Below are 54,765 nucleotides of genomic sequence, written 5' to 3'. Positions count from 1 at the left end.
CATCGCCATAACCGCGTCCTTTTCTCCCCGGCCCGAACCGGGGCGTCCATTGTCCATTGCGTCGTCAAGCCTTGACGCTCCGGCACGACCTGCGGTTCCCACCGCGTGGCGCTGTCTGCATTACCCTGAGCATGACACATGAACGGCACTAAATGCCGTTCAAAGAAGAAAACTGGCGAGTCTCGGGTCCGGCACAATGCAGTCCGTGCCACGTCTGTCGAAGCCGCCGAACATGCCCGAGGAGGTGCTGGCGATCATCGACGCGATCGGCAACAGTGCACGCACCGAGATCCTGCGGCACCTTTCGCTCCGGGCCATGAGCACTCCGGAGCTAGCTGAGGCGATCGGCGTATCCACCAGCCAGGTGCTCAGGCATCTGGCTGTCCTGGAGGACCTTGACCTCGTCACAGCCGACCATCCACGCGGCTCACGTAGGGCGAAGGGCCGGGTCGTGCGCTGGGAGACGAACCACCAGCGGGCCGAGGAAGTCGGTCGAAGCTGGATCGACTACGTCACCGGCCGCCACTCCCCCGAACCGGCTCAGGACCAGTAGGAGCTGCGGGTGCAAACGGAATCTCGGGGCGAGTGTCCGATCTGGCGTGACTGGTGTTGCTGTTGTTGATGTGATGCTCTCTCAGGTTGCCGGCGGCACGCGACCAGCGACCAACGTCCAGCCCCCCGCTATTTCAGAAATTTGGCGACACGCCGGGGATGGCTTCTTGCGGGCAGCTGACGGCAAGAGCCGATTGGATGTCCCTATGGGTCGACCGTCCAAGGGTGAACGCCACACGTTCATGACGCGCGTGCCAGAACTCGCCGGCACGAGGGTGCAGCACGAAGCCGACACACTCGGCTGCTACTACACCGACTACCTCGCATACGTGATCTGCCGTCACGTCGGCCTGCCGATGGACCCACCCACTGGCGAGGTCGACGATCACGCGGAGCCCCCCGCCGTCGGTGACGGACGGGTTCAGTTCATCGCCAAGGTGCCTATGGCCGCCGCGTCCATCGTGAAGCGCGAGGCCGAGCACATGGGCGTATCCCTGAGCGACTACATCGCCAAGGCGATCTGCGACTTCCACGACGTCCCCTTCGAGCCTCGGGTGATGAAGAAGGCTTTGAAGGCTTGGGCGAAGGCCGCTGTGGCCGGAGAGCAGTTGCCGATGACCGGTTGACCGGGTCAGGGCAGTGCCCTGAAAACGACGAAGGCCCCGTTGCACCGGGGCCAAGTCAGATGCTCCACCGGGTTGCACCCCGGTTTCGCGAAGTTATGAGAACCACCAGAGGAGGCTTTGTGCTGCCCACTGTAGAGCAGACCCAGACCCCAGGGATGTCATTCCCGCGCGGGCGTGTCGCCTCCAGCTGCGCGCGCGCTGTGCCCTCTGCTGCGTTGGTGCTCGGACCGCGGACCGTTGCTGACCTGGTCGTCGAGCTGCACGCCGTGACCCGGCCCATGACGTACCTGTCCCCCAGCTCACGGAGGGAGGTGGTCGCCGCCGGCATGGCGCGGCACGGCCCCTAGGCCCAGAAATGACGAAAGGCCCTGCGCCAACAGGACCTGACCGTCTTGGTGAAGACCGGGATCCAGCGCCAACTGGATGAACCGGGGTACTCCGAAAGGAGCAGAAGAACTTGTTGCCGGTAACTGTACCGGCGTCGCATAGCGATGCCGCACACCCTGATGCCGGTCGGCGTGTCTCGCCGGCCTTGCTCGCGCTCGATGAGCACCTGTTCAACCCCGACGCGTCGCAGTGGCTGGTGATCGACTCCGGCAACTTGGCTGTCCCCAAGACGACGGTCCCTTCGCTGCTCGACGGGCTTGAGCTGGTCGGCAAGGGCCGCATCGCCGCGCTGGTGGGTCACCTGCGCGACGGCGTCGGTGTGGTCGACGTCGACGTGCCCGGCGAGTTCGGCAACTTCCTCGCGGCCGAGGTCGCCGACTGGCTACGCCGCCGGGACTGCTGGGTGCTGGAGCGTCCATCGGGCGGCGCCAAGGGCCGCTGGCATATCTTCTTCGCCCATCGCGACTTCCACTACTCCCCTGCCGCGAGCAGGACGGGGTTCGCGGCCGCGGTGAGCGAGTTCCTCAGCGCTCTTGCCGATGACGTGAAGGTTCCTCGGGGTGAGCTCGACTTGCGCGACGCCGTCCGCCCGCTCTCCTCACCCCACCGCCACGGCGTGGTCACCAGCCCGAAGGGCGATCTACGCGAGGCGCTACGTGGCCTTAGGCGTGTGCTGCCGGACCGTCCCTCGGCGTCGCCGCTGCGTGCCCGCTCCAAGATCAAGGCGCCCAAGGTTGGTCAGACGGCCGCTGGGGCCGTCGGCTCGGGGCTCGTGGTGCCGTTGGCGTTGCAGCGGTGGAAGCGCCAGGTGCGTCCGGAGTGGCGCCACTATCTGCTGAACGGCGAGGTCCCGACGGGCCCGTGGGCCGCCGGGTCGACGAAGACCAGGGACGCGGTCGAGGTCGACCGGTCGCTGGTCGAGGCCGCCTGCACCCGGGAGATGGTGTGGGCGATCGGCGATCCTGAGCTGGCCTGGCGGCTGATCCGTGAGTCGCACCCGAGGGCGATGACCAAGGCGAAGCACCAGGGCTACTCGTGGTGGATCACCTACGTGTGGAACGAGCTGGTGCGCTCTGCCGGCGAGTTCAATACGACCACCGACAAGCCCAGGCAGGTCGAGGCTCCCCCGGCGGAGGTCCTCGCCGCGGTCGGGGAGGCCCGCCTCGAGCTCGGCCGGCTGATGTGGACGGTGCCGGCTAGGAAGCGGGCAGCGCTGCAGCTCGTCGGGCACCACCTCCTGGACCGGGTCCTGCGCGAGGGCAGCCTGCGTATCCCGTGCCCCGAGCGGGACCTGGTGCTCGACACGGGGCTGGGCGACCGCAAGACCATCCGCGGTGCTCTCGCCTGCCTTAACGGCCGCCTCGGGACGCTCCATACCGAATGCCTGTCTCTGGCCGAGCGGGACTCGACGAGCTACGAGTTCGAAATCAACCCGGCCCCTGACGGGGAGGGACGGCAAATCCCCCCACCTGTGTTTGACCCACCCCCGACCGCCCGCGGCCTCTGGGCCACCCTGCCCCGCCCCAGCCACGGCCTCTGGCGCACCCTCCTGACCTCCGCAACTCCCCTGGACCTGGGTGAACTGGCTGTGATGGCAGGGATGGTGGAAGCAGCTGGGGATGTGCCGTCGAAGTCGCAGAGGTCCACGGCGAAGGCTGCGTTGGTCGCGCTCAGCAAGGCGGGAATGGTCCGGGTCGACGAGAACGGGTGCTGGCAGGCAGCGACTCGACCCAGGTCGGTCCAGGTCGAAGAGGCCGCAGCTGCGGCGTACGCCCGTCAGCTGGAGATCGTCGAAGCCGAGCGAGCCGCCTACCGCGCGGGAATCACGTCGAGCTGGACCGCCGGCCGGGCACGAGCGATCAAAGCGCAGAGGGCGAGGGAGAAGGGCTGGTGGGACAACCTCTCCCCCGCAGCCCGTGCCGACCGCGCCACAGCGAAGCGCCTCGAGTTCGACCAGATGTCGATCAGCCAACAGGCAGCGCTGAAGTCCCGACTCGCCGAGCGACGCATCCACGCCGGCCTCGACGAGCTCGACCAGTACCAGACCTGGCTACGCAGGCTCCCGGCCGACGAGTACGTCGCGCGCAGCCTGGAACGCAAGCAGCGCTTCCAGGACCTCTCCCCCGCTGAACGTGGAGCCTCTGTGGCCGCCTGGGACCGACACCGACTCCGCTACGGCCTCACCGCCCAGCGCCTGACCACACCCGTCCTCGACGAGCGGTCGCCGACTCCCGACGTCGAGCAGGCAGCACTGCTACCCGATGGCGCGGCGACACGCGACGCAGCATTCCTCGAGCGCCAGGGCAACCTGTTCGACCACTCGGAAAGCGAACAGACCGCGGCCGGATGACAGCTGATCGCGCTCAGTCGGCAGAGGGCAGTGCCCGGCGGGCGAGCCGCTCGCGGGCATCACGCAGGATCGTCTGGAGCCGTTGCTCCAGCTCGTGCCGCGGTGGCAGCGCAGTCCAATACTCGGCGACCACGATCCCGTCCTTGTGCATCTCCAGCAGTTCGACCTGCTCTCGGCTGGCCTCTGTGCACAGGATCAGCCCGATCGGTGCCTCTTCAGCCTCAGCGCGCTCGTACCGGTTGAGCCACTTGAGATACAGCTTCATCTGGCCCTCGTGTCGGGCGTCGAACTTCCCGATCTTTAGCTCTACAGCGACCAGGCGCCGCAACGGCCGGCTGAAGAAGAGGAGGTCGAGGTGGAAGTCGTCGCCGTCGATGATCATGCGCTTCTGGCGCGCGACGAAGCTGAAGCCGGCGCCGACCTCCAGCAGGAACTCCTCCAGGTCCCGCAGGATCGCAGCCTCCAGGTCTGCCTCGGCGTATCCATCGTGGAGGCCGAGGAAGTCGAGCAGGTAGGGGTCGCTGAACGTGTCCGCCGGAACCATCGACCCTGGCTCGATCTGCGAGTTGGCGATCGCGCGGCGCTCGTAAGCTTTGCGCTGTATCGCTCGCTTGAGTTCCCGAACGGAGAGTCGACCAGCAACCACCTGGTCCGCGTAGAACCTCCGTGCCTCGTCCGACTTCAGCGGCAGGAGCGCCACAAAGTGAGTCCAACTCAATTTGTGTGCCAGTGACGCAACAATCTCAGGGTCGGGGAACTCCCTGGCAAACGTGACCATCCGGCTCAGGTTCGGCCGGTCGAATCCTCTCCCGAACCGTGCCGTCAATTCGTGTGCCAGTGACGCAAGAATCTGCGACCCGTAGCCAGCGCGCTCCCCGCCGAGCACCTCGGAGTCAATCAGCGAACCGACCTGCCAATAGGTCAGCGTCAACGTCGCGTTGGCATACGACGCGATGGACTCTCTGGCCTCACGGACCAGCGAAGACACCCGCTCGACCAGGTCGTCCGGGGTGGCGGCCTCACCCGCCGAGGGCCGGCGCACCGGGCCTACGGCGCGCTCCTGACTCGACGGGGTGGGATCGCTCATGGGTCAAGTCTCCCGTCCGACGGTCACCGGTCTGCCCTGGGCGTCCACTCAGGAGCGACCGCAAGCGAGCGAGGCTCCACGGTCGAAACGAGTGCGCCCCGCTGATGCAGGACCTCGATCATCGCCGCCGCCAGTGGGCCACGTACGTCGAGCGCGGAGGCCAGCTCGCGCCACGTCGGCCCCTCCCCCGTCTCTGCCCACACCCGCGCAACGTGCTCGCGCGCAGTGGCCACGTGCTCATCGGCAAGCTCGCCGGCCTGCTCGCGCCTTCGGGCTGCCCGAGCCCTGTTCACCTCGCGGCGCCGCTTCTCTTCGGCGTAGATCTCCTGCACATGAGGCACCTCGTCGGCGCCCATGGCGCCGTTCAACAGTGCTACCGCAGCCTTCCAACGTGGAAGCCCCGGCTTTCCGGCATGCGTCGCGAACCGACGATGCTCCTCGAGGACCTCAGGCGTGATCGCCCGGTTGTATCCAGCCGCGCTCAGCAGCTCCTCTACCCGCTCATCGGTTGCCTTCGGCCGCGGAGGCCTCCCCCGCCGCGGGTCGCCCTGATCAGAGGTGACGGCGCCATCGTCGGGCGCTTCCGCGACGGTCGGTGAAGCCGTTGGGGCCGTCGGTGGCCTGGCCGCAGACGGTGAAGGCTGCGGGGAGGGTTCGGTGCGGCGCCCACGAGCAGCGTCGCCGCAGGCCTGGCACACCGCGTACGGCCACTCCCCCGCTGCTCCTGGCCGCGTGCGGTCGACCTCGCGACGTAGCTCGACCCACGTGTCGGTCGATCCGCAGGCACGACACGGCTTTCCCAATGGCCGGCGCAGATGGCTGGCTCGCCTCGTCTGGTCGACTCCTGTGCTCACCCGAACTCCCCTCGTTGTGTCCCGGGTCAGCCGAGGTGCGCGGACAGGGCCGCGGCCACCAATTGCGATCGCGACTCGGCGCCGTGCTTGTCGACCAGCTGGTCGATCACCTGGAGGTTGCCTGACTTGATCCGCAGCGAGACGCCGACGAACCGCTCCCCCTTCGCGCCCGGAGTCCGGTCGAAGAGGCCGTCGCTGACCGTGGGCTGCTCGGTCCGCGCCGCTACCAGGTCCGTGAGCTCGTCCTGACGTGCCACCAGGGCGTCGAGCAGCACGTCAACTTGGGAAGTGCGGTCCCTTTTCGCGGTGTCGCGCCATGCCTCGGCCACAGTGAGCGGCACCGACACAGAGACCGCCTTCATCGTGTCCGCGCTCGCACTGCGTCCCGCCGCCGACTTCTCGGCGCGGGCCTTCCTCGTACGGCCGGTACTGGCTGTCGCCCCGGACCTGGCCGCCGCGGGAGCGTCTTCTTTTGCCGGCGCCCTCGAAGGGCCCTCGGTCAGGGAGTCCGGCTGCTGCTCGACCGTGTCAGGAGTCGGCTCAGGAACCGGTGCCAGCGTCCGCGGGCGAGGACTCGGGGCAGGAAGGCTCGGCTTCTTCAGCCCAGAGATCGGGGTCATCGGCTCGCGGCGGCTCACGCGCTCTCTCCCTGTTCCACGGCCTCTTCGAACTTGCCGATCCGGGTCAAGATCGCGTTGGTCAACAGGAGGTGGTCATCGGCGAGTGCCCCGACGCTGCCAGGGATGCGCTCGGGGCGGTGCCCCTCTCGGAGCGCCTTCCACCACGGCTCCCCCGCTTCCTCCTCGCTCTTGACCTCGGCCAGCTCGTGCACCAGCTTGCCCGCCGCACGCGCGTCCACCGCCGCAACTGAATGTCGGATCGTGATGACATCTTCGGCATCGTCGACGAACACAGAGGCGGCGCCGTCGAGAACCGTCTTGATGTCCTCCAACGCGTCGCGGTTCACCCGGGTGGCCTGCTTGTCGAAGTCGAACGGCACCACCCCGAGGATCTCGGCCTGCGGGTTGACGTGTCGCACCTCGGCGAGCTCGGCAGCCAACTCGGCCAGGTTCCCGATGCTGGAGCGGTCACTCTTCGTCGGCACCACCAGCCACCGCGTGGCGCCCAGCACCAGCTGCAACACCACAGGCCTGGTCGGCGGCGTGTCAATCACGATCAGGTCGTACTCGCGAGCCAACGGAGCCAATGCCTCGGCCAGCATGAGCCGGTACTCGGTGCCACGGCGTTCCTTGCCGGACAGAACGTCCTCGATGTTCTTGAGTGCCTCGCGGCCCATTGGCACCACGTCGAGATTCGGGCGAACACCGCGAAGCACCGGCTGCAGGGGCTTGTGCTCGTCGAGAACCTCGAGCATGTGGGCGCCCTGGTCGTTCTCGGGATTGCGCTTGTATCCGAGGTCGTCCCCCGCGTCACCCTGCGGGTCGAACTCGACGAACAAGGTGCGCCACCCAGCAGCTGCGCACAGTCCAGCGAAGTTGGTCGAGCAGGTCGTTTTCCCGACGCCGCCCTTCCCGTTAGCGAAGGTGATGACTCGGCTGAGCACGTCTTGGGTCAAGGCCATTGGGGAAGAAGCCTTCCTGTGCGTTGATCGGGAAGCGGAACGCCTCAGATCATGCCGCAGCGCACTACCGCAATGCAGTAGCGACACGCGGTAGCGTCGTGCGGTAGTGCTCTACGACAACGCGAACGCCACCGCGCCACACCATCGCACTGCACTACAGTTCGACGGCAACGCGGACCACTAGCGCGGCGCGTTGCTCCGCTGCCATGGTTATCAGCGGTAGTGCGTAGCGGCAGGGTCACGCGGTGCCGCGCACCACTGCTGCGGTGCGATGGTGGGGCGCGCCGGCAAGAGCGGTCGTGAGTTGCGGCACGTTGGCGCGGTACCGTCTTGCGTTACTTTGGTGCGGTAGTGCGTTGCGGTAGTGGGGGGCACTACCGCGCTGCGGTATGGCGTCGCGGCAGTGCGGGGAGGGGGGCACGGCTCGACATGGCCTCGTCTCAGCGATTGTCCTCGTGAGGCGTGGTTGGGCCCACCGAAGGCGTCGCGGACCGCGAGAGGGCCGTTCTGGGGCGTCTGGCCGGGGTGTGTGAGATGAGCTAGAGGCCGCCGGAACTACACGGCGGTGATTCGAATTCAGAAGCCGATCGGGCCGGCGGATGGGGGAGTGGCGTCCGGAGGCAGTGACGTCCTGTCGACTGGGGTCGCCGGGAGGTTGAGTGCGCCGGCTTGGAGGGTCGCGGAGCGACGAGCCGGACCGGGATGGCCGCCACCCGGAGGGGCAGGGAGAACGTCGACGAACATCCGCAACTCGTGCTCGGGGATGCCGTTGCTGGCCGCGACCGTGCGCCAGGACGCGGTCGCGGCGTGGACCTGGGCGAGCTCCTCGGCGCCCCGATCGGCCGTCAACCCGAAGTAGGGAGCCGCCTCGAGGAGGGCTTCGCGCTCCTCCGTGGAGGACGTTGCGCCACTGATCGAGGTTGCCCGGGCCTTGTTCGGATCGGGGTTCGGGTTGACGTCGAACGCCGGAGCGAGTGCCCAGCCGCCGGGGGAGTGAAGGAACCCGTGGTTACGGAAGTGGTCGTCGATATTGTGGATCGCGGTGAACACCGCGATCCGGCGCCACAGGTCTGCCAGGTCGGCGTCGGGCTGGTTGGAGTGGTCCGCGATCGCGGCCGCGAGATCGAGATAGTCGGCCGGGTCCCCGTCGCTGAGGCCGGTCAGCGTCATGGCGCTGGCATAACCCAGCCTGGTTGCGCCGTCGCGATCGAACCTGCGCAGGATCAACACACTGCGGCCGTCGACCTTGGTCAGGTGCCGGGCCGGTACGTCGAGGCCGGCCCGCTCGGCGAGGTCGAGTGCGGTCTTCTCCCACGCCATTACGTCCCACTCATCGCCCGGGTGCGGGAACTTCGCGATCGACAGCGCACCATCCGCGTCGATGACGGAGGCCTTGGGACGGGCGCCGCCCAGGGTGGTGCCGCCGACGTCGAGGAGTTCGCGCACTGCGTGCATCTCCTCCACGTCGTGGTGACGGCCGGCGCCGGCGAGCTGATCGGAGGCGTGGAGCAGCCGGCCCAGATCAACCAGTCGTGGGATGTCGTGGCCCGCGGCGATGTAGCCGGTTTCATCGGGGCGCCGGTAGCGCAAGGCGCCCTGACGTGAGTGGTCCGAGACGCCGGCGAGGTAGTCGACCTCGCTGATCGAGGCGGGACCGGCCCAGGCCTTCTCGATAAGTCGTCTGCCCCACCGATCGGGAGCGCTATCGGCGAAGGCGCCCGGGAGCCCGGTGGTGTGCCCGCGGCCCGCGTCGAGGGGGAGAGCCGGGTCGACGGCGTAGGCGTCAGGCCGTGCCAGGTAAGTGGGGGAGTAGGTGAACGTGGTCGTGACCGCGCGTCCGCGGCGGGTGAAGTGGGCGGTGCCGACATGGACGCTCTGCCCGCCCAGTTCGAGGTCGACGTCCAGTTGTGTGTCCATCAGCGGCGGACCCGCTTCGGCAGGACCTGGTCGGCGCGGGCGCGACCTAGTTCGGTCTCGTACGGGTCGAGCGCGGTGACAGCGTCGTCGAGCCGACCGAGGGCCCGCAGTACGTTGAGGTAGGTCTCCAGGGTCACGCTCGGGTCGCCGTGCTCGAGCTTGCGTAGCGTCGGGGCGGAGATGCCGGCACGCTGGGCGACCTGTTCGGCGGTGAGACCTAGCAGGCGGCGCCATGTCACGACGTGCTGGCCGATCCGCTCGGCGGCTAGACGCACCTTGGCTGGACTCGGTCGACGCACTCTGATCACCCCAAACTCGCTGATACCGAAACTATCGCTTCTAGAGTACGCGATAACCGCAACGTTGTTTACTGTTAGGCGGGTCAGCGGGCTGGGGTCCGGTCAACCGAGGGACTCTGCGAAGTGACAGGCGGGCGCGGTGCAGCGGGTGCCTGTGCGCGGAGCGCGGCCGCTTGGAGGGTCACCGACGGGTCGGGCGCCCAGTCCGGCTGCTGGGGGAGCGGCTGGTCGGCAGGAGTGGCCACACGTGCGTTGAAGAACGCCGCATCGGCCTTGACACCGCCGTGCGCGCCCATCGCCATCGGCACCAACGACCTGGTCTCCATCCGCACGGCCTGCCAGGTGGCCAGCCGGTCCGGCGGCGCCTCCTTCTGCTTCAACGGCATGATCCGGTACTCCCGGCGCAGCTCCATCACCGCGAACCCAGCCGCGCGGTAGCCGGACTGCTCCGCGGTCTCCCGGGCGACGCGGCGGATGTGGTCGACGGCCGTGTCAGGGTCGGTGAACCGGGACTCCTCAGTGTGGGTGCTCATCGCGACGGTCCCTCGAGGTGTGTTTGGGCTCGGTCAGGCAGTTCCTGGCGAGCTGCCTGGAGTGCGACGCCGGCCGTGGCCAGCCGCGTTTCGGCGTTCAGGAGCAGCCGTTTGAGGTCCTCGCGGCTGACCCCGGGGAGACCGTGGGGACCATGCCGGTCGATCTGATCGCGGACCCGCACGACGTCGCGCGCCGCGTCCTCGAGCTCTGCCTTCTCCGCGGTGTACCGCTGCATGGCGGTTTGCTGATCTGTCATGGCGTGGACTCCTTCGTGTCGGTTGCTGAGTCGTGGTGTGTGCCCGGCCCCGCAGGTACACCTCCCCGGGAGACTCGGAGGACGGGGATTGTGGGTGTCCTTCGCGGACCACCGACCGCGTTGACGGGGCCGGGCAAGGCTCTGAAGTTGTTAGAGGGCCGGAGCGCCGTAGGTGACGCGGCGGGCCGCCGGGAACGGCGTCGGTGGCCGTGCCGAGGAGGTCGGGGTCAGGTTCAGCGCTTGCTGAAGGGCAGCTCGTTGCAGAGGATTGCTGAACCGGGCGACCGGCTCGTTGGGAGCGGGAATGTTGACCAGGTCGGTCAGCGTGGTCTCCAGCCGCGAGCGTCGGCCGACCCGGACCGGGCCGTCGCGGTGGCGAGGGTGGGCGTCGATCAGGCTGCTGTTGCCACGCAGCAGCTCGCGGCGCAATGCCTTGCCCAGGTTGTGGGTCACCTCGTGGGTCGCCTTGGCCAGTTCGACCATCTGCGTGGGCTGCAAACGGATCGGCACGCCGTGGTCTTCCATCCGGGCGACCGCGGTCGTGAGCTCGCTCTGCTGCCAGAACCGACGCATGTTCGGCTCCTGCGCAGGCGTGACGTCAGCCAGATGGCTGATCTGGGGCTGCAACGACTCCAGCACCTCGGCCCGTTCCTCGAAGAGCGCCGCGAACATGCTGGTCTTGGCTGAATGCCCGGCGGCCTTCGCGAACGCCCGACACAGATAGAGCTGGCTGGCCGTGACCTGCCGTGCGGAGTCGGCGGTGATCTCCGGCTCGTCGGCGTAGAACGCGTCACTGGCCATCATTGGGCGAAGGAATTGGGCGAGCCGCTGCTGCGCGCCCGCGAGGTCGGTCGGCGTGGAGACCATCGATATCGGCTCGACGACCGTGGTTGGGGCTCGCTGTTGCAGCCGTGGGGTGGCTTCTTCGGGGCCGGCGCTGGTGGCATGCCAGGTTGCCACCCGGGCGGTCTGGGAGAGCACCATGCGCTTCTCGTCCAGACCCATCGCGTACTCCGGTCGCTGGTGATCGTTCAGCAGGCCGACCTCGTCGAGCCGGGAGTCGAGTACCAGGACCGCCTCCAGGGCCACCGCCACGTCGCGCATGACCCACCAGCCCGCACCCGGATCGCTGCGCCACGGCTGGTCCTCGGCCGCCGACAGGGCGTGGGAGGCGGACAACAGCTCGATCGCTGCTGCCCGCCACGACTCCACCGTCGGATCCTCCGAGGCGGGCGTGAGGTAGTCCGTGTGGGCGCGACGCTCGTCGAGGGGGAGAGTGGGGAGCGCGAAGGCGATGTTGTCCACCAGGCTTGCGAGCTTTTCATCCAGCCCGGCCAGCACGGGCTTCGGCGTCCGGGCCGGCAGATGATCTGGCGGCGGGTACCAACTGTCCTGGCCGACGTCGTAGAGCCGCTGGCGCAGCGCGTCGACGACGGCTTCGCGGCAATGCAGTAGCTGGTCGACCGCGTACTCGTCGGCCGGGATCACGTCGTCGCGGATCAGGGCGTTGAGCGCCTGGGCCGCGTTCTCGGCGTGCTCGCCGTAGGTCGTGACCGTCATCGCGGTTCACCAGCCGGCCCCTCGCTGGGACAAGTCGTTGCCATGTCCGGAGAAGCAACCGCCGAACGGACGGATCGGACACCGCGGCTGAGATGGATGTGGAGAGAACCGCTACAGGGTTGGCCCGGTGGGGGAGTGGTCAGCCCCGGCCACGCTGCCCTCCGTGGCAGGCCGGCCCAGTTTCGAGCTGGGTGCGTGCAGTGCTCCACTCTGTAGCAGTCCGCTGCGAGCGGTGCCGGGGGGCGCAGGGTCGGGGTCTCCGAAGTGGCTCGGGTCGCAGGGGTCGATCAGCGTCACTCGGTGCCCGTAGTCGGTGCACACCCGGGTGATCGAGGCCTGATCAGTTGCGACGTACACGTCGTCGAGCCACTCGTCGCGGTTGGTGCCTTCGGTGAATCCGTCGATGAGGAGCGAGTCCTGCATGGCGGCCACCGCCTGCTCCTGGGAGGGGTACGGGCCGACGGCCTCCGGTCGCGGGTGCTCCGAGTCCGCGTACCAGCGCAGGGTCACCCACCATCCTGTCGCCTCGGGCCCGCCGTGCGCGGTGACGTAGTCCGCCCACGTCGCCTCCTGGGGCAACGGATCGGTCGTGAACCGGTTGGCGTGCCCCCAAACCCGTTCTCCGGTCAGCAATGTGACCGTGACAGCGGGAGAGCCGTCGTTGTGTACGTCGGGCTCCAGGTCGGTCACGGTGCCCGCTATCCCGGAATGAGGGCTGGTGGGCGTCGTGACTCGGACGCGCGCACCCAACCCGGGAACCGGCACATTCGGGGTCATGTGAGGAAAGGCAACCGCCGAGCTCACCGATCGGACACGGGGTGCGGGGGTTCCTATGCGACAGCGGCCACGCCGCGGCGCAGGAGCCGCCGCGCCGAGTCGAGACGGAGGCTGTGCTGGAGCACGTGCGAGTCCGCCAGGAGCGCGGCGAGGCGCTGCTCGAGGTCGGCCAGCCCGGACCGCAGGTCACCGATCTGGACGGGGACGAAGTGGGCGGGGCGCCGCTGCCCGAAGTCGGTGAGCTCGGCGCGGGCCATGCCCAGGAACGGCAACACCACGGCGTGCCCGTCCTGTCCGGTCGCGCCCTCCAGCGCGGCGAGCAGCGAGACCGCGTAGACGAAGTCCGGGGTCCCGTCGTGCACGTCACCGTCGCGATCGATGGTCGGAACAGGCATCAGGTTTGGTCCTTTCGAGAGAGGTCGGCAGCAGGTTCGACCCCGCTACCCAGTGGAACAGAACAGGCCAGCCCGGCGCATCTGGCGCGCCCGAACTGGTGGAGAACAGCAGCGGCAGCCCGCCTGTGGACAGGAACTAGACCTCGCACCGGGATCATCGCGACCACCCTGGTGTGCCCGGCGGCCGGGGACCCTCGTCCGGTCGCGGCGGGGGAGGAGGCGGCGGCGTGATCGCCGGCCGCCTCGCCTGGCCGGGTTGACCGGGTTGGTTGGTGGAGGTGTCGAGCTGGGATCCGTTAGCCGCAGCGGCGGCGTCGTGCTCGGTCGCGGGGTCACCGGAGGCCTTCTCGGCGCTGTCGGCGGCCAGTTCGGCCGAGAGCCGATCCCGCTTCGCGCGGACCTCGGCGAGTTCGCCGGCACGCGGGAAGACGTCGCCCAGGCCGTCCCGGGCCTTCTCGGCCTCACGGTTGATCTTCGTCGTGTCCATCTCGACGTCGTCCAGGACCCGCTCCAGGCGCCGAGGGAGGTTCTCGACCCGGGTCGCCAGGCCGATGTTCGGTTGCCGCACGTCGCCGGCCTCGACGAGCAGGTGCACCCGCGGCACCTCGACGAGCGAGACGACGTACCGGGGCTGGCCCATCCACGAGTCCGCGGACACCTGCAGGTGCAGGCCGCCCACGTCACCGAGCGGCTGAGGGTCGCGCTGGTAGGGCTGCACCGACAGCAGGGCGCGCTGCAGTGCCGGGGCGGCATCGGCGCGCTTGGTGTAGGCCGCGCCGTTGATCCGGATCGAGAACGCGTCGCCGTCGGTGTCGCGCCGCACCGGGATCGCCGCCAGCAGCTGCTCCCGGTCGGTCGCGAGCCGCTCCAGTCGCGGCCCGGCCTCCCGGATCGTCGCTGCAAGGCTGCGCTGGGCGGCGGACCAGGCGCGCTCCAGTCGCTCCAGCTTTGTCGCCTCGGTCTCGGCCTTGGCCAGCTCCATGATCCGTGGGTCGCCCGATGCGAGGGCCTTGACCTCGGCGTAGGACAGGGCCGAGTCGCCGATGTCCTCGATCTCGCGTACGTCGAGGCGGCCGCGCATCAGCTGGTTGATGAACTTCGCCTTCCGCTCCACGGTCTGCCACAGGTAGGTGTCGAAGCTCGACTCGGTGACATACCGGTACACCCGAACGGACGCGTTCAGGTTGCCCTGCCGCATGATGCGGCCGTCGCGCTGCGCCAGGTCGGCCGGCCGCCATGGGCAGTCCACGTGGTGCAGGGCGACCGCACGGCGCTGCACGTTCGTGCCCACGCCCATCTTCTCCGTCGACCCGATCAGCACCGACACGTGGCCGGTGCGGGCCTGCTCGAACAGCCGCGCCTTCGCGCGGTCGTTGTTGGCCTCGTGCATGAAGCGGACCTTCCCGGCCGGGACGCCGCGGGAGACGAGCTGGGCCTTGAGCTCCTCATAGGCGTTCCATCCTGACCCGGTCGGCGTCCCCAGGTCGCAGAACACCAGCTGCAGGGCGCCCGGCTCCGGGTCCTTGCCGAAGACGATGTCGGCGTGGTCGTGGTAGATGCCGGCGACGCGTTCGGCGACCGCGTCGACCTTGGAGGGTTCCCGGTCCAAGAAGGCTCCAAGGCCGTCGAGCTGGTGGTCGACGAGCCGCAGGTCGAGCGCGGCCGCGCGGCCGTGGCCGCTGATCTTGAGCATGTTGTCCTCGCTCGGATCAACAGCTCGTGAGGCGACGGCGTCGGCCCGCGCGGCGAGCAGCGCCATGAAGTCGATCAGTTCCTGTGTCGGCGGCACCACCACGGTCTCTGGCGTTCCTCCCTCAAGGTCCGGGGTGGGCAGATTCAGGTCCTCAGCGGTCTTCACGTCCGCCACCTGGTGCCACAGCCGCAGCAGTTCGGGGACGTTGTTGAACTTCGCGAACCGCGCCTTCATCCGGAACCCCGTCCCGGACGGGGAGAGCTCGAGGTCGGTGACGACCTGCCCGAAGGTGGCCGCCCAGGTGTCGAAGTCGCTGATCCCCGCCGCTTCCAGATCAGCCGGGGCGAGATAGCGCAGCATCGTGTACGCCTCCGCGACGCTGTTGGCGATCGGCGTGGCGGTCATGAACGTCGCCACCCGCCTACCGTGCCGACCACGCAGGTAGGACATCTTCAAGTCCAGGTCGGTGGCCCGGTTCGACCCGTCCACGGCCACACCGGGGATGTTGGAGGCCAGCCGGAGGTTCTTGTAGCCGTGCGCCTCATCCACGCACAGGTAGTCGATCCCGGTGGCCTCGAAGGTGATCGCCGGGTCGCGTTCGACGTCGCGTAGCTTCTTCAACCGCTCTTCGGCCCGCGCAAGCGTGCCCTCCAGACGTTTCACCGACAGCCCGCGCTCGGATTTCGAGGCGGCCAGCCACATCCGCAGCTGCGTCAGCTGCTCGTCGAGGTAGGTCTCCTCGGTGTCTCTGGAGACCGGGATCTTCTCGAACGCCGAGCGGGACATGATGACTGCGTCCCACTCCCCGGTTGCGGCGCGTGCGACGAACAACTGTCGTTTGTCTTTGACCAGGTCCTCGGTGCCGCACGTCAGGATGCGGGCCTGCGGGTAGGCCTGCAGCCACTCCCGGGAGAACTGCTCGAGTTCTCTGCACTTGGCAAGTCGGCACGTCGTCAGGGTGCATGAGGTGCGAGGGTGGTGAGGGGTTGGAAAGCCGGGTGAGTTGATCGGATTCCCGCGGTCGGAAAGTCGGCGGGTCCGAGGTGTCCGATCTGGGTCGGTCGAGGTTGCTTCTTGCTTGTGAAGGGTCGCGGTGGATTTCCGTCACGTACCGACTCAAGGAAGAGGTGATCCCCGGTGGGGAAGGCGGCACCGGCACAGGCGGGTCGGGATCGGGCGCGCGAGGCTCGGCTGCAGGCGGCGCGGGAGCGCCGGCTCAAGCTCGACCCGGATCAGTTGGCCCGAGAGCGGCGCACCGACGAGGCGTCGGTCGACGTCGAGGTCCCCGGGGAGGAACGGGCCCAGGCCGAGCAGGCCGTCGCGGACGCCGAGGTGGCGGCCGCGGTCGCCATCGAGCGGCTCCTTGGGCCCGCAGTCGGCCATGAGCGAGATCCGCCACTCCTCAGGCCCTCTGCCCCTACCCATCCTCGCCGGCCTCAAGCTCCCGCCAGCGGTACGGCGTGCCCGTGCCGGAGAAGCTCGCGATCAAGGGCGTCGTGCAGCTCACCGCGCTGGACCAGGCGCCGATACGCCGCTTGCGTCAGGTCGAGACCGGCACCGGAGACGACACCGACGACGAGGCCGACGACACCGAAGCCGGGGACGACGGGTGTCGACCGCGGCACCGCTACTGAGGGTGCCGCGGCCGAGGTGGCGTGATGACAAGTCCGCCGAGGGTGGTGACGGGTCGTCGGCGTCAGCACGCTGCTGAGGTCGTGGTCGGGCTGGGCTCTGACCTCGATCCTCCTCGACCCGGCCTCTAGAAGTGGCCTAGCGAAGCTAGGTTCATCGAACTCTGACGATTGTCTTGAGTTTTCAGGCTGCCTTGAGGCGCGCCTGGTCGATTCGCTTGTTGACGTGTTGGTCGATGGTGGCCAGTGCGCGTCGGACCTCGAGGGGTGCTGGTGGGGCGTCGGCGGCGATCAACGGGCCGAGGAGCCGGTCGTGGACCTTGGTGTAGAAGATCGCCACGCGTTGCCCGTCAGCGGTGAGGTCGTAGGTGTTCGTCTTCGGCCTTCGTGCGATGAGGCCCTTGCGGCGTAGTCGGGCGAGGTCGTAGCTCATCTGGTTGACGGTGTATTCGCCGGTCGGAACGCCCAGCAGCTGGCTCACCTGGGCACGCAGGCTCCGGTTGGTGAAGCCGAGGGAGTTCAAGGCGACGCACAGGGCGCCGAGCAGGGCCATGACCCGAGGATCTCCGAACCGTAGTGCGGGCGACCTCCTGCCATCGTCGGTGACGGTGGACTGTGCGACCCGCTCAAAGGCTGGGCTCGCAAGGACACAACCCTGCCCGACACGTTCATTGTCGAGCAGGCGAGCGTTGATGGCACGACCTTTGGCCTGGAGCTCGTCGAGGTGTTCCAGGCGCCGGCGACACAACAGGTCATCGGGTTTGTTGATGACGGTCTCGACCCGAAGCGCACGGCCGTCCTTGAGGTACTGCTTGATCCGGGAGTTCTTGAAGAACGCGTTGATGGTGAGCCCGACGGTGTCGCGGGTGACGACCTTGGTCTTGTAGGTCTGCTCGACCTGTGGTGGTCGACCACGGCGGGCCCGGTGACCGCGGAAGATCAGTTCGACGGTCTCGGGTCGCCCGATATCGAGGTTGTCGACCACGAGGACCTCGAAGAACCCGCGGGCGTGCCTTGGGGCGTCGAAGACGATGGTCCTGGAGACCTCGATCTGACGCATCGACAGCTCCCACCAGTACCCGCCCTGACGGTCGGTGGGCGTCAAGGGCAGCGGTAACCGGCTCATCCACCGCTCGAAGAACACCTCGATCGTGCCGGGGCCAAGACGGTCGCAGATGTCCTGCAAACCCGACGGGTCCTCGCACGTGGCGAACCCGTTGGACAGCTCGGTGAACCCGATCCCGGCATGGGTGGCCTGGCGTTTGGCCCACTCGTGCCCGTTGAGCCACACCTTGAGCGGGTAGGGGAAGTAGGTGCAGACCTTGATGAACGCCGGACCGAAGTCCTCGTCCCATACGTAGAAGTAGAAGCACGTAACACGGCGATCGGCCTTGAAGAAGGAGAACCAACTGCTGCCCTCACGGCGATAGGCGGCGAAGACGTTCTGGAACTCCTGCGCGACCCCGATCGCGGCGACACCTGAGACCCCGGTCTTGGCCTGCCGGGCGATGTGGGGCGCCATTACCTCCTGCTTGCGATCGTGCTTGTCGAACTTCACCACCGGGATCTGATGGGTCGTGGCGAAGGTGCGGACCGCGTTACGAAACCGGGTGCCCATCTTCTCCATGATCGCCGGCGAGGGGATCGGCAGCTTCAGGTGCGCGGTCATGAACGAGGCGACCTGCCCAGGGACCTGCAAGTTCGGCACGTACCCGTTGAGATGGATCCGGTCCAGGCACTCCACATCGAGCGCGGCATGACCATCAAGAAGATCACCGATCCGAAGGACGTCGCCCATCACCACAGCGTGCGCCCGCCTGCCCGCCCAGGCCAGCCCCAGACTCGACGGTCAGAGGCGGAGCCTCACTGGAAGGCTGCTGAATAAGGGCGCAATCTGGCTCGGCGGATCGTGTGGGCGACGGGCGCAAGGTGGCCGGGCCGTCGAATTGTACTTTGGGTCAGCACTCGTGGGTGCGACGACGGGATCGCTCCGCCCGCCTGTGATCCGCGTGATTGCGCCAGGACGGGTTACCAAGCCCCGGTGGTGGCCCATCGGCTGGTCAGGCCAGCTGCCAAGTGCTGTCTTTGATGGTGAGTCCCATGGCGAGTAGCCGTCGTAGGTTCAAGGCGGCTGTGCGGTGGTGGAGCCAGTCGTTGTTCTTCTCGACCCCTCGGTAGGGGACGCGTCTGTTGCCGCGGGTCAGCCAGGCGATCGAGCGTTCGACCATTGGTCGGTGCTGTCGGTAGTTGGCCTGGAATCCGTCGGCGCTGGCTCGTTGTCGGTGCTCACGTTGCAGTAGGTCGTGTTCGTGCAGTCTCAGGGTCCGGCCGCGTGTGGCCGTGGTGCATTTGGACCGCAGCGGACAGGTAGCACAGGCGATGCCGAAAACCGCGTTGCCTGCCTGGGTGATCGCGCGGGTGATGCCGGCCGGACAGGTCACCGTCGCGGTAGCGGGGTCGTGGGTGAAGTCGTCGATGGTGAACCCGCCCTTGACCGCGGAGGTCAGCGGCCAGGGTTTGATCACCGGCACCCACCCGCGCTGATGCAGAGCTTGGAGCATGTCGCCGGTCCCGTAGGCCGAGTCGCCGAGCACCTCGACGTCTTTGTCTTGGGAGAGGGTGGCATCGGCAGTGACCAGGTCGGCGCCCACGTTGGCGTCGGAGTTCTCCGAGCCGCTGGGCTTGGTCAGCCGCACCACGCTGGTCAGGCCGGTGTCGGGCTCGACCACCAGATGCGCCTTGAACCCGTCCTGGCGCCTTTCGCGGGACTTGTGGGCGTGCCGAGTGTCGGGGTCCACCGTCGAGATCACCCGGTCAGGGGTGGTCTTGCGGGCGATGCGAGCCACCGGCCGTCGGTGCCGTCGGAGTCCTCGGCCGGCTCGACGTCCTGCCCGGCGACCAGCGCCAGCAACGCGACCGCGTCCGCGGCCTTGCCGCCGCCTCCTCAATCGCCGCGGTGTCCAAGGCGGCCAGCAGCGCCAGCGCATCGTTGACCAACGCAGTGACCAGCTCGTCGCGGGCAGCCTGGTCGTCCCAGGCGATCCGCGGTTTGCCCGGCTGCTCGTAGCCCTGCCCGGTCAGTGCCGCGAGCCGGGTGCAGTGCGTAGCGATCAGCTCCTGGGCGCCGGGGACCTCGCGGCCCACCCGTCGAATCTGAGCGACCAGCTGGGTCACGGTGTCTTGGCGGGCCACCGCGTCGTCGAGGATCGTGGAGTCCAGAGCCCGACGCTGCTTCCCGGCCACCGCCCCGGTCTCTTCGATGACCTCGCGGACCACCTCAAAGATCCGCTGCGGGCGGTCGCTGGCCGCCAACCGCCGCCGCCAGTACGTCAGTGCCGAGGAGTCGAAACCCTTGGCGTCAATCGCGTACCCGCACGCGGCCTTCCACCGCAGATCGAAGGTCAACGCGTCGACCGCCTCGCGATCCGAGTGCCCGTACAGCGACTGCAGCACGATCACCGAGGCGACCACCTCACCCGGGATGGAAGGACGGCCCCGGCGCGAGGAAAACAGGTCGGCGAACAACTCCGCAGGGAACAACCGGTCCCGATGCCGGGCCAGCAAGGCGAACACGCTGCCCGGATCGAGAAGATGCCCCGCCACCGACTCCACGTCCAGCAACTCACGCTGCCGATCCGACTCACCCTGCATGACCCAAGGATTTCAGGCCGACACCATCAGCCCCACCCGCCACGCGGATTGTTCAGCAGCCTTCTAGGTCGCACATGTCCGTGAGGGTGGCTGGGCGGGCACGCACCAGCGACCCGGACACGGGGGAGCGGATCGTCGGGACGCCCGACGGGCTGGGGTTCGGCGTCGACGAGTCCTGGCACAACCCGCGCGAGGGGATCCCCTGGTCGCAGATCGAGGAGATCGCGCGGGCGGTACCCACCGACGTCCGCGACCAGCTCGTCGAGTTCTGAGCAAGGTGGCGCGTCCACCAGTCCGCCTACGCAGTTCACGGCCAGCGCGGCCGCGGTCGGATGCGGTTCGATCATCCCCGGCCAGCCGCACGTCACCTTGGCGGTGCGCGCTGCGACCCCTACGTTGCGGCACCTGAACTGCGGGTCGCTACACCAGGTGACTTATCAATTCGGCTTATCAGTTCGCCTTGATTTGGTCTTTGTGTTACTGACCACAGGGTCGTTAGCGTCGTAGAGAGAGCCAGTATGCGCAATCGCGAGTCTCCAGGGGACGGGCTCCAGCAGGCAAAAGCAGCAATTCGACGAGGGCGAGGAAGAGATGACAATCAGCGAGAGGGTCTCTGACGGCGCGCTCACCGACCTGAGTCGGTGGAGCGATCGCATCCTGGAGGACCGGGTTCATCGAACCCTCTACACGGATCCGGCCGTGTTCGAGGAGGAGATCGTCAAGGTCTTCGGCGGACAGTCGTGGGTCTACCTGGCCCACGAGTCTCAGCTGCCGAAACCCCACTCCTACCTCTCGCTGCGAATGGGCCAGCGACCGCTGCTCCTGACGCGAGACCGCAACGGCGCCCTCCACGGCATCTTCAACCGATGCTCGCACCGTGGCGCGACCATCTGCCGCGACGAGGCCGGGGTTGCCAAGAGCTTCCAGTGCCCGTACCACGGGTGGACGTTCCGCAACACCGGGGAGCTGGTCGGCGCGCCGTGGCCCGAGGGCTACGGCATGGACTTCGACAAGTCGCAGTTCGGGCTGCGCAAGGTCAATCGCATCGAGACCTACCGTGGCTTCATCTTCGGCACCCTCAATGAGGATGCCCCCTCGGTGCCCGATTGGCTTGGGCCGGCCACCACGTGGCTCGACTACTGGATCGACCGGGCGCCCAACGGCGAGGTCTTCGTCCGCAGCGCGGCCTACCGGATGGGGTACCGCGGCAACTGGAAGTTGGCCTACGACAACGCCGGCGACGGCTACCACCCCTCTTTCTCGCACCGATCGCTGCTGGAGATGGCCTCACGCATGGGGGAGTCCAAGGACATGTCCTACTTCGGTCGCACCCCGGACGACGGACCGATGCGCTCCTACTCACTGGGCAACGGGCACAGCGTCATCGACCAGCGGTCCGCCCACGAGGGAGGCTTCTGGGTCAACCAGCGCCCCCAGCCCGGCCGGGAGAGGCTCGAGGAGGAGATCCGCGCCAAGTATCCCGAGCGCGCCGACGAGCTCCTGGACCTGTGCGTGGGCGCCCAGATCAACCTCAGCATCTTCCCGAACCTGCTCATCATCGGGAACCAGATCCAGGTGATCGAGCCCCTCGCCGTCAACCGGACCCAGCTCACGTGGCATGCCACCAGCGTTGGAGGCGTCCCCGAGGAGGTCAACACCGTCCGGATGCGGACCCAGGAAGACTTCCCCGCCTTCGGCGAGCCTGACGACCAAGCCAACTTCGAAGAGGTTCAGCGCGGCCTCGACGTCGTCGAAGAGGAGTGGATCTTGATGAACCGCGGTCTTGGAACCGGCTGGCAGTCTGCCGCCGAGGACGGCGTGGTCTCCACCGCGGTCACCGACGAGCTGCACATGCGCAGCTACTACGCGGAATGGATCAAGCGCATGGACGGAGCCCAGGCATGAGCACCTCATCGGTTCCGGCCCACTATGCCGACACCTCGTCCTTCTCCTACCACGTCGACGCTGCCTTCTACGACCGCCTGGATCACTACCGCGACAGCTTCGGCGAGGACTGGCCGGCCCCCGAGGCGGTCACGCTCGCTCAAGCCACAGCATTCCTGGTCCGAGAAGCACGCCTGATCGACGAGGGGCGGTTTAACGACTGGCTGGACCTCTTCGCCGACGACTGCCTGTACTGGGTGCCGGTCACCTCCGGCGGGGGTGAGCCCCGCACCGAGGTCTCCCACGCCTTCGACGACCGTCGCCGGCTCACCGACCGCGTCTACTGGCTCCGCACCGGCCTGGCCTACAGCCAGATTCCCGCCTCCCGCACCGTTCGGATCGTCGGGAACGTCGAGGTTCTCGAGGACGTCGGCGGGGACACCCTCGTCCGGTCCAACTTCATCATCAACGAGTTCCGTGCGGGCGTGACCAAGACCTACTCCGGCTGGTACGGGCACGTCCTCACCCGAGACGGCGACGGCGACGGCTGGAAGATCAGGCTCAAGCAAGCCAACCTGCTCGACTCCGAGCAGTACCACGAGAACCTCACGATCGTGTTCTGAGTCATGGCTGACATGACCGAAGCTAAGGAAACCGTGCAGCCACCGCCCTCGAGTGTTGAGCCCGCCGAGCTGGAGCGCCTGCGCCGCGAGAACGCTCTCCTCCACCGTCGGGTCGCCCGACTGGAGAAGGAAGCCGAAGCGGCCCGCGCCCTTATCGCTCAGACCAAGGCCCTCAAGTTGTGGGACTTCACCCCCTACCGCGTCCATCCCGATGACACCTGGGTCGCCGTGGACCGCCAGAGCGCGAGCGAGCTGCTCGCCGCGCTGGCGGGAATCGACCACTGGGACCCCTGGCACACACGAATCGAGCCGAGAACCCAACCATGAACGACCAGCGTCCGGTGCTCGTCATCGGCCACATCGAGAACCCTTCCGTCGAAGTCGTGGCGAAGGCCGCCGCCGAGGTCGGCATCCCGTACCACCTCGCCCGGCCCGTCGTCGGCGATGCCCTTCCCCCGCTCCAAGACGTCGCAGGCGTCATCGTCCTGGGGGGACCTCAGAGCGCCTACGACGTCGACAACCACCCCTACCTCGTCGAGGAGAAGGCATATATCGCCGCCGCGTACAACGCTGAGGTGCCGACGATGGCCGTGTGCCTCGGGTCCCAGCTCGCGGCTGAGGCACTCGGAGGCCACGCACTGGCAGGCGACAATGGCCTCGAAGTCGGGTTCATCGACGTCAAAGCCGTCGAGGACGCGGGGGAGAGCCTGGAGGGGCGGTTCTTTTCGTTCCACTCCGACACGATGATGCCGCCACCCAGTGCAGTGACGCTCGCGGTCTCGGACCGCTACGTCCAAGCATGGTCATCAGGCTCGGTCCTGGCCATCCAGTTCCACCCCGACCTGGACCGAGCCGGTATCGAGACTCTGCTCGGGTTCGAAGGCGACAAGCTCGCCTCCTTCGGCGTCGACGTCCCGGCGCTACGTCAAGAGCTCGCGGCGACAGCACTGTCGCCAGGAGAACGACTGGTTGTCGACTGGCTTCAAGCCTTGAGGGCCGAGAGCCCCTAAAGGTCTTGAGTCGTCAACCCATCCAGTCGAAGTCAACCAGTCCGCAATCCATTCGGAGGCATTCCATGGCAACAACCGCAAAGTTCGTCGAGCAGTACGGTCTCTACTCCGCAGAGCAGCAGGCTGCCGCCCAGCAGTCGCTGGAGACCATCAAGCAGCACGGCATCGAGATCGTCCGCCTGGTGTGGCCCGACCAGCACGGGCTCCTGCGAGGCAAGGCGCTGACCGTGTCGGCCTATGCTGCAGCGCTCGAGGCCGGCAACGAGCTCACGATGGCCCCGTTCTTCTTCGACCCGGCGAACGCGATCGTGCTGAACCCCTTCAGCGCGGACGGCGGTTTCGCCATCGAGGGTCTGGGTGGGAGCCCGAACGTGAAGTCTGTTCCGGATCCGGGCACCTTCACGATTCTGCCCTGGGTGGACAACACCGCTCTCGTGTTCGCTGACCTCTACATGACCAACGGTCAGCCCTTCTCGCTCGCTCCCCGGACCATCCTCAGGGAGTCCCTGGCCGCCCTCGCCGCCACCGGCGCCAAGCTCATCGCCGGACTGGAGATGGAGTGGTACCTGACCCGGCTGGTCGACGACCGACTCGACGGCGGCTCCCTGGGCGCTCCCGGATCCCCGGCGGACCCGCCGCACGTGGCCCCTGTCGGTCGCGGCTACAACTACCTCCTCGTCGATCACCTCGACGAGATCGACGACGTCCTCAAGCCGATCCGCAAGGCCTTGCTCCAGATGGGACTGCCGCTGCGCTCCTTCGACGACGAGTGGGCCCCGAGCCAGGTCGAAACGACCTTCGACATCCTCGAGGGCCTCCAGGCTGCCGACTCCGCGGCCCTGTTCCGCACCACGGTCAAGCAGATCGCCAAGCGCAGCGGACACATCGCCTCCTTCATGTGTACCCCTGCGATCGCCGGCTTCTACGCCAACGGGTGGCACCTGCACACCTCGCTGGCCGACCTGAACAGCGGCGAGAACCTGATGGTCCCCACCGACAACTCCCCGCTGTCTGAACTCGGTCAGCACTACGTCGGCGGCAGCCTCCAGCACGGCATCGCCGCCTCCGTGTTCACCACGCCAACCATCAACGGCTACCGCCGCCGCCGCCCCTACTCCCTCGCGCCCGACCGGCTCACCTGGGGGAAGGACAACCGCGCGGCCATGATGCGGGTCATCAGTGCACCCAACGACACGGCCTCCCACGTCGAGAACCGGGTCGGTGACTCCGCTGCCAACCCCTATCTCTACATTGCCGCCCAGACCGTGTCGGGACTCGACGGGATCCTGAACAAGGTCGACCCGGGTCCGGTTAGCGAAGACCCGTACGCGGCCGACGTGCCCCAGCTGCCCACCAGCCTGGCCGACGCCGTGGACGCCCTCGAGGCCGACTCGTTCTTCCGCAAGACCTTCGGTGACGTCTTCATCGACTACATGGTCACCATGAAGCGCAGCGAGATCACCCGTTACAACGCCTGGGTCGAGGCAAACCCCGACCCCGACACCTACGTCAACGGCGTGACCGACTGGGAGCACCGCGAGTACTTCGAGCTTTTCTGAAGAACCCGCATCTCGAAGGAAACATCATGCCGACGATCATCTTCCACAGTCCCGACGGCACCACCCACAAGGTGGAGGCCCGGGTCGGTGCCTCAGCGATGGAGACCGCGATCAAGCTCGGTGTCCCTGGCATCGTCGCCGAATGCGGCGGCGCGCTGGCCTGCGCCACCTGCCACGTCTTCGTCGACCCTCAATGGATCGAGGCGACCGGTGTGGCCGAGGACTTTGAAGACGAGATGCTCGATGACGCCGAGACACCTCGCCAGGAGCGAAGCAGGCTGTCCTGCCAGCTCCGGATGACCGAGGAACTCGACGGCCTCGAACTCACGATTGCGCCCGAACAATGAGCGAGGCAGGCGGCGCGAGGTCGGACACCGACGTCCTGATCGTGGGGGCGGGGCAAGCCGGGCTCGGTGTGGCCACCGAACTGCGTGACCTGGCCTTCGGTGGCCACATCACGGTGATCGGAGACGAGCCCTACCTGCCCTACCAGCGGCCGCCGCTGTCCAAGGGCTTCCTGGAAGGAAAGGAGGACGAGGACAACCTCGCCCTGCGGGCACCGGCGTTCCTTGACGAGCACGACATCGAGGTCCTACAGGGCCGCCGTGTCGTGAGCATCGACCTCGCCGACAAGGGGGGGACCGCGACGCTCGATGACGCAACCACGGTGCAGTTCGAGAAGCTTGCGTTCGCCACCGGTGCCCGGGCACGTGAGTTGCCGGTGCCCGGCGCATCGTTGGCCGGGGTGTACACCCTGCGCACCATCGAGGATGCCAAGCAGGTCCGGTCCACGCTCGTCGACACAGCCCGGCTCGTGGTGGTGGGCGGCGGCTTCATCGGCCTTGAAGTCGCCGCCGCCTCGCGTCGACGTGGACTTGAGGTGACCGTCCTCGAGGCAACGCCACGTCTCCTGGGCCGGGTATGCGCGCCGCCCCTGTCCGACTACCTGATGAAGAGGCATGCCGCAGCCGGCATCGAGATCCGTCTCGACACGAGCGTCGTAGAACTTGTGGGCAACGTCGACGGGCAGGTCACCCACGTCCGGCTCGCCGATGGAGTCACCATTCCCGCCGACGTGGTGATCGTGGGTGTGGGTGCCCTACCCAATGTAGAACTCGCCGAGAAGGCGGGCCTGGAATGTGGCCGTGGGATCGTGGTGGACCAGGCGGGCCGAACCTCGATCGACGGCGTCGTCGCGGTGGGCGACTGCGCCGAACAACCCCACCCGAACCTCCCCGGCCAGCGCTTGACGATCGAGTCGGTGAACAACGCGTTGGAACAGTCCAAGCTGGCCGCGTACGTGCTCACCGGGTTGGAGACTCCACGCCGCGGGGTCGCGTGGTTCTGGTCCGACCAGGCCGACCTGAAGATCCAGATCGCCGGCATCTCCGACGGGTATGACGCCTACGTCGTGCGCGCGGAGTCCACCCGACTCACCGTTCTCTACTTCCAGCAGAACCGCCTCATCGCCGCTGACGTGGTCAACAACCCGCGGGACTTCATGGCCGTCAAGCGAGCACTGGGGGAGGGGCGCAGCATCGATCCTGAGCGGGCCGATGACCTCAGCTTCTCCCTGAAGGAACTCCTGCAGGGCCAGGCATGACCGTCCTTGACGTACCGGTTATCTCCACCGTCGAGCTGACCTCGAGCCGCGCAAGCCCGCTCCTGGTCGTCGGTCCCTCGCTGGGAACGTCGGTTCGAGAGCTGTGGGGGGAGGTGGCCGCTCTCTTGACCGACCAGTTCCACGTGCTCGGCTGGGAACTGCCCGGGCACGGCACGAACCGATCGGTATCGGAGCACCCCGTGTCGATGGCGTCCATCGCGCAAGGTGTGGTGGCCGCCGTCGACCGCTTCCTTGCGGTGAACGGCCTCGCTCACCCGCGGTTCGCCTACGCCGGAGACTCGGTGGGTGGCGCGGTGGGACTCCACCTGCTCCTGGAGCATCGGCCACGAATCTCCGGAGCAATCCTGACCTGTACCAGTGCCCGGATCGGGGATACGGCATCGCGGCGCCAACGCGCACACCTGGTCGCCGGCCAGGGCACCGAAGTGGTGGTCGAGGGTTCGCTGCAGCGCTGGTTCGGCCCGGGTTTCACCCAACGCCGGCCAGACATCACCGACACCTTCACGCGGCGCCTCCTCGAGGTCGACCCGGTCGGCTACGCCCAGGTCTGCGACGCCCTGGCTGGCTTCGACGTCACCGACCGCCTCGCCGAGATCGACGCGCCGGTCCTCGCCATCGCCGGAGACCAGGACCTCCCGACACCGGTCCCGCTGCTGCGCGAGATCGCCGAGGGCGTCCAGGACGGCCACCTCGCCGTCCTACCCGGCGTGGGGCACCTAGCTAGCGCCTGCCTGTTGAGGCCCCGGAGTCCGTCGCAAACCTCGTCATAGCCCATCTCGGCGCCTGATCCATTTATTCGATTCAACAATGATTCCACGAGTGATTGGTCTTTGTGTGTGATGGAAGAGAAGCCCTACCGTGAAGTGATACCCGTCACAACCCGTATGCGGACAAGAGACGAGAGCCCCGATATGGAACTGCGTCACCTTCGGTATTTCACCGCTGTCGCCGAGACCTGTCACTTCGGACAGGCTGCGGAGCGACTGCTCATCGCTCAGCCCGCGCTCTCACAGGCGATCCGGTCCCTGGAGTCCGAGCTCGGCGTGACGCTGTTGAACCGGACCACCCGTCACGTCGCGCTCACGCCTGCGGGCGAGTTCTTCCTCGAGGAGAGCCGGCGGATCTTGGCCGCTGTCGAGGACAGCATGCGGGGGGTGCGACGCCTAGCCGACGGCAAGCACGGTCTGGTCCGGCTGGGAACCGTCGGCACCGCGGCGATCTCTCACCTGCCTCATGTCGTCCGGACTCTTAGACGCGAACTGCCCAACATCGCAATCGACGTACGCGGCGACTTCCTCACCCCCGAGCTGTGCGAAGATTTGCGGACCGGAGCCATCGACATTGCACTGCTGCGCCCTCCGGTGGTGGGCGACGGCATCGCGACCCACATGATCGAGGAGGAGCCGCTGATACTGGCTCTTCCCGAGGACCACCGCCTCGTCGGCCACTCCGCCCCGCAACTCATCGACCTTCGCAACGAGGACTTCATCGGGTACGCCGGCCGGGACTCCGCGGTCAACCATGCGATCCTTCGCGCATGCCGGGCAGCCGGATTCGTCCCCGATCGCGCCCACGAGGCGCCGGGGACGGCTGTCCTGCTGTCCTTGGTTGCTGCCGGCATGGGCATTGCCCTCGTACCGGCCTCAGCACGAGCGTTCCCGCTCGCCGGCGTGCGGTTCCGTGACATCGCCGACGCCGGGACCATCGAGCTGGCGCTCGGGTGGCGCGCCGAGGAACCGCGCCCTGTCGTCAGCGCCGTCGTGGGTGTCCTCGCGGCTGATCACGAGCTTGCGCGCCTGTCCAGCTCGTTCATCGACGAGGTCAGCCTGTGAAGATCGTCAAGGTTGAGGCGATTCCGTTCGCCATCCCGTATGTCAAGCCGCTGCGATTCGCCAGCGGCGAGGTGCACACAGCCGAACACGTCTTGGTGAAGATCCACACCGATGACGGTGTGGTCGGTGTGGGCGAGGCGCCGCCGCGGCCCTTCACCTACGGTGAGACGCAGGCGGGCATCGTGGCCGTCATCGAGACCATCTTCGCGCCGCAGCTGATCGGACTCACGCTCCTTGACCGGGAACGGGCCCAGCAGCGCCTCCAGCGCACCGTTGGCAATCCTGCAGCGAAGTCCGCCATCGACATCGCCTTGTGGGACGCCCTCGGACGCACCCTCAATCAGCCGGTCACCGCACTGCTGGGCGGGTACACCGACCGCCTGCGCGTCTCACACATGCTCGGATTCGAAGAGCCAGCGAAGATGGTCGCCGAAGCCGAGCGGATGATCGAGACCCATGGGATCCGGACCTTCAAGGTCAAGGTCGGGCGGCAGCCCTACACCCTCGACACGGCCGTCGTCCGGACACTTCGCGAGCGCTTCGGCAACGAGATCGAACTCTACGTCGACGGCAACCGCGGCTGGAGCGCAACGGAGGCGCTCCAGGCGATGCGGGAGATGTCCGACCTCGGCCTGAGCTTCGCCGAGGAACTGTGCCCAGCTGATGACGTTCTCGGTCGGCGATGGTTGGTCGACCACCTCGACATCTCTTTCGTCGCCGACGAATCGGTTACCACCCCGGCCGAGGTCACCCGCGAGATCCTTGGCGGCTCCGCCACAGCCCTGAGCATCAAGTGCGCAAGGACTGGGTTCACCCAGAGCCAACGAGTTCACCACCTCGCCGAAGGACTCGGCCTCGAAGTCATCATGGGCAACCAGATCGACGGACAGCTCGGCACCATGTGCACCGCCGCCTTCGGGGCGGCCTTCAGCCTGACCTCGCGCCGCGCAGCAGAGCTGTCGAACTTCCTCGACATGAGCGACGACCTCCTCACCGACCCCCTTGAGATTCACGACGGTGAGCTCGTCGTCCGGCAGGGCGCCGGACTCTCGGTGGAGATCGACGAATCGAAACTCACCCACTACCGCCTCGACAAATAGCCGAGAACGGCCGGGCACCAGACTCCCTCCGGAACATCCGGAGGTCGCACCAACAGGAATGGAAGGAAGAACATGACCACAGTCGAGTCAGCCACCGCGTCGGCCTCCGGCGCAGCTGCAACCGATCGGTTCCAGGCGGACAAGTCCCCGTTCGCCGCAGTCAAGGACGTCCCCAAGGACCGAGTCGACACCCTGGCTCGCGAGGTCCTCAGCGCCGTCCACGCCACTATCCGCAAGCACCAGGTCACCTACGACGAGTACAACGCACTCAAGGCGTGGCTGATCCAGGTCGGTGCCGACGGCGAGTGGCCGTTGTTCCTCGATGTCTTCGTCGAGCACGCAGTCGAGGAGGTGGCCACCGCTCACCGCAAGGGCAACAAGGGCACCATCGAAGGCCCCTACTACGTCCCGGGCGCGCCCGAGCGCGGCGCAGAAGGATCCACCCTCGAGCGGGAAGAGTCCGGCACGCCACTGGTCTGGGAAGGCGTCATCAGGTCCACCGACGGCACCCCCCTGGCCGGCGGCAAGGTCGACGTCTGGCAGGACGACAACGGGGGCTTCTACTCCCAGTTCTCCGAGGGCCAGCCGGAGTGGAACCTCCGCGGCGTCTTCACCGTGGGGGACGATGGGAAGTTCCGCATCCACACCATCAAGCCCCAGCCGTACCAGATCCCACACGACGGCGCGACCGGTGCCCTGATCGAGGCCGCGGGCTGGCACGCCTGGCGGCCGGCTCACATCCACGTCAAGGTCTCGGCCCCTGGCCACGAGCTGCTCACCGCCCAGCTCTACTTCCCCGGCGATGACCACAACAACGACGACATCGCCCAGGCGGTCAAGCCCGAACTCATGCTCGACCCCCAAGAGCAGCCCGACGGCAGCATTCTGATCCAGTACGACATCACGCTGGATCCCGCCAGCTGATGCTCTATCACGTCCGCATGGACGTCCACCTGCCTCACGATCTTCCCGGTGACACCCGGGATCAGATCGTGAGGCAGGAGAGGGACTACGCCCAGCAGCTGCAGCGCGAAGGCAAGTGGATCCACCTGTGGCGCGTCGTCGGCGAGTACTCGAACTACTCGGTGTTCGACGTCGATTCGAACGACGAGCTCCACGCCATCCTCTCCAACCTCCCGCTGTTCACCTACATGGAGGTGCACGTGACCCCGTTGGCCGTGCACCCCTCAGACATCCACCAAAGCGCCTCCACCTGACCACACGGTGTCCCCCGACGTCACCGTGTTGCCCTTGGCTCGCTCGCCACCGTGGACCGGGTAGGCAGCGTCAACAGGGTCTGGAGTAGGACGTGCTGGAATGGAGTGTGCTGCCGGCGCGCCTGCGTGAGGGGAGTATCCCGGTTCAGCCGTAGATGACGAGCACTCCGAGTGGCGGTGACGACCGCTGTCCGCAAGATCGCTGCGGGGAAACCCCCAACGAAGCGACGCGCTGCCTCAAAGGCTGTCCGACATCGTCTACCGCACCATGCTCAACGAGCTCGTCGCAAACACAACGCAGGGCCGGGCGGACAACCGGGGCGCGACTCTTCGGGGCGTCGTTGCCTGGCCGGATTCCGGGCCGGTGCCGACCAGGCCCCTGACCGGCTTCCCAGCCCTGGCTCGTGCTTGCCAGCGGCGCCAGTTCCGTTCCGGAACGCCAAACTCCTCGCATCACGAGTGAGGTCTGCATCCCAAACGCGATCCGGATCAGCTCGAGGTCCTCGTAGGGCCCAACCTGCCCTCCGCCGACTTCTCCACACCCGGGCCTCCAGATGGGCCTCACCTAGCGCCTGGGTCAGGTCCTCGATCTAAGCCTCGAGCTGCTGCTCCCGCGTCGACGGACCAGACCGGCCGGCGCCGATCACGCCCGCTGCTTCGAACTCGACGAGCTCTTGGAGCACGGTGCGGACCGACTCGCGGATCATGTCGACGCCATCGCCGGTGCGAAACGCCTCGAGCAGCTCGGACAGGGCAGACTGGGACAAGGCCATCGGTGGGTCTTCTTCAGTGCGTGACTTGGTCGTTTCACACCGAAGATCCCGCCGATGGCCGCCTACTTCACGCAGCCCCGCCGTTGGACCTCAAACCCCACCACTCCACGGGACTCTCCTTGATTGAGAGGTGCTGACGATCAATAGGTGCCGAGTTCGGCTCGTGTGACGGCCGCCTCTCGTCGTGTGACGGTGGCCCGAACAACCCGCAACGCCGCATCACCTGAACCCCGCCCGATCGCTGGAGGAACCCATGACTGAGACGCTCTCTCACGTGGAGTCGGTGCTCGCCGACGCCGTGGTCGACGACCGCGAAGCCGGCGTCTACCGCGCCAACCGCCGGATCTTCACCGACGAGAGGTCTTCGAGCTCGAGATGAAGCACATCTTCGAGGGCAACTGGATCTACCTCGCCCACGAGAGCCAGGTGCCCAACCCCGGCGACTACTTCACGACCTATATGGGCCGCCAGCCCGTCGTCATCACACGCAGCCAGGACGGCGAGCTCAATCTGCTGATCAACGCCTGCGCCCACCGCGGCGCGATGATCTGCCGCAAGAAGACCGACAACCGGACCACCCTCACCTGCCCGTTCCACGGCTGGACGTTCCGCAACGGCAGCCTGCTGAAGGTGAAGGATCCGGACGGGGCGGGCTACCCCGACACGTTCAACGTCAACGGTTCGCACAACATGACCAAGGTGCCGCGCTTCGAAAACTACCGGGGCTTCCTCTTCGGCAGCATCAACGACGACGTCTCGACGTTCGCCGAGCACCTGGGCGACAGCACGAAGGTCATCGACATGCTCGTCGACCAGTCGCCCGAGGGCCTCGAGGTGCTGCGCGGCTCATCGACGTACACCTACGACGGCAACTGGAAAGTCCAGGCCGAGAACGGCGCCGACGGCTACCACGTCACGGCCACGCACTGGAACTACGCGGCCACCACCTCGCGACGCAACACCGGCGACTCCGCCAACACCACCAAGACTCTCGACGCCGGCACCTGGGGCAAGTCCGGTGGCGGCTACTGGTCCTACCCGAACGGCCACCTGTGCCTGTGGACCTGGGCCGGCAACCCGGAGGACCGACCGCTCTAGGACCAGATGGAGACCCTCAAGGAGAAGTTCGGGGAGGCCAAGGGCGAGTTCATGGTCAAGGGCTCCCGCAACCTGTGCGTATACCCGAACGTGTATCTGATGGATCAGTTCTCGACCCAGATCCGGCACTTCCGGCCGATCTCGCCGGACCAGACCGAGGTCACGATCTACTGCATCGCCCCCTAGGGGGGAGCCCCGAGTCACGCTCGTGGCGGATCCGGCCGGGCGGATCCGCCTGAGTGGGCGGCGATCCGCTCGAGGGTGCGCTCGTCGGCCGCGGCGCGGGCGGGTGCCCAGCCGTAGCGGCCGGGGGCCCAGTCCTCGTCGCCGGGCACCCAGTAGAAGAACGTCACGCGACGCTCGGCGAAGCGCCAGCGGCCGTCGTCACAGCGGACCAGTTGGTCCTGGTAGCGACCGGCGGCGATGTGGGCGCGACCGTCGACGACGCACGGCTGGTCGAGCCACGTCGCTCCGGTCGCAGCGTGGGCGGGTGAGCCCACGAGGTCGATGGTCTCGTTGGACGAGAAGTGCCACCAGGCGGACAACGGTCCGTCCTGGAGGTCGGCGAAGAACGTGCGCAGCTCGTCGTGGCCGCGCGCGGTGGAGAGCCCGACGAACGCGCCGTCGGGGGTGAAGAGATCGACGAGGTCGTCCCAGCGGCCGTCGTCGAGCGCCTGGCAGTAGTGCGCCCGGAGCTGTCCGATGGCGTGCAGGTCCTCGAGCCGGCGCACGCGTGCGGCGAGGTCGAGGGTGTCACTCATGTCAGACCCCGACCGGGACCCGGACGGGAGCGCCGGTCTTCTCGGTGATCTCCTCGACGGTGACGCCCGGTGCGAGCTCGACGAGATCGAAGGCATCGTCGGCGACGTCGAGGACGCCGAGGTCGGTGATGGTGCGGGCCACGACGCGGCGGCCGGTGAGCGGCAGGGTGCACTCGGCCACGAGCTTGTGGGCGCCGCTCTTGGAGACGTGCTCCATCAGCACGATCACCCGACGTGCGCCGCTGACCAGGTCCATCGCGCCACCCATGCCCTTGACCATCGAGCCGGGCACCATCCAGTTGGCAAGGTCACCGTTGACTGCGACCTGCATCCCTCCGAGGACCGCCGTGTCGATGTGGCCACCGCGGATCATCGCGAAGCTAAGCGAGGAGTCGAAGTAGGACGAGCCGGGCAGCACGGTGACGGTCTGCTTGCCGGCGTTGATCAGGTCGGGGTCGACCTCGTCGTCGTAGGGGAATGGGCCGACGCCGAGGATGCCGTTCTCGGCGTGCAGCGTCACGGTCGAGTCTGCAGCCAGGAAACCCGGGATCAGGGTCGGCAGGCCGATGCCGAGGTTGACGTATTCGCCGTCGTGCAGCTCGAGCGCCGCACGTGCGGCCATCTGGTCACGGTTCCAGCTCATGCGTTCGTCTCCTCACGGAGGCGCGTGGTGCGCTTCTCGATGTCCTTGTTGTGGGCCTGCTCGGGCGTCAGCTCGACGATGCGCTGGACGAAGACGCCGGGCAGGTGGACCTCGTCCGGCCCGATCTCGCCGACCTCGACGACCTCTTCGGCCTCGACGATCGTCATGCGGCCGGCCATGGCGGCGGGGATGTTGAAGTTGCGGGCCGAGGCGTAGAAGACGCAGTTGCCGGCCCGGTCGACCTTGGCGGCACGCACCAGCGCGACGTCGGTGACGATCGACTCCTCGAGCACCATCTCGGTGCCGTGGAGGGTGCGGACCTCCTTGGGCTCCGACGCGAGCGCGACGGTGCCGTCGGGGTGGTAGCGCCAGGGCAGGCCGCCCTCGGCGACCATCGTGCCGACTCCGGTCGGCGTGAAGAACGCACCGATCCCGGCGCCCCCGGCGCGCATCCGCTCGGCGAGCGTCCCCTGGGGCGTGAGCTCGACGGTCAGCTCGCCGGCGAGGTACTGCCGGGCGAACTCCTTGTTCTCCCCGACGTAGGACGCGATCACGCGGTTGATCCGCCGCGACTCGAGGAGCAGGCCGAGGCCTGCGCCGTCGACGCCGCAGTTGTTGGAAACGACGGTTAGGTCGTCGGCGCCCTGGTCGAGCAACGCTCCGATCAGGATCCACGGGATGCCGACGAGACCGAAGCCGCCGACTGCCAGGCTCGATCCGGCCTTGATGTCGGCCACGGCCTCCGCGGCACTCGGGACGACCTTGTCGAGACTCATGAGGATGCTCCGGTCAGGTGGGCGATGATCGCCGGGGTGACGGCCGCGGGCTGCTGCGCGTTGGCGAGATGGGCAGATTCCGGTACGACGAGGAGTCGTCCGTCCTGCACGTTGTCCGCGATCTCGGCGAGGTTCGCCGGCGGGGTGGCCGGGTCGTCCCCGCCGGCGATCGCGAGCGTCGGCGCCGAGATGGCCGGCAGGTCGGTGCGCAGGTCCATCTCCGCGATCACCTCGCAACACGAGGCATAGCCCTCGGCCGGAGTCGCGGCGACCGTGGCCTCGCAGCTCGCCTTGATCTCGGGATTGGCCTCGAGGTAGCCGGGCGTGAACCAGCGGGCGACCACGGCCTCCGCCACGGACTCGGACCCGTTGGCGCGGACGGTGGCGGCGCGGTCGTGCCAGGCGCTCGACGGGGTCAGGTGCGCTCCGGTGCAAAGCACGACCAGCCGGTTGACGCGCTCGGGGTTGCGGGCAGCCAGCCGCATGCCGGTCATGCCGCCGAGCGAAAGGCCGACGAAGTGCGCCTTCTCGACACCCAGGGTCTCGAGCAGCATGACCACGTCATCGGCGAGGTCGTCGATGTCGTAGGGACCGGCGGGCACGGGCGAGCCGCCGTGGCCGCGGGTGTCGTAGCGCACGACCCGGAAGTGCTCGGCGAGCGCATCGGCCTGGGCGTCCCACATCGTGTGCGTCGAGCCGAGCGAGTTCGACAGCACCACGACGGGTGCGTCCGACGGGCCGGCGACGATGTGGTGGACGGCGACGCCGGACATCAGGCGACCCGCTCGAAGATCGCGGCGAGGCCCTGGCCGCCGCCGATGCACATGGTCTCCAGGCCGTAGCGTGCCTCGCGGCGCTGCATCTCGTGGGCCAGTGTGGCCAGGATGCGGGCGCCGGTGGCGCCGACGGGGTGGCCGAGCGAGATGCCGGAGCCGTTGGGGTTGAGGCGGTCGTCGCCTGAGTCGACCTTCCACTCGCGCAGGCAGGCGAGCACCTGGGCGGCGAAGGCCTCGTTGAGCTCGATCACGTCGATCTCGTCGAGCGTCAGGCCGGCGCGGGCCAGGGCAGCGGCGGTCGAGGGGACCGGGCCGATGCCCATCACCTCGGGGCCGACGCCGGCGACGGCCCAGGACTTGAGGGCCAGCAGGGGGCGCAGGCCGCGACGCTCGGCCTCCTGACGCGTGGTGACGACGCACATGGCGGCGCCGTCGTTCTGGCCGCTGGCGTTGCCGGCGGTGACGGTCGACTCGTCGTCGATCTTCTGGCGGACCGGCCGCAGGGCGGCGAGTTGCTGGAGGGTGGTCTCGGGGCGGGGGTGCTCGTCGCGGTCGACGACGACGTCGGGTTTGCCGCGCTGCCCGGGGATCGTGACCGGCACCAGTTCGTCGGCGAACTTGCCTGCCTCGTGCGCAGCGCCCGCGCGCTGCTGGGAGCGTACGGCGAACTCGTCCTGCTCCTCGCGGGAGATGACGAACTCACGGCGCAGGTTCTCGGCGGTCTCCAGCATGCCTCCGGGGACGGGGTGGTCCTTCCCGCCAGCGGTCTCGCGGGCCCGGACGAGACGGTCCATCAGCTCGACACCCCCGCTGCGGATCCCCGTGCGCAGGCCGAGGGCGTAGTGCTCGACGTTGGACATCGACTCGACGCCGCCGGCCACGATGACGCTGCCCGCTCCGCTGGCGATCTGCGAGGCGGCGTACAAGACGGCCTGGAGGCCCGAGCCGCAGCGGCGGTCGATCTGGAGACCGGGGACGCCGGGGCCGAGACCGGCGTCGAGGGCGGCGATGCGGCCGATCGCGGGGTTCTCGCCGCTGGGGTAGCAGTTGCCGAGGATGACGTCGTCGACGTCGCCGCCCTCGCCGAGGCCGGTGCGGCTGACCAGCTCTCTCAGCGTGTGCGACGCGAGGTCGACCGCGGAGAGCGACGCGAACGCGCCGCCATAGCGGCCCACGGGGGTACGGATCGGCTCACAGATGACGATGTCGGGCATGCAACGACGCTAAGCGGTGTGACCGATATTAGGAAGTATCCATTTCGCTGCGATCAATATCGTGAGAGTCTGGATCGATGGAGCTCCGTCACCTCCGCTATTTCCAGGCTGTCGCTGAGGAGAAGCACTTCGGCCGTGCCGCCCACAAGTTGCACATGGCGCAGCCACCGTTGTCCCAGCAGATCAAGCAGCTCGAGGACGAGCTGGGCGTCACACTCCTGCAGCGGACCACCCGCCGCGTCGACCTGACGCCTGCGGGGGAGGTCTACCTCGTGCGCGTCCGCGCGATCCTCCAGGCGGTCGATGCCGCGGGCGACGAGGCGGTGCGGATCGGCAGCGGACTGGAGGGACGGCTGGTGATCGGCTGTGTGGGGTCGGCGACCTACTCCCTGCTTCCTGCCCTCGCCCGCGCGCTGCGAGAGCGGATGCCCGGAGTCGACTTTGCGTTCCGCGGCGAGATGCTCAGCCCCGACCAGCTCGACGCCCTACGCGACGGGTCCATCGACTTGGCCCTGTTGCGGCCGTTTCGTGAGCTCTCCGAGGATTCCGACATCACGATGAGTCCGTTGCGAGAGGAGAAGTACGTCGTCGCGCTGCCCGAGGGACACCGCCTTGCAGGCCGCAGCAAGGTGCGCGTGGCCGACCTACGCGGCGAGGACCTCATCGTCCACACCGGGCACGGGCGCTCCGCGATGTACGACGCCGTGTCGGCGCTGTGCCGCGACGCGGGCTTCGAGCCGGCGATCCGACACGAGGTCGCCGAGACCTCGACGCTCGTCACCTTCGTGGCCGCCGCCCTCGGAGTGGCGATCGTGCCCGAGCCGGTCGCCCAGCTGGTCGTCGCCGGCACCGTCTACCGACCGCTCGCGAGCCGTGCGCGGATGGAGCTGGTCGCGGCCGCCCGGGCCGACGACGACTCAGCACTGCTGGCGCGCACCCTGCACGTCCTCCAAGGCCAGGTCACGACCTGATCGGCGAGGTGAGAGAGTCGCGCCATGGTGACGATCCACGAGAGTGTGGCGACCAGGGTCGCGATCGGTCCGGGTGCGCTGGCCGGCGTCGGAGACGAGGTGGAGCGCCTCGGTGGGCGGCGCGTGCTGGTCATCGCGACCCGGTCGGCGAGCACGGCCGCCGACACCGTGGTCGCGGCGCTCGGTGATCGGGTTGCCCTGCGCTTCGACCGGCCGGTGGTGCACACGCCCGTCGTGGTGACCGACCAGCTCATGGCCGAGATGGGCGCGGACCCGATCGACGTGGTCGTCGCCATCGGCGGCGGGTAGGCCGTCGGCCTCTCGAAGGCGGTCTCGGCCCGGACGGGCATGCCCCAGGTCGCCGTACCGACGACGTCTGCCGGCTCCGAGGTGACACCGGTGCTGGGCGAGACCCGGGACGGGGTGAAGGAGACCCGCCGGGACGTCGCACTCGTGCCGGGGACCGTGGTCTACGACCCCGAGCTCGCGCTGTCGTTGCCGTCCGGCCTCACCCTCACGAGCTCGCTCAACGCGGTCGCGCACGCCGTTGAGGCGTTGTGGGCGCCGGATGCGACCGCGATGAGCGACGCGCTGGCCAGCGAGTCGGTCGCGCGAATACTGGGGCCCTGCCCGACGTGCTCGCCGACCTCGCGGACGTCGAAACACGGGGGCGGCTGCAGACCGGGGCCCGGCTCGCCGGGCTCTGTCTCGCCCAGACCCGGATGGGCCTCCACCACCAGCTGGCTCATGCCCTCGGCGGCACCTTCGACCTCCCGCACACCGAGCTCCACTCGCTGCTGCTCGCGCACGTGATGCGTTTCAACCTCCCGCGCGCGCCGGGGGTGGCCGACCGCCTCGAGCGTGTCCTCGGTGACGACCCGACCGCAGTGGTCGAAGCCCTGGCCCGGAGCCACGACGGTCCCACCACTCTTCGTGACCTCGGAGTCCCGCGCGACGGGCTCGCCGCCGTCGCGGACCGGGTCGTCGCGTCGCCGTACCCCAATCCACGGCCGGTCGAACGAGGACCGCTGCTCGACCTCCTGGAGACAGCCAGGGGCTGATATCGGATCCCGGTCAGAAGAAGCCGTCGCAGGCCTCGATCCGCGGTCGACGCGAGCGATCGGGCAGCAGCGCGATGTCGCGGCCGATGTCGGCGGCCACCTCCAGCAGCACCGGCACCACCGTCGCCACGACCTGCTCGACGCCGCGATCTGGCCCCAGTACTTCTTCGAGGCGTACCGGAAGGTGTTGCGGATCAGGTGGATGATGACGTCTGCACGACCGCCTGCGGGAACACCGCACCAACCGAGTCCGGCAGCCCCTTCAGCCCGTCGCAGACGATGAAGAACACGTCGGTCGCTCTGCTCATCATGGACGCGGACGTTGGCGATCCCGTGGTAGCGCTGATGGCGGGCGTCGCCGGCGCTGAAGATCCTGCTGTAGTGCCGTCGGTCCACGACCAGACCCTGCCCGGCCCCGGCGTCGGTCGCGGCAGCGAGCAGTGCGGCGAGGTGGTCGCGTCGCTGCTCGGCCGCGGCGACCAGGACTGGCAGCAACGGTTGCAGGGTCCGGGTTCTGTTGCCCGTGCGTTCCTTCGCGCGTCGGTTTGCCTGGGCTCTGGCGCGCCCGTCACGGCCGATCGGGCACGGTGCTGCCCACCGGGCCCACTGTTCGGGTTCGTGGGCCGCCCAGCCCTGGATGTCGAGGTAGAGGGCACGAACGTTGGTAACGATCCCAGGGGCGCCCAGTCGTGGCTTCCCGTCGCGACGGACATCGACCGCGGCCCGCCATGCCTGGTAGGTCTCCTCGGAAAGGGCGAGGTCGGCTTGGGTGGGATTGATCGTCTCGATCTCGCGCCAGAAGATGTCGCACAGGTCCCGGGCAAGCCCCCGCAGGGTCGAGTAGTCCAGGTCGTGGCTGCGGCGCGTCAGATAGCGAGTGAGCATCTCGGCCACGTCCTGGTCGGCCAGGCCGTAGGAGTCGACAAGCTGGGCCGGGGTCATCGCCGGGGCGCGCATCGCGCCGCGCAGGGTGGCGGGGACCCTGGGCGGGAAGTGCCCGGACTCGTGCAGCACCTGCCAGGCGAGGTGTCCGATGTGGTGCTCATAGCCGGCGCCGTAGCGGCCGCGGCGGGTCTCGACCGCGTGGTGCAACAACCCCTCGGCGGTCAGGTCGGCCAGCTCGATGCCCTGGGTGGTCAGGGCGCCGGCGACATCCAGCCGTGCGCAGCGCTTGTAGTGCGGCGAGGTAGTGGCCTGATTGACCAGTTCCACGAACCGGTCCAGGTCTGGATCGGCTTGGGCGGCCTCGAAGAACTGGAAGTAGTGCTTGAACCGACTCGCGCGGAACGCGGCCAGCGAAGGGCGGATCACCCGCAGACAGAACAGCACCTTCAGCGCCTGTCCTGCGTGCTCGCGCTGCGTCGGCAGCTTGAAGAGGTCGCGAACCTGGGTAGTGCCGGCGTCCAACCCGGACGCCAGCCATCGCTCCTGCCAGGTCTTTCCCGGATGCTCGGCCAGGAGTGTGAGCAGGGCACGCAGTCCGGTGCGGCGTTCTGAAGAGCGCGACTGGGTGACCGGCCAGACCTGGTCGGCGATCGCTGCGATCTGCTCCGCGGTCGCGGTGTCCAGGTTCCCGTGCGGGCGGGGCGGGACCGCCGGGGCCGGGGACGGTGACGGTGACGGGGCGATCATCTGCCGAGCAGCCAGCTGCAGGCGCGGGCGAGCCGGGGCTTCGGGGCGCAGCGCGCGTTGCTTGGTGTGTCGTCGCTCAGCCATCGGACTCTCCCGTCGACTCAGCCACCGAACTCGGCGCCCCGAACACCGTCTTGAAGTCGGCGTCGTCGTATCCCGGCGTCGGCGTGGTCGCCGGTCGGGGTGCGGCGTAGTGCTGCTGCAGTCGGTCGAAGACCTCCTCGACCCGGGGTCGCAGATAGTGGTCCAGGGAGGTCACATGCTGGTGCCGGGCGACGGTCATGACGTCCTCAAGCGTCAGGTTCGGGTCGGCGGTCATCCGCTCGATCGTGGTGTGCCGCAGATCGTGCAGCGTCCAGTCCGTGCCCAGCAGATCGTTGGCGCGCTGCAGCACCCGCCGGGCGGCGAAGTACGACAGCGGCCGTGGCTGGCCGCGTAGCGTGCGCCAGATGACCTCCTCGGCGGCGGGCGTGCCGCGCTCGTCGAAGTAGGCCGCCAGCAACCGCAGCGCCTCCGGCGAGGTAGGCACCGGCTGTAAGGCGCGGGTGCCCTTGCTGATCACCCAGAGCTGTTGTCGGGTCCAGTCCACCCGATCACCGGTCACGCCGAGCAACTCGCTCGCCCGCGCGCCGGTGGACAAGAACAACGCCAGCAGCACCCGGTCACGGGTGCTGCGCATCGTGGCGAGCAGCTCAGCGGCCAAATCGTCCGGGATCGAACGCGGGACCAGCACCGGCGGCTTCTGCCGCAGCGGCGCGCGGCGGTGCTGCGGCCGAGGTTCGAGCGGGCTTCGGTGCGCCAACCGTGCGCGGCGAGTAGAGCTCGCCGGCACCGGGTTGGCGACCGGGCCACGACCGAACTGGGCGTGGAAGGTGTAGAACGAGGACAACACCGAAAGGGTGTGGTTGATCGTCGCCGGTGCGTAGCCCGACCCGAGCGCGCGCTTGCCGGTGCGATGGTTAACCGACCCCTCAGACATCGGCGCCGACGTCGATGTCGACGGGCTGCGGTGACGTTGCGGGTTGTCAGCCGACCGCATCCAGCCGACCAGAACCTCGACATCGGCGCGCGACGCGCGATCCCAATCGACCCCGAGTGCATGCAACAGCCGCCACCAGCGCAGCAGATCCTGGGCGTAAGAGCGCGCGGTAAGCGGGCTCATATCCGTGAGCATCAAGTCCCGCAAGAACACCGAGAACGGTTCGACCTCCTCGCCGTGCTCGTCGACGACCACGAACGGCAATGACGCCGTTGTACCGGCGCGAACTGCCCCCAGTCCGCGGGAGTTGCCTGCCCCCGTCGAGCAATACCTGTCGTAGTTCGTCCACTGCATCCACTTCCGCCGCGGCCCTCGAATCAGGGCCTTCGGTGGTGCAGTCAACAGGACCATGTGGTTGGGCACCACCACTGCCGGCTTGCGCACCAGCCCGAGGCGGCGCAGTTCCGAAACACCGCTCACTGCGGCGAGGGTTTTTCCGGCCCCGACTTCGTGGGCCAACAGCACCGACGGCTGGGCCACCATCCGGGCCACCGCGGCGTGCTGGTGGGGACGCAGTCGCAGCGGCCGGCCGTCCTGGACCCGGGCCATGCCCGGGTAGTGCTTGTCCTCGGCGACGTCGTAGGAGCGCAGCACGATCGCGTTCAGTGCGTCGTTGTAGCGACGGACCAGCTGCTGACATCGCTCCGGGTCCTCCCACAGCCAGGTCGCGAACCGTTCCTGCAGCTCCTCGGCCTTCTCCTGTGCGGCGAACGTGGCGGTCTCGTTCGGAATCCGTCGACCGTCCGGGGTCTCGTCGGTGATCCGGATCTGGCGCTGCTCCAAACAGGCCTGGACGATGTCGATCGCGCTCGCGCGCTCGGTGCCCCACGTGTTCCGGGCGGCCACCGTGTGCCGGTTGCCGCGGACCGACCAGACTGACCCGCCCGGATGCTCGACCTCCACGGTGCGGTCATCCAGTGTCTCGCTAAGGAACTGCTCGACCGTCTTGGCCGGCACCCATGGCACGCCGAGTTGGGCGACGATCTCGGTCGGCCCCAGGTCCTCGGGCAGCACCTCGCCCAGTGCGGCCGCGGCCGCCTGGAGACGGCGCACCATCGGCTGTGCCGACTCGTCGCCGAACGCGACCGCGCCATCGACCAGCTGCTCGAGGACCTCCCCGACCCCACTCAGCCGGGCTCGGACGTTCCCGGACAGGAACTCTGCTCGGGGCACCCAGTCGGCTGTCCAGCCGTCCTCGGTGCGCTTGACCGTGTCCGGGTCGACGAACGCGAACCCCTCCAGCTCGTCCGCGGCCTGCCTCTGGTCGACGCCGAGCAGTCGGGCGATCTCGCTCGTGCGCAGCTCGCCGTAGGTGTCCAGGCACAGCGACACCGCGTCGGCAGGGGAGTCCGCATGCGTGCGGATCACCCGTGGAGCGACCACCCGCGCGGTGAAGATGTCGGCCTTGCGGGCCGTGCCGGTCGCGGAGTCGTAGTGCTCCAACGCGAACACGGGCGGGGAGTGAGGGTCGTCCCCGAAGCCGCCCTGCCGCGGCCGCACCTGCGCGAGCACCGGCTCCCCGGTCTTCGGGTCGAACCGGCCTGTGTTGCGGCTGGTGACCCGGTTGATCGGCCCGAACCGCTTGACGTAGGCGTCGTACTGCCGGTTCAGCCGCTCCCGCAGCGCCGCCATCTGCTCCTCACCGGCCATCCCCGGCCCGGTGGGCACGGCGGTGGCGGTCGGCAGGTCCCCGGGCAGGGGAGTGGTGGCCTCGGCCTCCAGGAGCGTGACGACGGTGTCGCGCAGTCCCAGCAGCATCCGCAGCTCGTTCGCCTGCGACTTGGGCACCTTCAACGGCTCGGGGACGCCGTCGCGCACATGCTGCCAGCCCCCGTCCTCGTCCATGCTGATGTTCCCCTCGGCGCGCACCACCCGATCGGGCAACACCAGGGGCTCCTCCTCGATCCGTCGCTGCGGCGACCGGCCAGGCCGTGCCACCGGCGTACGCGCCGGTGGGTTGGCAGTCGGCCGTGTCGCGACCGGGCGAGGGGTGAACAGCGGCCGGACGCCGGCGTAGTTGGTGAGGTCGAAGGTGAGCTGGCGCTGCAGGTCGGTTGCGACCCGCTCGGCGAGGCTTTGCCCCTCGGTCGTCAGCGGTGGGCTGACCGCGACCTCGGGCCCGAACCGGCCCATCCGCGACGTGAGCCGGCCCAGCACCCGGGCCGGTTGCTGGACGAACAGCGCATTGAGGTTGACCTCCCTGTCCTCGACCCCCGGGCCGGCACGGAACGATGGCAGCGGCTCCAGACCTCGCCAACTAGGCATCAACTCCAGCGGCTCCTCGCCCTCGGCCCGGCGCCGGAACACCAGCAGGTCGGTGATCACGTCGGTGCCGGCGGCACGGTGGTGGGCCTGGTTGGGCAGCCGCAGCGCCGAGACCAGATCCGCCATGGAGGCGAACGCCTCACGGGCCGCAGGGTTCGCCGCATCCATCGTCCACCGCGACGTCAGCACCGCCACCACCCCTCCCGGCCGGGCTAGGTTCAGGCTCTTGTAGATGAAGTAGTTGTGCAGGCTCAGCCGCTCCGAGTTGTACGTCTTGTCGTGCGGGACTACGTCGGCGAAGGGCACGTTGCCGATCACCAGGTCCCGCTTCCCCTCAGGCAGCCGGGTCTCTGCGAACGACTCCGCGCGAATGTCCGCGGCGGGATAGAGCAGAGACGCCACCCGCGCGGTGGTCGGGTCCAGCTCGACACCGACCACGTCACGCACATGGTCGGGCGCAAACCCGATGAAGGTCCCCGAGCCACAGCCCGGCTCCAGGACCCGTCCACCGGCGGCCTCGTCGAACCCGGCCTCCCCGAGGGCCGCCCACACGGCCTTCACCAGCGCGGCGTCGGTGTAGTGCGCATTCAGCGTGGTGCGAGCCGCGGCCGCGCGGACACGACCCGCCAGCAGTTCGCGGGCCCGCAGAGCCGGCTCTGCGTGATCAACGGTGTCGTCGAAGACCTCCGGAAGCGACCCCCAGCCCGACCAGCGCGCCAACACCCCCTGCTCCTCAGCAGACGGGAGCCGGTTCTCCGCGTCCAGCTCGGCCAGCAGCTCAAGCACGGACACATTCGCCTTCAACCGCTCCCGCGTCGTCGTCGGAGCCAGGTCCTGCTGCGAGCCGGGCTGGAACCGCAGCAGCTCGCCGGCCGGAATCAGCCCGTCAGCTGCGCCCGCAGCGGCGGCGGCCGCCTGAGGGAGGGTAGTCAGCCCTGGGACAGTCCCGGCTTCATGTACTCCCGCAGGACCTCCGACTCCGCTGTCGCCTTCGCTTCCGTCAACCGACCCAGCCGCTCCACGTAGCCCTCCGACGGGCTCGAGGGCCCCGCGATCTGGTCCGCCAGCGTCCTGACCTCCTCCGAGATCTGCAGCCCCAGCTGCTCGAAGAAGTCCTCCGGATTCGAGATCGCCGCCAGCTCGGTAGCCCGATGCTTCGCGTAGTGATCCCGCATCCGCGCCCCGTACGAGTTCATCCCGCGTCCCTTCCTCCGTCACGGACCGACGTGAACTGCCCGCCCGGTCCTCACCTGCGGTGGCGACCTCACCAACGCTGGCCGTCTCCTCACCAGCCTGCTCACCTGGCTCCTCACCAAGATCCCACAGCGCCAGCTGATCTGAGTCGTCACCACTCGTACGCCGTCGCGCCACGCCCGGCACCTCCAACCCGTTGGTGAGGACGCCGGCCGCAGCACCCACGCCACGGCACACCACCGCCCTCACCACGAAAGGCACCCACCCGGAGCGCAGATCGGACACCTCGGTCAGAACTTTGTTGAAAACTTTCACCGGGCGTGCCCGAGGCGTCCGATCCGCGCGGTGGCTCGTTGCCTTTCCGGGCATGACCACTACACAGAACCCGGCCCCAGGCCGGGCAGACCCGACCAGCGAGCACTCCGGTGACCGGCAGACCTTCGAGCTCTACGGACACCGGATCACCCACACCAACAACCCCGATGTGCAGCAGCTCCTCTCGGCCGCGCACACCGACCGGGTCCGGCCCCTGTGCATGTGCCGCACCGACGGCGTCGCCATGTACGTCGCCAAGGTCGGACACGAGAAGTACGTCATCAAGCGGATGCCCGACTCCGGCCTCGAGCACGCCCACCGCTGCGCCTCCTACCTGCCGCCAGAAGAACTCTCCGGCCTCGGCCAGGTGCTCGGCAGCGCGATCACCGAGGAAGCCGACAGCGGCCTGACGGCGATCAAGCTCGGCTTCCGCATGTCCAAGGCCGAGCGGGCCGCACCGGCCGGCGCCGGTGGCGGGGGAGTGGCCGACTCCGTGGCCGCGGACCCGAACCGGCTGACCCTCCGCGCGGTCCTGCACTATCTGTGGCAAGAAGCCGACCTCGCGACCTGGTCACCGGGCATGTCCGGCAAGCGGAACTGGCGGATCGTGTCCTGGTATCTGCGCCAGGCAGCCCGCGGGAAGGTCACCAAGGGCAAGCCCCTCACCACGCGTCTGTACGTCCCCGAGCCGTTCAACGTCGAGAAGAAGACCGAGATCGCCGCACGACGGCTCTCCGCGTGGGCGCCGATGCAGCAGCACGGCTCCGCCCAGCAGTTCACGATGCTCATCGGCGAACTCAAGGCCATCGACCCGGCCCGGTTCGGGCACAAGCTGGTCATCAAGCACCTGCCCGACGCGCCGCTCATGGTCGACGACACGCTCCTGGCCCGCCTCAACAAGCGATTCGGGGACGAGATCGAACTGTGGCAGAGCGACGACGAGGGCCACCTGATGGTCATCGCGACCTTCTCCGTCGGCCGCGCCGGCCTCGCCACCGCCGAGGAGATCTCCCTGGTCATGACCGACCGCAACTGGCTGCCATACGAGTCACTGGCCGACAAGCTGCTCCTCGACACCGCGCTCGAGGCACGCAGGCGGTTCACCAAGTCGCTGCGCTACAACCTCGCCCCCGACAGGCCCATGGCCTCTCTCGTGTTCACCGACACCGAGACCCCGACCGCGGCGTTCCTGCTCGCCAGCGACGAGGACCGCGAGGCGGTCGAAGAGATCGCCACCGACACCGGCACCGGGGTCTGGACGTGGGTGATCGGGCAGGACATGCCGTCCCTCCCGCCCGCAGCCGACCATCGGCGCACCGGGCCCAGCACCATCGACGCCATGCCGCCCCTGGAGGTCCGGGAACAGCCGTAGGCCAGCAGGCCTCTGCTACGCGTCGCCGGCTCCCGAGGTGCGATCCTCGGCGTCCGTGACGAGTCGAAGGTGAACTCGTCCGGTCCAGTCCAAGTCGAGGCGAGCGTCGTGCTCGACCGTAGACCTGGAGCCTGGGCACGTCGGGTCGTTGCAGGGGCCGAAGATCCGGTCGGCTTCGAGGTGCAGGTCATCCACGACGGGGCCTCCCGGCTCACCTGAGGGCCGTGGGGTGCGTCAGCACCCGCGCGCCGGCCACTTCGGGCGCCGGTGCCTCGGCGGTCGGCGTCGACGCGGGGCGGTCGGCCGCAGCGGCTCGGATGCGGTGTACCCGCTCCATCGAGTCGGCACCCTGGCGCCACTGCACGAAGTGGATCAGGGGATCAGCGAGGCCACGCTGGGCCACGATGCGGTCGGCGTCGCGCTCCACCACGGCGCGCCAGGCCCGGTCGGCCGCGGGTGCGATGTAGCTGATCGCGACCAGCACGCCGGTCGCGACACCGAGCGTGGGGTTTCCGCCCGGCTGGAAGCCCTGGTAGACCGCGACGACACCGATCACGATCCGCAAGTGCCACGCGAACCCGCCCGCCGGCACCCACGAGAAGATGCGCGCGATCTGACGGATGACAACGAACACCAGCGTCCAGGGGAACGCCCACAGCCGCGCCGCCAGGTCGAACCGGGACGGCCCGACCCGCTGGCTCGCTACCGCGTGCCCGATCGCCGTCGCAGCATCCGCGGCCGTCAGCCGGCGCTCGTACAGGCCCTGCACCAGCCACGGCTCCACGATCACCTTGTCCCGGCCGATCGGAGTAGCAGGAAGGCCGTCGGTGTCGGTCAGCCGCACCAGCACCCGCCCCGGGGCGAGGTCCAGCCTCTCGACCAGGGCCAGCGTCGGCTCGAGCACGGCGCGCTGCCCGGGCCGAAGGCCGCGGGCGAACCCGAAGATCCGGGCAGCCGGAGCCTCCAACCTGCCGCACGCCAAGACGATCGACATCATCAGCGTGCCCAGGAACGCGAACACCAGGCCCGCGCCGGGCAGGAAGCCCAGGCCGATGACCGCGACGAAGCTGCCAGCGAGACCGGCCGGCACGACGGCGCAGAGGCGGATCAGCTTGGTCGACGTCCGCATGTTCCTCACGTCCCCTCGTGGGCGGGACCCTCATGAATCCCCGCCAGCCGGCACAACCCGATCGTGCCGACACTTCCACCCTGAGTGTGCACCGAACCACCGACAGCGCAACCGCACCGCCGACGGCCTGTGGATAGCGAATCTCTATCCACAGGCCGCGGGCCGGAACCTTGACAACCGCGGCAGCGGCCTACTCACGCAGGCTGCGGTTCAGGCGGTCCTGGGTCTCCTCGTCGAGGTAGACCAAGTCGACCTTCGTGTGTCCCGCCGTGTGCCGAGCAGCGAGCGGGGGAGTGGCGGCCAGGAGCTTCGCGAGGCGCTTCTCCAGTGGCGAGCGAGTGTTCTGCACGGGTCTGTCTCCGTCCTTCTCAGAGGCCCGGGGCCGACGACTCCGGGCCGGCACCGTTGACGCCGGGGGCGTTGTGGGCGTCCTGGTCGTGGGCACGGCGCTCCTGCGCGAACGTGTCGCGCAATGCCGCCTGCTGCATCAGAGCACCGGCGGCCGCGGGCACCGCACGGTCCCACTCACGCGGGTCCACGGCCTGCTCGAGGGCAGCGGCCACCAGGTCCGCCAACGGGTCGCTCTCCGAGAGCTGGTCGAGGGCGGTCCACGCCTGGGCTCCCTTGCCCTCCAGGAACGAGCTCAGCGCCAGCATCGTCGCCGGGCTGTCACGCACCTCACTCGGCGCCCGCCGCACGAGGTCCTGCCAGAACTCCGAGAAGACGGGCGCGTCCTCGCGGCTCATGCTGAACACCGCCGCGTCCCGGGCGCCGCTGTCGGGGAGCACGGCCAGGACCCGGGCCGCGTCGCCGTCGGAGAGGTACTCCCGATCGCGGCGGAACTGGTCGAGCCGTGCGCCCAGCCACCCGACTTCGGACCGGCGGGCAGCCACATCCATGTCGAGTGCGCCGGCCTCGGCGGCAGGCAGGTGCTCGGCAACCGCGGTGGGGTCGCCCTGCATCGCGGCGGCGAGGTCCTCGCGCCGACCGACGGGCATGACCCGGCCCATCAGGGCGAACTCTGCGTCGATCCGGGCGCGGGCGCCGGGGTCGACGGTTCCATGGGTGCCTTCGAGAAGGTCGGTCCACTCCTCGCCGTTGACCCACAGCACCGGCCCTACGTCGGGGCCACGGACCTCGCTGTTGACCAGAGCCTCACCCAAGGCAGCCAGCGCCTGGACGCAGGCGCGGCCGTCCTCGCCGTACGCCACGAGGGCGACGCGGACAGGGTGGTGCCGGTGGAGGTAGACGTCGGTGAGCGCCTGGAGGAACTCACCCATCTCCTCGGGAGAGTCGGGAATGTCGAGGCGGGCGGTGGGACCATCGCCGAAGGCGAGGCAGACCATGCCTCGTGGGGTGAACCCCAGCGTGTGGGGGATGGACGCGATCAGCTCGTCGTGCGAGCTGATCTTGAGAACGTTGGTCATCGACGATCACCTGCTCGGGTTGGAGGGCACGTTCTTCCGGAGAAGCAACCGGTCACGCGCCGGATCGGACAGCGGAGCGCTACCGATCTGGGGCCGTTGTCGACCGGGCCTGTCCGGGGGCGTCAGTCGGCATCCACCGCGATGGTCCGGACTCGAGCTGGTTGAGCGCGACGGCTTGCAGCGGCGCCGATCCGGGAGGGGCATCGCTTGGGATCACGATCCCCTTGTTCGCCGCGCCGAGCTGCTCGAGCGCCATCTCCCAGGTGCGGCCTGTCAGGTGCCCCAGCTGTACGCGGTCGGCGTCGGTGCGCTCGACGAGGCGGTCGATCGCCTCGCTGGTGAACACCGGGCGACCCTGCGCGTCGCAGTCCGCGACGAACACGCCCAGGTCGGGGTGATTCAGCTGCACCTCGCCGAGGTGCTCGTACTTCGGGTCCTCCCAGACCTTCCACGCTGCGTCGGAGGGCAGCGCCGCGGCGATCTCCGCGCTGGAGCCCACCGAGATCTCGCTGTGGATGTACCCGCGGCCCAACTCGAGCCTGCGCTGGCGGCTGGCGTTGGCGGGCCCCGGCGCTGGGTCACCAGGGAGCACGAACTCCTGTCCCAGTCCGAACTCCTCGAAGACCTCGAGGACGGCATCCACTCGCTCCGGCGGGCAGGAGTAGACGATGACTTCAATCGGTGTGCGATCACCCATGACACGTGGACCTCTCTCCGGGGTTCAGATGGCGATGCCGGAGTGGCCCGGCTTGTCTGGCTGGTGGGTCTGCTGCGGGGGACCGCTGCTGGACCACGGCTGACTGGTCGTGTCCCGGCCCCCCGACGTGACGGCAGGCGCGTGGGTGGCCGCGTAGCTCAGCGACCCGGCCAGTGCGGCTGAGGTCCGCGCCCTCGACTGCGCGCTCTCGATCACCGAGCGCATCATCGACACACCCTCGTCGGCCCGGGTCACCTCCTGGCCGGCGTGGTGGACACGCGAATCCAAGAGCATCAGCGCATCGGTCGCCGCCGCCGACTCGGCCGCATGCCGCGCGTGGCGGGTGATCTGATCCGCCACCGGGCGCGCGAGCGCCACAACCTCGGCGAGGACGTCGATCTGAGTCCGCAAGGCCCGGACCTCGACGTCACGGTCGTCTACGTCGGTGCCGCGCCCGAGCTCGTAGCCAGCGCGCTCGATCGCGCCGCTGGCCGCGGTGAGATGACGGGTGAGGTCATCGCCGAGCTCGTTCATCACGCCGGACCTGCTGCGAAGCCGCCCCAGGTGTTCGCCGGCGGACTCCAGATAGAAGTCCCTCCGCTCCTCCTGGTGGGCGTAGAAGGCGTCGGACGCGGCGTCGTCCAGGACCCGCAGCGACGACGCCGCTACGTCGCTCAGCTCATCGACGGTCTCAGCCGCGCCCCGCAGCGCCCGCTCCGCGTCGAAGACGGCGTCGGCGGCCGCGAGCACTTCGCGCTCCTTCATCGGATCTCACCGAACCTGCGCCCGGGGTCATCGACCGTGGCGAAGATGGACTTGAGCTGGTTCGCCGCCGTCATGGTCTGCGTCAGCTGGTCGCGCAATGCGACCACCGGATGAGCCTGTGGGTTACCGGCGGCGCCGGACGAGTTGTTCGGGAACTGGTTCATCGGTCGTTCTCCTCGTGAGATGTGTGCTCTGCCGCGGAGAAGCAACCGGTCGCGCCCTGGATCGGACAACCACAGCGGAACAACATCGCCCACGGCGGCAAGCGGGCCGGTGGGGGAGCGAGGGGTCTTCCGCAGCGGCGACGGGTGGTCGACACTTGCTGGCCATGGACGACGAGGCGGCACTACTCGAGCGGCACGTGGCCATGGCGGCATCCGCCTGGCGCCACGCGAAGGCCGACACCGAGGCCTACCGCCGCCTGGTCGTCGCCACCACCGAGTGGGACGAATACGTCGCCCCGAGACTCGACGAGCCCGACGGTGTCGACAAGGCCGACGTGGCCGCCCAACTCCGCAGGGCAGCGCGCCAAGCATTACGGGCCATGGACGACGAGGCGGCCCGGCTCGCGCGACGGGTGGCTATATCGGCTTCCGCCTGGCTGCACGCGGAGGCCGACACCGAGTCGTACCGCCACTTCGTCGCTGCCACTGACGAGTGGGATGCCTACGCCGCACCGCAACTCGAAGAGCCCGCCGAGGAACTGCTCGACCAGCTGGCAGATCACTCGGCACCGCTCGCGCTGGGCGAGGTCGTCGCCGACGTCACTGCCCAGATCCGCAAGGCGGCCCGCCGAGGCAGCTGACCCGTCCCACGCTGGAAGCACGTCGTTGGGGGAGTGCGAGCGCCCGGGCCGTCGCACCGTCTCCCTCGGCCGGTACTTGGATGGGCTGAGAGCCCGCGGCGTCTCGGGTCGCCAGCGGGCTCTCAGGCGGGGAGCCTCGCACACCCCACCGACACATGTCTGCCTCTCGCTGAAACCCCAGGGCTCCGCGACGAGGCCGGCCAACCCCCGGGCGCGGGAGGCCTGGCCACGGGGCGGCGCTGTGTTCGGCGGGGAGCGGCTCTTACGGCAGACATGTCCACAGACGCTGGACCAGATCCTCCAGCCACGCGACGGCTTCCTCGCGTGATCCGAGTTCCTCGTGCGGACCCTGACCGACCGCGGTCGGGAGCCAGTCGCGCACCTGCCAGCCCACCGCCCGGGTCGTCGACTCCAGGTCCACCTCATCGTCGTTCAGGACGACCAGCAGGGCATGGGCGGCATTGCGGGCCGCCACGACGTCGGCCCAGCGCACCACCAGCGGCTCGTCAGGGTCGTAGGGCTGGCCGTTGCTTCCGCGGTCAAACTGCTCCGGATGCCGAGTCATCAGGAAGGCCTCGCTGTCCTCGTGGGTGTGGGCGCCATGATTGCCCGCCCTACTCGGCCTGGTCGGTCAGGACGGTACGGCATTCCGGTCATCGCGGATTGGACGCCGGAGACCTAGTCGCGCTCGACCCGGAGGGCGATGATCCGCCAACCCTCCGGCACCAGCCGCTGAACGGCCGCCAGGGCCCGGTCGTAGTCGCTCTCCTCGACGACGAGCTCGTCTCGGCCGAGGGTATAGCCGCCACGGTGATCGGGCGGGGCCTCCTCGACGGTGGCGTACATCGAGAGCACGCGGGACATCCCTTATGCCTGAGCTGTCGATGGCCGGAGCTCGTGATGATCGCGCCAGGCTTGTTCACCGTCGTCGTACTCGACCGTCCACTCGTCGACGGCGGTCCGTTCGACGATTTTGGCGTGGTCCCAGCCGGTTCCGTCCCTGCGGAGGACGTCGACACGGGAGTCGTCGGGGAAGGGATTGTGCTCGCCGAGATACTCCTGGATGGTCTCCTCGAGCGGAGACTTGCCACCCTGGGGAGCGGCGTTGACCCACTGCTCGAGCGGGTCGGTGGCTGCCCACTGCTGGGCGGCGGCCGCGACGTAGTTGGCCTCGCTGGTCATGTGCGGCCTCCTCGGTAGTACTGCCCGCTCGGGAACTCGCAGCCGATCCGAAACTCGCGGCCAACGAACTCGGTGCCGTCGCCAGCGATGCCGTGTCCGAAGCCCGCACTGATGACCACCTGCTCGTCGACGGTGTCGCCGCCGGGTTCCTCTGCGACGTCGACGATGACCGGTAGGTCGTCGGGCAATCCCACGAGCGCAGCCCTCAGCTGGCCGACGGTCCACGCGTCGACGACGTGCTCGTACGGCTGCTCACCGGCCATGGCCAGCCTCGTCACTGGTCTGCACAGCCGCGGCGGCGGGGGAGTGCGCGGCGTTGGCCATGAGTGGAGTCTGCATCACATCGCCGACACTGGAGCGGTGCAGCCCTCGGCTGTGGATACCGGCGAAGCCGCGCATCACAGCCCCCGCAGGTTGGGTCGGCCGGAGGGACCGCCAGCCTCAGCGAGGATGCGCAGCACCGTGGCGTCGTCGCGGAAGACCTGAGCGAGCTGGCCCGGACGACCGTCGAAGCCCGGGGGAGTGGCACCGTCCTCGGCTGCGGTGGCAGCCGCGTCGAGGTAGCGGGCGACCCGGCGCAGCAGCGCCGGTGGGAACGCCATCGTGACATCAGCAGATTCCCCGGCGATCCCATCGGCGCCGGCGGCAGCGCGCGTGGGCTCGGTGCTGGCGATGGTGCCGAGCACTGACAGGCACTTCACCAGCTCGGTGACACGGGTCTCGGAGTGCTCGGGGTCGTCGCGTTCGGCGAAGCGGACCTGGCAGGCCTCGGCGAGCCCGGCGACCATCCGCCCCACGACATTGACCGGCACGGCCGCGGTCCGGGGTGCGTCGTACAACTCGACGCCGGGGGACTCCTCGGCCAGCGAAAACGCGATCGACTCGGCCATGCCGGCGATCGCCTCGTCGGTGAGGTAGTGGCGCGCGGTGGCCTTCGTGGTCCGCATCAGCTGTGCCACCGCGTCGACGCGCTCGGTGATCAGGTCCTCGGCGGCCGCGCGTGACATGACCATCCCGTAGGTGTCGAGCGCCGCGAGGAGTGCGTCGACGCGGCCTTGGGTCCAGCCGGTGGTGCTCATCGGTCTCCTGCCGATCCGGCATCGGTGGACGGGCCCCAGCGTCCCTGGGCCGACTGTCGGGCCATGCCCGCGGCGCGGCCGATCGCCTCCCACGTCTCGCCCGACGCTCTGGCGATCGCGACCGCGACATCGAGCCGCTCCTTGGCTGCTGCCGCGGCCTGGGCGGCGGCCTCGACCTCACCCAGGGCGTCGGCACCGAACGCGTGCTCGGAGCGCCACAGGTCGTGGGCGACCTCGTGGACGTCCTCGCGGTCGGAGACGAACACGACGTCCTCGTCGGTGGCGTAGACCCGCAGGGCCCCCGGGTCCTCCAGCGCCTTGGACGGGACCCGGGTGAAGACGGGGCCAACCCAGGTGGTGTACCGGAACGAATCCTGGACCCGGCAGTCGCAGCAGATCACCCAGCCGGTGACCTCGCCGGCTGGCCGGGTCGGGTAGGACCAGGTGCCGTCCGCGGCCTGCGCCTCGGGGCCGGAGGCCACCTGGTCGTCGGGAATCCCGCCACCGGTCACCCCGGCAGCGCGCTGGCCATCGACGAACTGCGGCACCAGGTAGCCCTCGTGCAAACCGTCTTCCGTTGTCCATCCCATGTCGCTATCATGGCAGGTATTCCTGACAGTTGGAAGCAGTTTCGTCAGGATTACCTGACATAAGGTAGGTTATCGGCGCCCAAACGACGGGAATGACATGCGATTCACGAAGAAGAATCGACAGCAGGTGCTCGTGTTGGTTTCCAAGATCGCTGTCCAATTTCCAGTCGATGTGTCTAGAAGTCCCAAGCGGTTGTCCAG

General features: G+C 68.5%; 59 protein-coding genes and 3 pseudogenes. 25 read left to right on the top strand and 37 right to left on the bottom strand.

All coding sequences use genetic code 11. The features are described from left to right. The first annotated feature begins 232 nt into the window (after window positions 1-232). The 3 genes from ACYVKX_RS15080 (at window position 233) to ACYVKX_RS15070 (ending at window position 3,915) form a co-directional block, all read left to right on the top strand. On the top strand, window positions 233-553 hold the full coding sequence (locus tag ACYVKX_RS15080) for a helix-turn-helix domain-containing protein (RefSeq protein WP_460833926.1): 321 nt from the start codon (window positions 233-235) through the stop codon (window positions 551-553). 46 nt (window positions 554-599) lie between these two features. Beyond that, window positions 600-1,178, top strand: a complete 579-nt coding sequence (locus tag ACYVKX_RS15075; RefSeq protein WP_460833923.1) for a hypothetical protein — start codon at window positions 600-602, stop codon at window positions 1,176-1,178. Between the two features lie 532 nt (window positions 1,179-1,710). After that, window positions 1,711-3,915, top strand: coding sequence for a hypothetical protein (locus ACYVKX_RS15070; RefSeq protein ID WP_460833921.1), 2,205 nt, complete (start codon window positions 1,711-1,713; stop codon window positions 3,913-3,915). 13 nt (window positions 3,916-3,928) lie between these two features. Here the strand turns inward: ACYVKX_RS15070 and ACYVKX_RS15065 are convergent, their stop codons facing one another. The 13 genes from ACYVKX_RS15065 to ACYVKX_RS15005 all read right to left on the bottom strand — a co-directional run bounded on the left by ACYVKX_RS15065 (window position 3,929) and on the right by ACYVKX_RS15005 (window position 16,252). Next, window positions 3,929-5,002 (bottom strand): PDDEXK nuclease domain-containing protein, encoded by a 1,074-nt coding sequence (locus ACYVKX_RS15065; protein ID WP_460833919.1) that lies wholly within the window; start codon window positions 5,000-5,002, stop codon window positions 3,929-3,931. A gap of 23 nt (window positions 5,003-5,025) precedes the next feature. Then, window positions 5,026-5,358, bottom strand: coding sequence for a hypothetical protein (locus tag ACYVKX_RS15060; RefSeq protein ID WP_460833916.1), 333 nt, complete (start codon window positions 5,356-5,358; stop codon window positions 5,026-5,028). A gap of 524 nt (window positions 5,359-5,882) precedes the next feature. Beyond that, window positions 5,883-6,218, bottom strand: a complete 336-nt coding sequence (locus ACYVKX_RS15055; RefSeq protein WP_460833913.1) for a hypothetical protein — start codon at window positions 6,216-6,218, stop codon at window positions 5,883-5,885. A gap of 272 nt (window positions 6,219-6,490) precedes the next feature. Continuing rightward, window positions 6,491-7,420 carry a ParA family protein gene (locus ACYVKX_RS15050; protein WP_460833910.1) on the bottom strand — a complete coding sequence of 310 codons (930 nt, stop codon included), beginning with the start codon at window positions 7,418-7,420 and terminating at the stop codon, window positions 6,491-6,493. A 594-nt stretch (window positions 7,421-8,014) separates the two neighbouring features. After that, window positions 8,015-9,355, bottom strand: a complete 1,341-nt coding sequence (locus tag ACYVKX_RS15045; protein ID WP_460833907.1) for a type II toxin-antitoxin system HipA family toxin — start codon at window positions 9,353-9,355, stop codon at window positions 8,015-8,017. Next, window positions 9,355-9,630, bottom strand: coding sequence for a helix-turn-helix domain-containing protein (locus tag ACYVKX_RS15040; RefSeq protein ID WP_460833904.1), 276 nt, complete (start codon window positions 9,628-9,630; stop codon window positions 9,355-9,357). The genes ACYVKX_RS15045 and ACYVKX_RS15040 overlap by 1 nt, the downstream gene beginning before the upstream one ends. A 107-nt stretch (window positions 9,631-9,737) precedes the next feature. After that, on the bottom strand, window positions 9,738-10,187 hold the full coding sequence (locus ACYVKX_RS15035) for a hypothetical protein (protein ID WP_460833901.1): 450 nt from the start codon (window positions 10,185-10,187) through the stop codon (window positions 9,738-9,740). Next, window positions 10,184-10,444: a hypothetical protein gene (locus ACYVKX_RS15030; RefSeq protein WP_460833898.1), complete on the bottom strand. Its 261-nt coding sequence runs from the start codon at window positions 10,442-10,444 to the stop codon at window positions 10,184-10,186. The genes ACYVKX_RS15035 and ACYVKX_RS15030 overlap by 4 nt, the downstream gene beginning before the upstream one ends. A gap of 150 nt (window positions 10,445-10,594) precedes the next feature. Continuing rightward, a complete protein-coding gene (locus ACYVKX_RS15025) occupies window positions 10,595-12,004 on the bottom strand; it encodes a hypothetical protein (RefSeq protein ID WP_460833895.1) in 1,410 nt (469 codons plus the stop codon). A 111-nt stretch (window positions 12,005-12,115) separates the two neighbouring features. Beyond that, on the bottom strand, window positions 12,116-12,694 hold the full coding sequence (locus ACYVKX_RS15020) for a hypothetical protein (protein WP_460833893.1): 579 nt from the start codon (window positions 12,692-12,694) through the stop codon (window positions 12,116-12,118). A 140-nt stretch (window positions 12,695-12,834) separates the two neighbouring features. Beyond that, window positions 12,835-13,176, bottom strand: coding sequence for a hypothetical protein (locus tag ACYVKX_RS15015; protein WP_460833890.1), 342 nt, complete (start codon window positions 13,174-13,176; stop codon window positions 12,835-12,837). Between the two features lie 154 nt (window positions 13,177-13,330). Further along, window positions 13,331-15,655: a hypothetical protein gene (locus ACYVKX_RS15010; protein ID WP_460833887.1), complete on the bottom strand. Its 2,325-nt coding sequence runs from the start codon at window positions 15,653-15,655 to the stop codon at window positions 13,331-13,333. A gap of 330 nt (window positions 15,656-15,985) precedes the next feature. After that, window positions 15,986-16,252 (bottom strand): hypothetical protein, encoded by a 267-nt coding sequence (locus tag ACYVKX_RS15005; RefSeq protein ID WP_460833883.1) that lies wholly within the window; start codon window positions 16,250-16,252, stop codon window positions 15,986-15,988. An 83-nt stretch (window positions 16,253-16,335) separates the two neighbouring features. Here ACYVKX_RS15005 and ACYVKX_RS15000 point away from each other — a divergent pair, with 83 nt between their 5' ends. Then, window positions 16,336-16,503 carry a hypothetical protein gene (locus tag ACYVKX_RS15000; RefSeq protein WP_460833880.1) on the top strand — a complete coding sequence of 56 codons (168 nt, stop codon included), beginning with the start codon at window positions 16,336-16,338 and terminating at the stop codon, window positions 16,501-16,503. Window positions 16,504-16,684: 181 nt separating this feature from the next. On the opposite strand, the gene ACYVKX_RS14995 is transcribed toward ACYVKX_RS15000, so the two are convergent. After that, on the bottom strand, window positions 16,685-18,298 hold the full coding sequence (locus tag ACYVKX_RS14995) for a hypothetical protein (protein ID WP_460833877.1): 1,614 nt from the start codon (window positions 18,296-18,298) through the stop codon (window positions 16,685-16,687). Between the two features lie 262 nt (window positions 18,299-18,560). Beyond that, window positions 18,561-20,151, bottom strand: a pseudogene (locus ACYVKX_RS14990) (IS1182 family transposase). A 74-nt stretch (window positions 20,152-20,225) separates the two neighbouring features. On the opposite strand from ACYVKX_RS14990, the gene ACYVKX_RS14985 reads away from it, so the two are divergent. The 13 genes from ACYVKX_RS14985 to catC all read left to right on the top strand — a co-directional run bounded on the left by ACYVKX_RS14985 (window position 20,226) and on the right by catC (window position 31,000). Beyond that, entirely contained in the window at window positions 20,226-20,423 is a 198-nt protein-coding gene (locus ACYVKX_RS14985) for a hypothetical protein (protein ID WP_460833873.1), read from the top strand. 427 nt (window positions 20,424-20,850) lie between these two features. After that, entirely contained in the window at window positions 20,851-22,056 is a 1,206-nt protein-coding gene (locus tag ACYVKX_RS14980; RefSeq protein WP_460833870.1) for an aromatic ring-hydroxylating oxygenase subunit alpha, read from the top strand. Further along, window positions 22,053-22,658, top strand: a complete 606-nt coding sequence (locus ACYVKX_RS14975; protein ID WP_460833867.1) for an aromatic-ring-hydroxylating dioxygenase subunit beta — start codon at window positions 22,053-22,055, stop codon at window positions 22,656-22,658. Before ACYVKX_RS14980 ends, ACYVKX_RS14975 begins: the two co-directional genes overlap by 4 nt. Before the next feature lie 3 nt (window positions 22,659-22,661). Beyond that, complete coding sequence (locus ACYVKX_RS14970; RefSeq protein WP_460833864.1) at window positions 22,662-22,985, top strand: hypothetical protein; 324 nt, start codon at window positions 22,662-22,664, stop codon at window positions 22,983-22,985. Next, window positions 22,982-23,668, top strand: coding sequence for a type 1 glutamine amidotransferase (locus ACYVKX_RS14965; RefSeq protein WP_460833862.1), 687 nt, complete (start codon window positions 22,982-22,984; stop codon window positions 23,666-23,668). Before ACYVKX_RS14970 ends, ACYVKX_RS14965 begins: the two co-directional genes overlap by 4 nt. Before the next feature lie 65 nt (window positions 23,669-23,733). Then, window positions 23,734-25,227, top strand: coding sequence for a glutamine synthetase family protein (locus ACYVKX_RS14960; protein ID WP_460833859.1), 1,494 nt, complete (start codon window positions 23,734-23,736; stop codon window positions 25,225-25,227). 26 nt (window positions 25,228-25,253) lie between these two features. Then, window positions 25,254-25,574 (top strand): 2Fe-2S iron-sulfur cluster-binding protein, encoded by a 321-nt coding sequence (locus ACYVKX_RS14955; protein WP_171245436.1) that lies wholly within the window; start codon window positions 25,254-25,256, stop codon window positions 25,572-25,574. Beyond that, entirely contained in the window at window positions 25,571-26,830 is a 1,260-nt protein-coding gene (locus tag ACYVKX_RS14950) for an NAD(P)/FAD-dependent oxidoreductase (RefSeq protein ID WP_460833855.1), read from the top strand. Before ACYVKX_RS14955 ends, ACYVKX_RS14950 begins: the two co-directional genes overlap by 4 nt. Next, entirely contained in the window at window positions 26,827-27,621 is a 795-nt protein-coding gene (locus tag ACYVKX_RS14945) for an alpha/beta fold hydrolase (RefSeq protein ID WP_460833852.1), read from the top strand. Before ACYVKX_RS14950 ends, ACYVKX_RS14945 begins: the two co-directional genes overlap by 4 nt. Window positions 27,622-27,690: 69 nt before the next feature. Beyond that, window positions 27,691-28,683: a LysR substrate-binding domain-containing protein gene (locus ACYVKX_RS14940; RefSeq protein WP_460833973.1), complete on the top strand. Its 993-nt coding sequence runs from the start codon at window positions 27,691-27,693 to the stop codon at window positions 28,681-28,683. Further along, window positions 28,680-29,783: a mandelate racemase/muconate lactonizing enzyme family protein gene (locus tag ACYVKX_RS14935; protein ID WP_460833850.1), complete on the top strand. Its 1,104-nt coding sequence runs from the start codon at window positions 28,680-28,682 to the stop codon at window positions 29,781-29,783. Before ACYVKX_RS14940 ends, ACYVKX_RS14935 begins: the two co-directional genes overlap by 4 nt. A gap of 72 nt (window positions 29,784-29,855) precedes the next feature. Next, window positions 29,856-30,707: a catechol 1,2-dioxygenase gene (catA, locus tag ACYVKX_RS14930; RefSeq protein WP_460833848.1), complete on the top strand. Its 852-nt coding sequence runs from the start codon at window positions 29,856-29,858 to the stop codon at window positions 30,705-30,707. Continuing rightward, a complete protein-coding gene (gene catC / locus ACYVKX_RS14925) occupies window positions 30,707-31,000 on the top strand; it encodes a muconolactone Delta-isomerase (protein ID WP_460833845.1) in 294 nt (97 codons plus the stop codon). The genes catA and catC overlap by 1 nt, the downstream gene beginning before the upstream one ends. A gap of 629 nt (window positions 31,001-31,629) precedes the next feature. Here the strand turns inward: catC and ACYVKX_RS14920 are convergent. Further along, window positions 31,630-31,773, bottom strand: a pseudogene (locus ACYVKX_RS14920) (IS256 family transposase); the annotation flags it as partial. A gap of 253 nt (window positions 31,774-32,026) precedes the next feature. On the opposite strand from ACYVKX_RS14920, the gene ACYVKX_RS14915 reads away from it, so the two are divergent. Genes ACYVKX_RS14915 through ACYVKX_RS14905 form a run of 3 tightly spaced genes read left to right on the top strand, consistent with a single transcriptional unit; the run spans window position 32,027 to window position 33,057 of the window. After that, complete coding sequence (locus tag ACYVKX_RS14915) at window positions 32,027-32,152, top strand: hypothetical protein (protein ID WP_460833842.1); 126 nt, start codon at window positions 32,027-32,029, stop codon at window positions 32,150-32,152. Next, complete coding sequence (locus tag ACYVKX_RS14910) at window positions 32,149-32,871, top strand: Rieske 2Fe-2S domain-containing protein (RefSeq protein WP_460833839.1); 723 nt, start codon at window positions 32,149-32,151, stop codon at window positions 32,869-32,871. Before ACYVKX_RS14915 ends, ACYVKX_RS14910 begins: the two co-directional genes overlap by 4 nt. A 6-nt stretch (window positions 32,872-32,877) precedes the next feature. Beyond that, window positions 32,878-33,057, top strand: coding sequence for a hypothetical protein (locus tag ACYVKX_RS14905; protein ID WP_460833837.1), 180 nt, complete (start codon window positions 32,878-32,880; stop codon window positions 33,055-33,057). 14 nt (window positions 33,058-33,071) lie between these two features. On the opposite strand, the gene ACYVKX_RS14900 is transcribed toward ACYVKX_RS14905, so the two are convergent. Genes ACYVKX_RS14900 through ACYVKX_RS14880 form a run of 5 tightly spaced genes read right to left on the bottom strand, consistent with a single transcriptional unit; the run spans window position 33,072 to window position 37,041 of the window. Beyond that, on the bottom strand, window positions 33,072-33,632 hold the full coding sequence (locus tag ACYVKX_RS14900) for a nuclear transport factor 2 family protein (protein ID WP_460833835.1): 561 nt from the start codon (window positions 33,630-33,632) through the stop codon (window positions 33,072-33,074). A gap of 1 nt (window position 33,633) precedes the next feature. Beyond that, complete coding sequence (locus tag ACYVKX_RS14895; protein WP_460833833.1) at window positions 33,634-34,275, bottom strand: CoA transferase subunit B; 642 nt, start codon at window positions 34,273-34,275, stop codon at window positions 33,634-33,636. Beyond that, window positions 34,272-35,051, bottom strand: a complete 780-nt coding sequence (locus ACYVKX_RS14890) for a CoA transferase subunit A (protein ID WP_460833831.1) — start codon at window positions 35,049-35,051, stop codon at window positions 34,272-34,274. Before ACYVKX_RS14890 ends, ACYVKX_RS14895 begins: the two co-directional genes overlap by 4 nt. Beyond that, a complete protein-coding gene (pcaD, locus tag ACYVKX_RS14885; RefSeq protein ID WP_460833828.1) occupies window positions 35,048-35,824 on the bottom strand; it encodes a 3-oxoadipate enol-lactonase in 777 nt (258 codons plus the stop codon). Before pcaD ends, ACYVKX_RS14890 begins: the two co-directional genes overlap by 4 nt. Continuing rightward, on the bottom strand, window positions 35,824-37,041 hold the full coding sequence (locus tag ACYVKX_RS14880; protein WP_460833825.1) for an acetyl-CoA C-acetyltransferase: 1,218 nt from the start codon (window positions 37,039-37,041) through the stop codon (window positions 35,824-35,826). Before ACYVKX_RS14880 ends, pcaD begins: the two co-directional genes overlap by 1 nt. Window positions 37,042-37,118: 77 nt before the next feature. Between ACYVKX_RS14880 and ACYVKX_RS14875 the strand changes: the two genes are divergently transcribed. The 3 genes from ACYVKX_RS14875 to ACYVKX_RS14865 all read left to right on the top strand — a co-directional run bounded on the left by ACYVKX_RS14875 (window position 37,119) and on the right by ACYVKX_RS14865 (window position 39,073). Further along, a complete protein-coding gene (locus ACYVKX_RS14875; RefSeq protein WP_460833823.1) occupies window positions 37,119-38,012 on the top strand; it encodes a LysR substrate-binding domain-containing protein in 894 nt (297 codons plus the stop codon). A 24-nt stretch (window positions 38,013-38,036) separates the two neighbouring features. Continuing rightward, a complete protein-coding gene (locus ACYVKX_RS14870) occupies window positions 38,037-38,321 on the top strand; it encodes an iron-containing alcohol dehydrogenase (protein WP_460833820.1) in 285 nt (94 codons plus the stop codon). Between the two features lie 248 nt (window positions 38,322-38,569). Next, window positions 38,570-39,073, top strand: coding sequence for a dehydroquinate synthase/iron-containing alcohol dehydrogenase family protein (locus ACYVKX_RS14865; RefSeq protein ID WP_460833817.1), 504 nt, complete (start codon window positions 38,570-38,572; stop codon window positions 39,071-39,073). Window positions 39,074-39,220: 147 nt separating this feature from the next. Here the strand turns inward: ACYVKX_RS14865 and ACYVKX_RS14860 are convergent. The 3 genes and pseudogenes from ACYVKX_RS14860 to ACYVKX_RS14850 all read right to left on the bottom strand — a co-directional run. Then, window positions 39,221-39,366: pseudogene (locus ACYVKX_RS14860) on the bottom strand (transposase); the annotation flags it as partial. A 1,415-nt stretch (window positions 39,367-40,781) separates the two neighbouring features. After that, window positions 40,782-44,795 carry a tyrosine-type recombinase/integrase gene (locus ACYVKX_RS14855; RefSeq protein ID WP_460833814.1) on the bottom strand — a complete coding sequence of 1,338 codons (4,014 nt, stop codon included), beginning with the start codon at window positions 44,793-44,795 and terminating at the stop codon, window positions 40,782-40,784. A gap of 143 nt (window positions 44,796-44,938) precedes the next feature. Next, on the bottom strand, window positions 44,939-45,205 hold the full coding sequence (locus ACYVKX_RS14850) for a hypothetical protein (protein ID WP_460833812.1): 267 nt from the start codon (window positions 45,203-45,205) through the stop codon (window positions 44,939-44,941). Window positions 45,206-45,570: 365 nt separating this feature from the next. Between ACYVKX_RS14850 and ACYVKX_RS14845 the strand changes: the two genes are divergently transcribed. Then, complete coding sequence (locus tag ACYVKX_RS14845) at window positions 45,571-46,890, top strand: DUF1173 domain-containing protein (protein WP_460833809.1); 1,320 nt, start codon at window positions 45,571-45,573, stop codon at window positions 46,888-46,890. Window positions 46,891-47,101: 211 nt separating this feature from the next. Here ACYVKX_RS14845 and ACYVKX_RS14840 read toward each other — a convergent pair whose 3' ends face one another. From ACYVKX_RS14840 to ACYVKX_RS14815, 6 genes are all read right to left on the bottom strand, one after another. Further along, a complete protein-coding gene (locus ACYVKX_RS14840; protein WP_460833807.1) occupies window positions 47,102-48,019 on the bottom strand; it encodes a hypothetical protein in 918 nt (305 codons plus the stop codon). Between the two features lie 190 nt (window positions 48,020-48,209). Beyond that, a complete protein-coding gene (locus ACYVKX_RS14835; RefSeq protein ID WP_460833805.1) occupies window positions 48,210-48,368 on the bottom strand; it encodes a hypothetical protein in 159 nt (52 codons plus the stop codon). A 19-nt stretch (window positions 48,369-48,387) separates the two neighbouring features. Then, on the bottom strand, window positions 48,388-49,446 hold the full coding sequence (locus ACYVKX_RS14830; protein ID WP_460833803.1) for a DUF4192 domain-containing protein: 1,059 nt from the start codon (window positions 49,444-49,446) through the stop codon (window positions 48,388-48,390). A 79-nt stretch (window positions 49,447-49,525) separates the two neighbouring features. Continuing rightward, window positions 49,526-50,143 carry a DUF3145 family protein gene (locus ACYVKX_RS14825; RefSeq protein ID WP_460833800.1) on the bottom strand — a complete coding sequence of 206 codons (618 nt, stop codon included), beginning with the start codon at window positions 50,141-50,143 and terminating at the stop codon, window positions 49,526-49,528. A 24-nt stretch (window positions 50,144-50,167) separates the two neighbouring features. Further along, complete coding sequence (locus ACYVKX_RS14820) at window positions 50,168-50,908, bottom strand: hypothetical protein (RefSeq protein WP_460833798.1); 741 nt, start codon at window positions 50,906-50,908, stop codon at window positions 50,168-50,170. Then, window positions 50,905-51,072 carry a hypothetical protein gene (locus tag ACYVKX_RS14815; RefSeq protein WP_460833796.1) on the bottom strand — a complete coding sequence of 56 codons (168 nt, stop codon included), beginning with the start codon at window positions 51,070-51,072 and terminating at the stop codon, window positions 50,905-50,907. The genes ACYVKX_RS14820 and ACYVKX_RS14815 overlap by 4 nt, the downstream gene beginning before the upstream one ends. 164 nt (window positions 51,073-51,236) lie before the next feature. On the opposite strand from ACYVKX_RS14815, the gene ACYVKX_RS14810 reads away from it, so the two are divergent. Continuing rightward, window positions 51,237-51,713 carry a hypothetical protein gene (locus ACYVKX_RS14810; RefSeq protein WP_460833793.1) on the top strand — a complete coding sequence of 159 codons (477 nt, stop codon included), beginning with the start codon at window positions 51,237-51,239 and terminating at the stop codon, window positions 51,711-51,713. A 262-nt stretch (window positions 51,714-51,975) separates the two neighbouring features. Here the strand turns inward: ACYVKX_RS14810 and ACYVKX_RS14805 are convergent, their stop codons facing one another. The 7 genes from ACYVKX_RS14805 to ACYVKX_RS14775 form a co-directional block, all read right to left on the bottom strand. After that, window positions 51,976-52,278, bottom strand: coding sequence for a hypothetical protein (locus ACYVKX_RS14805; protein WP_011751465.1), 303 nt, complete (start codon window positions 52,276-52,278; stop codon window positions 51,976-51,978). Window positions 52,279-52,391: 113 nt separating this feature from the next. Beyond that, window positions 52,392-52,577, bottom strand: coding sequence for a hypothetical protein (locus ACYVKX_RS14800; protein ID WP_041545917.1), 186 nt, complete (start codon window positions 52,575-52,577; stop codon window positions 52,392-52,394). A 3-nt stretch (window positions 52,578-52,580) separates the two neighbouring features. Continuing rightward, window positions 52,581-52,895 carry a tudor domain-containing protein gene (locus tag ACYVKX_RS14795; RefSeq protein WP_460833789.1) on the bottom strand — a complete coding sequence of 105 codons (315 nt, stop codon included), beginning with the start codon at window positions 52,893-52,895 and terminating at the stop codon, window positions 52,581-52,583. After that, complete coding sequence (locus tag ACYVKX_RS14790) at window positions 52,892-53,158, bottom strand: DUF6225 family protein (protein ID WP_460833787.1); 267 nt, start codon at window positions 53,156-53,158, stop codon at window positions 52,892-52,894. Before ACYVKX_RS14790 ends, ACYVKX_RS14795 begins: the two co-directional genes overlap by 4 nt. Window positions 53,159-53,293: 135 nt before the next feature. Beyond that, on the bottom strand, window positions 53,294-53,974 hold the full coding sequence (locus ACYVKX_RS14785) for a hypothetical protein (RefSeq protein WP_460833785.1): 681 nt from the start codon (window positions 53,972-53,974) through the stop codon (window positions 53,294-53,296). Continuing rightward, window positions 53,971-54,564 (bottom strand): hypothetical protein, encoded by a 594-nt coding sequence (locus tag ACYVKX_RS14780; protein ID WP_460833782.1) that lies wholly within the window; start codon window positions 54,562-54,564, stop codon window positions 53,971-53,973. The genes ACYVKX_RS14785 and ACYVKX_RS14780 overlap by 4 nt, the downstream gene beginning before the upstream one ends. Before the next feature lie 7 nt (window positions 54,565-54,571). Continuing rightward, window positions 54,572-54,765: hypothetical protein (locus ACYVKX_RS14775; protein WP_460833779.1), on the bottom strand; the 194-nt coding region annotated here is incomplete at its 5' end.

It is taken from the genome of Nocardioides hungaricus (assembly GCF_054782915.1).
Note: the sequence above shows the minus strand (reverse complement) of the source record. Positions and strands in the feature narration are given on the sequence as shown.

Coding starts and splice junctions, on each gene's coding strand:
- ACYVKX_RS15080 (WP_460833926.1), top strand. CDS start 233: ATGCCCGAGGAGGTGCTGGCGATCATCGACGCGATCGGCAACAGTGCA.
- ACYVKX_RS15065 (WP_460833919.1), bottom strand. CDS start 5,002: ATGAGCGATCCCACCCCGTCGAGTCAGGAGCGCGCCGTAGGCCCGGTG.
- ACYVKX_RS15060 (WP_460833916.1), bottom strand. CDS start 5,358: ATGGGCGCCGACGAGGTGCCTCATGTGCAGGAGATCTACGCCGAAGAG.
- ACYVKX_RS15055 (WP_460833913.1), bottom strand. CDS start 6,218: ATGAAGGCGGTCTCTGTGTCGGTGCCGCTCACTGTGGCCGAGGCATGG.
- ACYVKX_RS15045 (WP_460833907.1), bottom strand. CDS start 9,355: ATGGACACACAACTGGACGTCGACCTCGAACTGGGCGGGCAGAGCGTC.
- ACYVKX_RS15035 (WP_460833901.1), bottom strand. CDS start 10,187: ATGAGCACCCACACTGAGGAGTCCCGGTTCACCGACCCTGACACGGCC.
- ACYVKX_RS15030 (WP_460833898.1), bottom strand. CDS start 10,444: ATGACAGATCAGCAAACCGCCATGCAGCGGTACACCGCGGAGAAGGCA.
- ACYVKX_RS15025 (WP_460833895.1), bottom strand. CDS start 12,004: ATGACGGTCACGACCTACGGCGAGCACGCCGAGAACGCGGCCCAGGCG.
- ACYVKX_RS15015 (WP_460833890.1), bottom strand. CDS start 13,176: ATGCCTGTTCCGACCATCGATCGCGACGGTGACGTGCACGACGGGACC.
- ACYVKX_RS15010 (WP_460833887.1), bottom strand. CDS start 15,655: ATGTCCCGCTCGGCGTTCGAGAAGATCCCGGTCTCCAGAGACACCGAG.
- ACYVKX_RS15005 (WP_460833883.1), bottom strand. CDS start 16,252: ATGGCCGACTGCGGGCCCAAGGAGCCGCTCGATGGCGACCGCGGCCGC.
- ACYVKX_RS14995 (WP_460833877.1), bottom strand. CDS start 18,298: ATGGGCGACGTCCTTCGGATCGGTGATCTTCTTGATGGTCATGCCGCG.
- ACYVKX_RS14985 (WP_460833873.1), top strand. CDS start 20,226: ATGTCCGTGAGGGTGGCTGGGCGGGCACGCACCAGCGACCCGGACACG.
- ACYVKX_RS14975 (WP_460833867.1), top strand. CDS start 22,053: ATGAGCACCTCATCGGTTCCGGCCCACTATGCCGACACCTCGTCCTTC.
- ACYVKX_RS14970 (WP_460833864.1), top strand. CDS start 22,662: ATGGCTGACATGACCGAAGCTAAGGAAACCGTGCAGCCACCGCCCTCG.
- ACYVKX_RS14965 (WP_460833862.1), top strand. CDS start 22,982: ATGAACGACCAGCGTCCGGTGCTCGTCATCGGCCACATCGAGAACCCT.
- ACYVKX_RS14960 (WP_460833859.1), top strand. CDS start 23,734: ATGGCAACAACCGCAAAGTTCGTCGAGCAGTACGGTCTCTACTCCGCA.
- ACYVKX_RS14955 (WP_171245436.1), top strand. CDS start 25,254: ATGCCGACGATCATCTTCCACAGTCCCGACGGCACCACCCACAAGGTG.
- ACYVKX_RS14950 (WP_460833855.1), top strand. CDS start 25,571: ATGAGCGAGGCAGGCGGCGCGAGGTCGGACACCGACGTCCTGATCGTG.
- ACYVKX_RS14945 (WP_460833852.1), top strand. CDS start 26,827: ATGACCGTCCTTGACGTACCGGTTATCTCCACCGTCGAGCTGACCTCG.
- ACYVKX_RS14940 (WP_460833973.1), top strand. CDS start 27,691: ATGGAAGAGAAGCCCTACCGTGAAGTGATACCCGTCACAACCCGTATG.
- catA (WP_460833848.1), top strand. CDS start 29,856: ATGACCACAGTCGAGTCAGCCACCGCGTCGGCCTCCGGCGCAGCTGCA.
- catC (WP_460833845.1), top strand. CDS start 30,707: ATGCTCTATCACGTCCGCATGGACGTCCACCTGCCTCACGATCTTCCC.
- ACYVKX_RS14915 (WP_460833842.1), top strand. CDS start 32,027: ATGACTGAGACGCTCTCTCACGTGGAGTCGGTGCTCGCCGACGCCGTG.
- ACYVKX_RS14910 (WP_460833839.1), top strand. CDS start 32,149: ATGAAGCACATCTTCGAGGGCAACTGGATCTACCTCGCCCACGAGAGC.
- ACYVKX_RS14905 (WP_460833837.1), top strand. CDS start 32,878: ATGGAGACCCTCAAGGAGAAGTTCGGGGAGGCCAAGGGCGAGTTCATG.
- ACYVKX_RS14900 (WP_460833835.1), bottom strand. CDS start 33,632: ATGAGTGACACCCTCGACCTCGCCGCACGCGTGCGCCGGCTCGAGGAC.
- ACYVKX_RS14895 (WP_460833833.1), bottom strand. CDS start 34,275: ATGAGCTGGAACCGTGACCAGATGGCCGCACGTGCGGCGCTCGAGCTG.
- ACYVKX_RS14890 (WP_460833831.1), bottom strand. CDS start 35,051: ATGAGTCTCGACAAGGTCGTCCCGAGTGCCGCGGAGGCCGTGGCCGAC.
- pcaD (WP_460833828.1), bottom strand. CDS start 35,824: ATGTCCGGCGTCGCCGTCCACCACATCGTCGCCGGCCCGTCGGACGCA.
- ACYVKX_RS14880 (WP_460833825.1), bottom strand. CDS start 37,041: ATGCCCGACATCGTCATCTGTGAGCCGATCCGTACCCCCGTGGGCCGC.
- ACYVKX_RS14875 (WP_460833823.1), top strand. CDS start 37,119: ATGGAGCTCCGTCACCTCCGCTATTTCCAGGCTGTCGCTGAGGAGAAG.
- ACYVKX_RS14870 (WP_460833820.1), top strand. CDS start 38,037: ATGGTGACGATCCACGAGAGTGTGGCGACCAGGGTCGCGATCGGTCCG.
- ACYVKX_RS14850 (WP_460833812.1), bottom strand. CDS start 45,205: ATGAACTCGTACGGGGCGCGGATGCGGGATCACTACGCGAAGCATCGG.
- ACYVKX_RS14845 (WP_460833809.1), top strand. CDS start 45,571: ATGACCACTACACAGAACCCGGCCCCAGGCCGGGCAGACCCGACCAGC.
- ACYVKX_RS14840 (WP_460833807.1), bottom strand. CDS start 48,019: ATGCGGACGTCGACCAAGCTGATCCGCCTCTGCGCCGTCGTGCCGGCC.
- ACYVKX_RS14830 (WP_460833803.1), bottom strand. CDS start 49,446: ATGACCAACGTTCTCAAGATCAGCTCGCACGACGAGCTGATCGCGTCC.
- ACYVKX_RS14825 (WP_460833800.1), bottom strand. CDS start 50,143: ATGGGTGATCGCACACCGATTGAAGTCATCGTCTACTCCTGCCCGCCG.
- ACYVKX_RS14820 (WP_460833798.1), bottom strand. CDS start 50,908: ATGAAGGAGCGCGAAGTGCTCGCGGCCGCCGACGCCGTCTTCGACGCG.
- ACYVKX_RS14815 (WP_460833796.1), bottom strand. CDS start 51,072: ATGAACCAGTTCCCGAACAACTCGTCCGGCGCCGCCGGTAACCCACAG.
- ACYVKX_RS14810 (WP_460833793.1), top strand. CDS start 51,237: ATGGACGACGAGGCGGCACTACTCGAGCGGCACGTGGCCATGGCGGCA.
- ACYVKX_RS14805 (WP_011751465.1), bottom strand. CDS start 52,278: ATGACTCGGCATCCGGAGCAGTTTGACCGCGGAAGCAACGGCCAGCCC.
- ACYVKX_RS14800 (WP_041545917.1), bottom strand. CDS start 52,577: ATGTCCCGCGTGCTCTCGATGTACGCCACCGTCGAGGAGGCCCCGCCC.
- ACYVKX_RS14795 (WP_460833789.1), bottom strand. CDS start 52,895: ATGACCAGCGAGGCCAACTACGTCGCGGCCGCCGCCCAGCAGTGGGCA.
- ACYVKX_RS14790 (WP_460833787.1), bottom strand. CDS start 53,158: ATGGCCGGTGAGCAGCCGTACGAGCACGTCGTCGACGCGTGGACCGTC.
- ACYVKX_RS14785 (WP_460833785.1), bottom strand. CDS start 53,974: ATGAGCACCACCGGCTGGACCCAAGGCCGCGTCGACGCACTCCTCGCG.
- ACYVKX_RS14780 (WP_460833782.1), bottom strand. CDS start 54,564: ATGGGATGGACAACGGAAGACGGTTTGCACGAGGGCTACCTGGTGCCG.